Genomic DNA, 55,822 nt, shown 5'->3' with positions numbered 1-55,822 from the left:
TACGCCGCTCAACCCGAACCGGAACGCAAACCCTGGCGTAAACGCGCCACCGTTCAGGATCAGGTTTTCCAGCAAGAACTTCAAAAAATGGAAAAGGAACTCAAAGCTGAAGAGCCGTGACTGCTTTGGCCTGATCCTTACAAAGGCCTGCCTCTGCACCCGTTAAAAGCGGGATGTATTGATGCTGCCTTTCGCGCCCGCTATGAGCGGGCAGCGGCCATTACCGTCGTTGAATCAGGCAGATTTCCGGTATCTGACCTATTTCTCAGATTTTTCGCACAACCGTTCAAGCCCCTCTTACCGGGTCGTTAAGGTTTTGTGACAGCGTATTTTTTCAATAAAATCAATAACTTAAAAAACTCAGCAAAACCCTGGGTTTTCCGGTGCCGCGGCAAAAAAATTCGTTGAAGAATGTTACCGATGAGCAGCTAGTGCATTGATTAGCAGTCTTTTCTGGCATAATCGCGCCCCCTTATGACCGGGTCAGAAAACCTTCATGATCGATTTATTCAGCGGACTGGATGCTTGGGTGCTTGTGAGCCTCTTGCTCGCCCTGGCCTTTGTCCTCGCCTTCGAGTTCATCAACGGCTTTCATGACACCGCTAACGCGGTGGCGACCGTTATCTACACCAAAGCCATGCCGCCTCACCTGGCGGTGTTCTTCTCCGGGGTGTTCAACTTCCTCGGCGTGCTGCTGGGCGGGGTTGGCGTGGCGTATGCCATCGTCCACCTGCTGCCGGTAGAACTGCTGATCAATGTGAACACCGGTCACGGACTGGCCATGGTGTTCTCGTTGCTCGCCGCCGCCATCACCTGGAACCTGGGCACCTGGTACTTCGGTATTCCCGCTTCCAGTTCCCACACGCTGATCGGTTCGATCCTCGGAGTCGGCCTGGCCAACGCCCTGATCAACGACATCCCGCTGGCTGACGGTGTGAACTGGCAGAAAGCGATCGATATCGGCGCCTCGCTGGTGTTCTCGCCAATGGCCGGTTTCCTGATCGCCGCGTTGATCCTGATCGGTCTTAAATGGTGGCGTCCGCTGTCGAAGATGCACAAGACGCCGGAAGAGCGCCGCAAGATCGACGACAAGAAACACCCGCCGTTCTGGAATCGCCTGGTACTGGTGATCTCGGCCATGGCTGTGAGTTTCGTGCACGGTTCCAACGATGGCCAGAAAGGTATCGGCCTGATCATGCTGGTCCTGATCGGTATCGTGCCGGCCCAGTTCGTCCTTGACCTGAACAGCACGACCTATCAGATCGAGCGGACCCGCGACGCCACGCTGCACCTGAGCCAGTTCTACCAGCGTAATTCAGAAACCCTGGGCGAGTTCCTGGCCCTGGGCAAGAGCCTGGATGGCGATCTGCCGGAGAAATTCCGTTGCAACCCGCAACAGACCGAACCGACCATCACCGCCCTGCTCGGCACCCTCAAGGGTGTAGCCGACTACCACTCGCTGCCGTCGGAAAGCCGCATCGAAGTACGTCGCTACCTGCTCTGCCTGGACGACACGGCAAAGAAAGTCAGCAAGTTGCCAACGCTCGCCCCCCGTGAAAAGGCTGACCTGGACAAGCTGCGCAAGGACCTGACCACCACCACCGAATACGCTCCGTTCTGGGTGATCCTGGCGGTTGCACTGGCCTTGGGCCTGGGCACCATGGTCGGCTGGAAACGCGTGGTACTGACCATTGGTGAGAAGATCGGCAAGCAAGGCATGACCTACTCCCAAGGCATGTCGGCGCAGATCACCACCGCCAGCCTGATCGGCATGGCGAACATCTTCAGCCTGCCGGTTTCCACCACCCACGTGCTGTCCTCGGGCGTGGCGGGCACCATGGTCGCCAACAAAAGCGGCCTGCAAAGCGGCACCGTCAGAACCATCCTGCTGGCCTGGGTATTGACCCTGCCTGCCACCGTGACCCTGTCGGCCGGGTTGTTCTGGCTGGCATCGAAGGCACTTGGCAGCTGATAAGCAGCCAAACCAGAAAAGGCGCGCTCCGCAAGGAACGCGCCTTTTTTATTGCTGCCTACTTCCGACATTACACAATTAATGTGGGAGCGGGCTTGCTCGCGAAGGCGGCTTTACATTCAACGAAGATGTTGACTGATCCACCGCCTTCGCGAGCAAGCCCGCTCCCACAGTGGCTTTATGCACTCCAACAGTTTTTTGCAGGCAAAAAAAAGGGCAACCGAAGTTGCCCAAAATGCCTTGCGTGCTCATTACATCCAGAAAGAACTACGGTTATTTCCGCTTGTGCGAATCCTTCCAGATAAAAAGTCCGAACCCTGCAAAAAATACAAACATGAGGCTGACAGTCAGCACTCCGGCGATCACCACGTTGTCGAAAAACATGACGCGTCTCCTGTACTTGCCCTGTTGCGATAGGGCTAAGTTAACCAAACGGGCAGGAGAGAATATTGACCAGGATCAATGTCGCCCGAGACTGGGCAAGAGGAAGGGAGAAGTTTGACCCGCATCAATGAATGCGGGGGATTTCAGCGCTTTTTCGGTTTGTTTTTCGGCTTTTTCCCGGCCTTACCCAACGGCATGGCCTGCTCGAACGCCTGGCGAACTTCATTGAGTCGCTTGTCATTGAGGTCATGAACACGCTTGGCGCGTTCAGCATTGAGGTCAATCAGTTTGTCGTCTTGGCTCATGGCGGTCAGTGCATCGCTTGAAATGAGTTTAAGCCGTCGTAGCGTTCGGCAACCCTGCGCCAATAATGCGGCCTGACGGCCGCGCTGACCAGCCTGCGCTCAAATCTCGATATCGACCCACAGCCCCTGCCGCGGCTGATCTTCCATCAGCGGCGCCACCGGCACGGTGTTGTCGGCATTGAGCTCATCCCCGGGAATCGCCAGGTGCGCCTCAGGGTCATTGTCGGCTTCACGGCGGCGCCGTTCCTGCTCCTGCCTGCGACGCTGCTCCTCGCGCAGCACCAGCCCGTCCTCTTCAGGATTGCGCTTTTGCAGGTCGATGGTGCTTTCACTGGAGCTTTCCTGAACCGGCACCACCGGTGGAATATCCGGACGCTGACGGATCGGGTCGGTCTGTGAAGTGATCGGCACGGCACTCAGGGGGAGCATCGGTGGCAGCATGGTTTTCAGTCTCCTGTCAGCAGGCTGTCGGCTGCGGGGATGGCGTCTTGAGCCATCGGTCGCAAACTGTGACTCATTTGGCACTCATTAGTGCACCGGGCGGCGCGTCATGCACAGGTGGGCTAACGTATGACTGTGAGTTTTTCTGAGAGTCCTTTGGCCCTGAAGCCCTCATTCCGTTAAGATAGCCCGCTTTTTCAGGTGGGAGTCAGGCAGCATGGCGCAGCAGTATCAACCGGGGCAACGCTGGATCAGTGACAGCGAAGCCGAGCTGGGTTTAGGCACCGTTCTGGCACAGGACGGCCGCTTGTTGACCGTGCTCTATCCGGCCACTGGCGACACTCGCCAGTACGCGCTAAGGAATGCGCCCCTCACCCGTGTGCGGTTTTCGCCGGGTGACTCAATCACTCACTTCGAAGGCTGGAAGCTGACCGTCCGCGAAGTCGATGACGTTGATGGCCTGCTGGTTTACCACGGCCTCAACGGGCATAACGAAGTGGTCACCCTGCCGGAAACCCAACTGTCGAACTTCATTCAGTTCCGCCTGGCCAGCGACCGTCTGTTCGCCGGCCAGATCGACCCGCTGGCCTGGTTCTCCCTGCGTTATCACACACTGGAACACACCAGTCGCCAGTTGCAATCCTCCCTTTGGGGTCTGGGCGGCGTGCGTGCGCAACCGATCGCACACCAGTTGCACATTGCCCGCGAAGTCGCCGACCGTATCGCGCCACGGGTTCTGCTGGCCGACGAAGTGGGCCTGGGCAAAACCATCGAAGCCGGCCTGGTGATCCATCGCCAATTGCTCTCGGGCCGCGCCAACCGCGTGCTGATCCTGGTTCCGGAAAACCTGCAGCACCAGTGGCTGGTCGAGATGCGCCGCCGCTTCAACCTGCAGGTTGCGCTGTTCGACGAAGAGCGCTTCATCGAAAGCGATGCCAGCAACCCCTTCGAAGACACCCAGCTCGCGCTGGTCGCGCTTGAGTGGTTGGTGGACGACGAGAAAGCCCAGGACGCGCTGTTCGCGGCAGGCTGGGACTTGCTGGTGGTCGACGAAGCTCACCACCTTGTGTGGCACGAAGATCAGGTCAGCCCTGAGTATTCCCTGGTCGAGCAACTCGCCGAGACCATTCCCGGCGTGCTGCTGTTGACCGCGACCCCGGAACAACTGGGCCAGGACAGCCACTTCGCCCGTCTGCGCCTGCTCGACCCGAACCGTTTCCACGACCTGCAAGCCTTCCGCGCCGAGAGCGAAAACTATCGCCCGGTGGCTGAAGCCGTTCAGGAGTTGCTGGACAAGGGGCGCCTGTCGCCGCAAGCCCACAAGACCATCCACGGCTTCCTCGGCAACGAAGGCGAAGCCCTGCTGGCCGCCGTCAACGATGGCGACACCGAAGCCAGCGCGCGCCTCGTGCGTGAATTGCTCGACCGCCACGGTACCGGCCGCGTGCTGTTCCGCAATACCCGCGCCGCCGTGCAAGGCTTCCCGGAGCGCAAGCTGCACCCGTACCCGCTGCCGTGCCCGGACGAATACCTCGAACTGCCATTGGGCGATCACGCCGAGCTGTACCCGGAAGTCAGCTTCCAGGCCCAACCGGACGCCAGCGAAGAAGAACGCTGGTGGAAGTTCGACCCGCGCGTCGAGTGGCTGATCGATCAACTGAAGATGCTCAAGCGCACCAAAGTGCTGGTGATCTGCGCCCACGCCGAAACCGCCATGGACCTTGAAGACGCCCTGCGCGTGCGTTCCGGCATCCCGGCCACGGTGTTCCATGAGGGCATGAACATCCTCGAGCGTGACCGCGCCGCCGCCTACTTCGCCGACGAAGAGTTTGGCGCGCAAGTGCTGATCTGCTCGGAAATCGGCAGTGAAGGTCGCAACTTCCAGTTCTCCCATCACCTGGTGCTGTTCGACCTGCCGTCCCACCCGGACCTGCTGGAACAACGTATCGGTCGTCTGGACCGGATCGGCCAGAAGCACATCATCGAGCTGCACGTGCCGTACCTTGAAACCAGCCCGCAAGAGCGCCTGTTCCAGTGGTACCACGAAGCACTGAACGCATTCCTCAACACCTGCCCGACCGGCAACGCCTTGCAGCACCAGTTCGGCCCGCGCCTGCTGCCGCTGCTCGAAGAGGCCGACGATGGCGAGTGGCAAGCGCTGATCGACGAAGCTCGCACCGAGCGTGAGCGCCTGGAAGCCGAGTTGCACACCGGTCGTGACCGTTTGCTGGAGCTGAACTCCGGTGGCGCGGGCGAAGGCGATGCACTGGTGGAAGATATCCTTGAGCAAGACGACCAGTTCGCCCTGCCGATCTACATGGAAACCCTGTTCGACGCCTTCGGCATCGACAGCGAAGACCATTCTGAAAACGCGCTGATCCTCAAGCCGAGCGAAAAAATGCTCGACGCCAGCTTCCCGCTGGGCGACGACGAAGGCGTGACCATCACCTACGACCGTAACCAGGCGCTGTCCCGCGAAGACATGCAGTTCATTACCTGGGAACACCCGATGGTCCAGGGCGGCATGGATCTGGTGCTGTCCGGCTCCATGGGCAACACCGCCGTGGCGCTGATCAAGAACAAGGCACTCAAGCCGGGCACCGTGTTGCTGGAACTGTTGTATGTCAGCGAAGTGGTTGCCCCACGCTCACTGCAACTGGGCCGCTACCTGCCGCCGGCCGCCCTGCGCTGCCTGCTCGATACCAACGGCAATGACCTGTCGGCCCGCGTGTCGTTCGAAACCTTGAACGATCAGCTCGAAAGCGTGCCGCGTGCCAGCGCCAACAAGTTCATCCAGGCCCAGCGTGACCAACTGACGCCACGGATCAATGCCGGTGAAGCGAAGATCCTGCCGCGCCACACTGAGCGTGTCGCCGAGGCGCAGCGCCGCCTGGCCGCCGATACCGAGGAAGAACTGGCGCGCCTTACCGCGTTGCAAGCGGTCAACCCGACCGTGCGCGACAGTGAACTGGTAGCCCTGCGCAGTCAACGCGAACAAGGCCTGGCCATGCTCGACAAGGCTGCGCTGCGACTGGAAGCGATTCGGGTGTTGGTGGCGGGTTAATCCCCCTCTCCACCCTGCTTAAAAAGAAGGCCCGCAGCGATGCGGGCCTTTTTGTTTACTTCAATTTCAGTAGTGCTACTGATGGCCTCTTCGCGGGCAAGCCCGCTCCCACAGTGTCCGTGTCGTACACAGAATCTGTGAACACCACAGAACCTGTGGGAGCGAGCTTGCTCGCGATGGCGGTTAAGCAGTCACCGCAGTATTTTCTGGCTCAATCACTGCCACCAACCCTTCCTTCATCCGCTTGGCATCGCGCACGAAACACCGTGAAGCCAGGAACAGAAACACCACTGTGAACAACAGCGCCACCGGAATCAGGTACATCGCGTCATGCAGGCCGACCGCTTTAAACGCCTCAGTCATCTGTTGCGCACCCGCCGCGAGCATCGCCGTGTGGGCAAAGTGATCTGACAAGGCCCCGACCACCACCGGCCCCAGGCCACCGCCCAACAGGTACAGCCCGGCGAAGAACAGCGCCATCGCCGTTGCCCGCAACCGCGGCTCGACCACATCCTGAATCGCCGTGTACACGCAGGTGTAGAAGTTGTAGGCGAACAACCAACCCAGGCTAAACGCCGCAACAAACACACCGATCTCGATTCGCCCGGAATGCAGCGCCCACGCGGTGCAGACCGTCGAAATCACCAGGCTGAAGGCCGCAAACAACAGCCGCCCGTTGGCGACCCGTTGGTGAATCTTGTCTGCGATCCAGCCACCGAGGGTCAGGCCAACCAACCCGGTCACGCCAACAATAACCCCGGTGGCGACCGCGGCATCCTGCAACGGCATCAGGAAATACCGTTGCAGCATCGGCACCAGAAACGAGTTGCAGGCATAGGTGGCGAAGTTGAAACACAGGCCGGCCATCACCAGCCACAGGAAGGTCGGCACGGCCAACACACGACGGATCGGCCGATCGATCTTTTCCTGCGAAACCTGAACGCTCTCCGCGGCGCCGCGCTTCGGTTCCTTGATGAAAAACATGAAGATCGCCAGGATCAGCCCGGGCACCGCCGCTATAAAGAACGGCGCGCGCCAGCTATCGAAGGCCTTGACCATCGCGCCGATGGTGAAGAACGCCAGCAACAGGCCCAATGGCAGCCCCAACATGAAGATCCCCATGGCCCGCGCCCGGCGGTGAGCCGGAAACAAGTCGCCGATCAGCGAGTTGGCGGCTGGCGCGTAACTGGCCTCGCCGATACCGACGCCCATGCGCACGATCAGGAAGCTCCAGAAACTGCCCACCATGCCGTTGACGGCGGTCAACCCGCTCCACACCGCCAATCCCCAACCCATCAGCTTGCTGCGCGAGCCGGTATCGGCCATGCGCCCCAGCGGCAAGCCGGCAATGGCGTAGACGATGGTGAATGCCGTCCCGATGATCCCCAATTGGAAATCACTGAGGTGCCATTCCATGCGAATGGGTTCGATGATGATGGCCGGGATGGTGCGGTCGAAAAAATTGAACAGGTTGGCCAGGAACAACAGGAACAGGATGCGCCAGGCATTGGCCGCTTGGGTCGAGTTCTGCATGGGTCCGTCTCTTTTATTGTTTTTGGGGCGTCACTGCCCCCGGACTTTGCAATCTAGACAGGCCGGCCGCACCTGTCTTTCATTATTCGCCAGGCTGATACCAACCCATGGGGCGCACACTTTGTGGGAGCGGGCTTGCTCGCGAATGCGGTCTGTCTGATAAGTAGATGCTGGATGTGCCGACGCTTTCGCGGGCAAGCCCGCTCCCACAGAGGCGCAGCTTTCGCAGGGCGGGTATTTCGCAGCCCGTCCGGTCGATGAAAAATACCTTTGAGCCCCCCTTCCCAAGCCGTTGGCGAAGCCTAGAATAGCGGCCTTGTTTCCCCCCCTGTGTCTCCACTCCTCCTTAGATAATCGCCCATGTCCGAAGTCAGTCCGTGTCTGAATTGCGGTGCCTGCTGTTCTCATTTTCGCGTTTCATTTTTCTGGGGTGAGTGCGCCTCGTCCGGGGGGACGGTACCCGATGAGCTTGTCGAGCAGATCAGCCCCAGCCGGGTCGCGATGCTCGGCACCGGCTGCAAACCCGTACGCTGCACCAGCCTGGTGGGAGACGTGGGCAGTACGGTGCAGTGCTCGATTTACGAAAAACGCTCCAGCACCTGCCGGGAATTCGAGGCGTCCTGGGTCGATGGCCTGGCCAATCCCGATTGCGACGCGGCCCGTGCCGCTTTCGGCTTGCCGGCCCTGCAGCCCGCGTTCGAGACGCCTCAGAAGCAAATCGCCTGAGTAATAGCGCCAATCAATGACTTCGGCACCGGCGACTCATCCCTGCTGAGCCGGCCGGTGCCACTGGCCGAGTTGCATCCGGTGCTGAACGAAATCAACCAGCGCAAGCACGCCTACACCGTCACGACGCTGAGCCTGGCTCACGGTACATCTGCACTAATGTAGACGGGTCTTTCTCAAGGAAACCCTGACTCCCATGCAGGCGCATCAATTGCGCGGCCAGACCGCTGATCGGTGTCGCCGAGCCTTGTTCACGGGAAAACTTCACCGCTGTATCCAGATCCTTGAGCAACGTGCGCACATGCCACTTGACCGGCTCGAAACGGTTTTCCGCCATCTGCGGGGCGAGGATCTGCAAGGGTTTCGAATCGGCAAAGCCGCCGGCCAGCGCTTCGGCGATCAGGCTGGCATCAACCCCGGAACGTTCCGCCAGCGCGACCACTTCGGCAATCACCAATGCATTGCAAGCGACGATCATCTGATTGCACGCCTTGGTCACCTGCCCTGCCCCGACGCCGCCCATGTGTGTCACACGCTGCCCCAGGTTCAACAGCACAGGCCGGACCCGCTCCAGATCCTGTACGTCACCGCCGACCATGATCGCCAGGCTTCCAGCCTCGGCACCGACCACGCCACCGGATACCGGCGTGTCGAGCCAGCCCATGCCGGTTTTACCGGCGAGTTCTGCGGCCATTTCCCGCGTGGCATTGGGCTCCAGGCTGGAGAAATCCACCAGCAGCTGGCCTTTTTTTGCTCCCTGCACAATGCCTGCCGGACCAAACACCACCTCGCGTACGACCGACGTATCCGCCAGGCACAGCATCACCACGTCAGCGTGCTGGCACAGCTCGGCCGGGCTGGCGACCTGGTGCGCGCCCACCTCCGCCAGCGGCTTGCACTTGTCCGGATTGCGATTCCATACCGCCAGCGGATAACCCGCGGCCAGCAGGCGCCGGCACATCGGCAGCCCCATCAGGCCGATCCCGGCAAACCCTAGCGAAGGTAGCGTTGACATCATTTTGCCTCTTCTTGATTAAAGATCACCGAATATTGGCCGATTCATCATGACTTAGGAAAGGATTCACCCCGAGCAATGCTCAGGCTAACGACCAAGGCATGGTCCAGGTACGCGCTGAAAAAAGACGCGATTGTATTCCGTGACGGTTCGACGACAGCGAGTCGGCCAACCAATCAGCCCAGGTAGATGGCGAACCATGACTTCTAAAAACAACCCGGCCACTGCGGTAACCGATCTGACGTTGAGCCCCGCGGCCAACAGCCCGTCATCACCGAAGCCATTGATCCAATCACGTCCGTTGGCGACCCAGCAATACCTGTACTTCACCGAAACCAACACCGACCGCATCCTCGACAACCTCGACGGCCTGCGCGACATGGTGTTCCCGCGCGCACCACACCTGGAAGGCGACAGCGAACAGCACAGCGATCAGGAGTTCCCGTCGGTGTGCCTGATCGGCCTGGGCCGCTGTGGCTCGAACATCGCGCTGGACGTGGCGGAGCTGGTGTACAACGCCCGCAAGTTCTACCTCAACGAATTCAACAACGAAGATCGCCTGTCGCCGGACAAGCGCTTTGCCGAAAAGGGCTACAGCCCGGCCCAGTGGATCCGCAACAACCTGCGCCTGGGCCAGAACAAAAACACCAAGCCGGTGTTTCTGGTCGAGCCGCTGGTGATGCTCGGCGACCTGGACAAGGACATCGCCGGACGCATCCGCTTCTCGCGCAAGGGCGAAAAAAGCGGCTTCCTGCGCGACTACAGCAAGATGAAAATCATGGATCTGTCGGAAGTCCACGCCGGTGGTGCCGGCAACGCGCCGATCCTCGGCCAGTACCTGGCCAAGATCATCCTGAACAAGGACACCCAGCGTTTCTCCAGCCCTGACTGGAAAATGATTCACTCGTATCTGATCGACAGCTGCGGCATCAAGGCCAACCAGTCGCGCCTGTACTTCTCGATCTTCAGTGCCGGCGGTGGTACCGGTTCAGGCATGGCCTCGGAGTTCGGCCTGGCCCAGCAGCACTCGTACATGAACAAGACGTTCGACACCAAACCGATGGACGAGCACGACAGCAAGAGCGGCCACTCCTTCGTCTTCGAACCGATCTTCACCAGTGGCATCTGTGTACTGCCGAACATTTGCGATCACCGCAGTGAAATGTCCGAGGCGTTGCACATCAACGCCGGCCGCCTGCTGTGCAAATACCTGTCGGAAGAGTGGGACTTCTCCTACAACTTCGCCAACGAAGACAGCAGCGAAGCCAGCGTCATGGGCCGCATCCGCCCATGGAACGCGATGATGCTGATCTCCAACGACATCATGCGTTACGCCGAAGAGAACGATGACGGCAATATCCAGAACATTGATGTCAATGCCATGGAAAAGCATGCCAACCAGTACATCTCGCAGCAGATCTTCAACATTCTGACGGCCCAGGCGGTGACCACCGACTACGACCAGAACTATTTCCGTCGCGCCGGCATCGACATCGGCGAAACCATCCGCCTGGACGCCAACGACCTGTTCATGAGCCTGGCCGGCCCGGTGGCGATTGCCTACGCCGAGTCCGTGGTGCCGGAAACCCCGCCGCCGAGCAGCGACAAATTCAAGGTGTTCGAGAAAGAGCCGCAGCGCCTGAACATCGATGACCTGTTCTTCCGTTCGATCGACCTGCCGCACTTCAACAAGGTCACCCAGGCCATCGAAGGCATCAGCCTGTTGCCGATCGAATCCAAGCGCTATCGCGCGTCGCTGGAGCAGTACAAGAACTCGGGTTACGACGCGGCGGCCCTGCACGACCTGCACTTCTTCAAGAATTGCTCGTCGGTGGTGTCGATCGTTTCGTTGCCGAAGGACTACAAGCTGTCCTACATGGATTTGAACCGGCTGAAGACTCATCTCAACAGCCTGTTCCCCAACACCACGCTCAAGCGCTACGCGCTGGTGATCGGTGCCTCGGCCAACCTGTCGCTGACCACCCTGATCGCCAAGAGCCCGTGCCTGTCGGACGACTTCCTGACGCTGATCGTGGCGTTCATCAAGCGTTGCTTTGCGAAAAACCCGTACCGCTTCGACGAGACCCTGGACAACTCGATCCTCGACTTCATCATCAACGAACAGTTCGACGAAGACCGGATCGACGAGTTGCTCAACGAATTCGAGAACCCGGCGAAGATCCTCGATACCAACTGGTACGCGATCAAACCGATGTACGAGAAGAAGTACCGTGAGCTGATCAACGACAAGGAAAAATTTGTCTCGATCAACGACATCCGCCTGTCCCGGGATTGCGTGAAGAAATCGATCAAGTACCTGCGCGAGATCTACCGTCACCGGATCGGCAAGACCAAGGTTATTTCGTTGAATAACCATACGGGCAAGACCGCTCACTAAGCGTCACCCCATTCGCGAGCAAGCCCGCTCCCACATTCGACATCATTCCTTCTGGAAGAACACGGTTGAATGTGGGAGCGGGCTTGCTCCGGGCGGCGATCCGACGAAGGCGACCTCAAAATCACCACAACTCAACATCCAGAAACAATTGAGCAGACGTTCAGTTGCCCCCTCAACTGTTCCCGTTACGTTTACGTCACCGTGAAGCTGTGGCCTTTCTCTACGGCAACATGCCATCACGCTACTCGGCTACACACTTTTTCCCTTGAAAGGACCGCACCAATCAGGTGCAACCTTTTAAGCCTGCGCCCTTTCCTGGACCAGAATCCACGGCGAAACAACCACGGCCCACAACTGCGGATCACGCTCGAAAAGATCCAGTGCCCGCGTCTCAGACAGCTTGGCGAGCTTGTCAGCGGCCAGCCAGGCAGCCACTTTCTCCCCTTCATCCTGGGCCACGGCCTCGGCGGCGGCGATCAAATCCAGGCCGGGATCGACCCACAATAGGGCACCCTTGGCGAAGAACGGCTCCAGCTCTTTCCATGTAATAGATGCGGTTTCACCAAGCAGCTTGGCATAGAGGGTGCTAGGTTCTTGATTCATGGGACTGTCCGGAAAAGAAATCGACGCGAATGATAACGTCGGTGGCCGGGCAGAAAAACCCGGATGCAATTGAGTGATCGAAATGAAAAGCGCAGGAAAGCCAGGGAATGCACTGAATCCGGCTATAAGCCCCTCAACACCCCGCCGCAATTCTGTCTTTTTCTTTCAATAAAGCGACACTTGCAGGTTTTGTCCCCCGGCGCCGCCTTCCCAGGCTGACAATCGGCGCTCTACACTGTACCGGTACAGTTGCCGAGGGGCTTTTCCGGGGAATGTCGCAGATATCTGACCCGGTTCTGCTGCTTTCGGCGCCAGGACTATAAAAACTACAACAGTAAGAGTGGAGCACTATGACTAAGGCTACTAAGCAGATTTCCAAACTGTTTGCCGCTATGGTTCTGGCCGGGGTTGCCAGCCATTCGTTCGCAGCTGACACCATCAAGATCGGCATTGCCGGCCCTAAAACCGGCCCTGTAGCCCAATACGGCGACATGCAGTTCAGTGGCGCCAAAATGGCCATCGAACAGATCAACGCCAAGGGCGGCGTAGACGGCAAGAAACTCGTAGCCGTTGAATACGATGACGCCTGCGATCCGAAACAAGCCGTTGCGGTCGCGAACAAGGTCGTCAACGACGGCGTCAAGTTCGTGGTCGGTCACCTGTGCTCCAGCTCCACTCAACCGGCTTCGGACATCTACGAAGACGAAGGCGTGATCATGATCACCCCGGCTGCCACCAGCCCGGACATCACCGCCCGTGGTTACAAAATGGTGTTCCGCACCATCGGTCTGGACAGCGCCCAGGGCCCTGCCGCCGGTAACTACATTGCCGACTTCGTAAAACCGAAGATCGTTGCCGTCCTGCACGACAAACAGCAATACGGTGAAGGCATCGCCAGCGCCGTGAAGAAAACCCTGGAAGGCAAAGGCGTCAAGGTTGCCGTGTTCGAAGGCATCAACGCCGGCGACAAGGACTTCTCGTCGATGATCGCCAAGCTCAAGCAAGCCAACGTCGACTTCGTCTACTACGGCGGCTACCACCCGGAGCTGGGCCTGATCCTGCGTCAGTCTGCGGAAAAAGGCCTGAAAGCCAAGTTCATGGGTCCGGAAGGCGTGGGTAACGACTCCATTTCGCAGATCGCCAAAGACGCTTCCGAAGGCCTGCTGGTGACCCTGCCGAAATCCTTCGACCAGGATCCGGCCAACGTTGCCCTGGCTGATGCGTTCAAAGCCAAGAAGGAAGATCCAAGCGGTCCGTTCGTGTTCCCGTCCTACTCGGCTGTGACCGTGATCGCCGACGGCATCAAGGCTGCCAAGTCCGAAGACACTGCCAAAGTGGCTGAAGCCATCCACGCTGGCACCTTCAAGACGCCTACCGGCGACCTGAGCTTCGACGAGAAAGGCGACCTGAAAGACTTCAAATTCGTGGTTTACGAGTGGCACTTCGGCAAACCTAAAACTGAAGCCAAGCCTCAGTAAGGCGTTGCCTGACTGACTGCCAACAAAGCCCACGGCGTGCCGTGGGCTTTGTTTTACGAACGTATTGGGCCGCGCTGGCGTGATCCGCCAGTCTCCCCACCTGAAAATCTCAAAACCGTCATCAGCGGTTCGCTGGCAAACCCCGAATTCGAAGTGGATGCAGATCCACGGGGCTCGGGCGGGAAAATGACTCCACCAGTGAAATGCGTATCAGGTTTTTAGGAGCGCTGTAATGCCTGACATCTATCACTTCTTCCAACAGCTGGTTAATGGTCTGACCATTGGCAGCACGTATGCCCTGATCGCCATCGGCTATACGATGGTTTACGGCATCATTGGAATGATCAACTTCGCCCACGGCGAGGTATACATGATTGGCTCCTACGTGGCGTTCATCGCCATCGCCGGGCTTGCCATGCTGGGACTCGACAGTGTTCCGCTGTTGATGACCGCCGCTTTCCTGGCGACCATCGTCGTCACCAGTGCCTACGGTTACAGCATCGAACGGATCGCCTACCGCCCCCTGCGCGGCAGCAACCGTCTGATCCCGCTGATTTCCGCCATCGGCATGTCGATCTTCCTGCAGAACACCGTTCTGCTGGCGCAAGACTCCAAGGACAAATCCATCTCCAACCTGATTCCGGGCAACTTTGCCTTTGGGCCAGGTGGTGCACATGAAGTGCTGATTTCCTACATGCAAATCGTGGTGTTCGTGGTGACCTTTGTCGCCATGCTTGGCCTGACGCTGTTCATCTCCCGTTCTCGCCTGGGTCGCGCCTGCCGCGCCTGTGCCGAAGACATCAAGATGGCCAACCTGCTGGGTATCAACACCAACAACATCATCGCCCTGACCTTTGTCATCGGTGCGGCGCTGGCGGCCATCGCGGCCGTGCTGCTGAGCATGCAATACGGCGTGATCAACCCGAACGCCGGTTTCCTGGTCGGCCTCAAGGCCTTCACCGCCGCGGTACTGGGTGGTATCGGCAGCATCCCCGGCGCCATGCTCGGCGGGATCGTGCTGGGAGTGGCGGAAGCCTTTGGTGCCGATATTTTCGGCGACCAGTACAAGGACGTCGTGGCGTTCGGTCTGCTGGTTCTGGTGCTGTTGTTCCGGCCAACCGGCCTGCTGGGCCGTCCGGAGGTTGAGAAGGTATGACTAGGAATCTTAAACAGGCGCTGTTCAGCGCTTTGCTGGTGTGGGCCGTGGCCTACCCGGTACTCGGTCTGAAGCTGACCATCGTCGGCATCAACCTCGAAGTTCATGGCACCAGCGACGCCACCCTGATCACCATCGCGGTGTGCTCGGTACTGATGTTCCTGCGTGTGCTGTTCGACCAGCAGATCAGCTCGGCCTGGCGTTCTTCGCCAAGCATGCCGCTGATGCCGGCCAAGGCCAGTAACTTCCTGACCCTGCCGACCACTCAGCGCTGGATCATCATCGCGCTGATCGCCGGTGCCCTGGTCTGGCCGTTCTTCGGCTCTCGCGGTGCGGTGGATATCGCCACGCTGGTGCTGATCTACGTGATGCTCGGCCTCGGCCTGAACATCGTGGTCGGCCTGGCCGGTCTGCTCGACCTCGGTTACGTCGGCTTCTATGCCGTCGGCGCCTACAGTTATGCCCTGCTGTCACATTACTACGGCCTGAGCTTCTGGATCTGCCTGCCGATCGCCGGGATGATGGCGGCCACTTTCGGCTTCCTGCTCGGTTTCCCGGTACTGCGCCTGCGCGGTGACTACCTGGCGATCGTGACCCTGGGCTTCGGTGAAATCATCCGTCTGTTCCTGCGTAACCTGACCGACATTACCGGCGGCCCGAACGGCATCAGCAACATCGAGAAGCCGACGTTCTTCGGCCTGACCTTCGAACGTAAAGCCGCTGAAGGCCTGCAGACGTTCCACGAGTACTTCGGCCTGGAATACAACTCGATCAACAAGGTGATTTTCCTTTACCTGGTCGCATTGTTCCTGGCGCTGTTCGCACTGTTCGTCATCAATCGCTTGCTGCGCATGCCCCTGGGTCGTGCCTGGGAAGCGCTGCGTGAAGATGAAATCGCCTGCCGTGCGTTGGGTCTGAACCCGACGATCATCAAGCTTTCAGCCTTCACCCTGGGCGCCTGCTTCGCCGGTTTCGCCGGCAGCTTCTTTGCCGCTCGTCAGGGCCTGGTGACACCGGAGTCCTTCACCTTCATCGAGTCGGCGACCATTCTTGCCATCGTCGTGTTGGGCGGCATGGGCTCGCAATTGGGCGTGGTGCTCGCAGCCACGGTGATGATCCTGCTGCCGGAAATGATGCGTGAGTTCAGTGAGTACCGCATGCTGATGTTCGGTGCCTTGATGGTACTGATGATGATCTGGCGCCCTCAGGGTCTGCTGCCCATGCAACGTCCTCACATGGAGCTGCGCAAATGAGCCGCGAGATCCTTAAAGTAGAAAACCTGAGCATGCGCTTCGGCGGCTTGCTGGCGGTCAACGGCGTAGCCTTGAGCGTGAAAGAGAAACAAGTGGTGGCATTGATCGGCCCCAACGGCGCCGGCAAGACCACCGTGTTCAACTGCCTGACCGGCTTCTACAAGCCGAGCGGCGGCAGCATCCTGCTCGATGGCGAATCGATCGAGGGCCTGCCCGGCCACAAGATCGCCCTCAAGGGCGTGGTGCGTACCTTCCAGAACGTGCGACTGTTCAAGGACATGACCGCGGTCGAGAACCTCTTGATCGCCCAGCACCGTCACCTGAACACCAACTTCCTGTCCGGCCTGTTCAAGACCCCAGCGTTCCGCAGAAGCGAACGCGAGGCCATGGATTTCGCCGAGTTCTGGCTGGAAAAGGTCAACCTCAAGGAGTTCGCCAACCGTCCGGCCGGCACCCTGGCCTACGGTCAGCAACGCCGCCTGGAAATCGCCCGCTGCATGATGACCCGTCCGCGGATCCTCATGCTCGACGAACCTGCCGCCGGCCTGAACCCGAAGGAAACCGAAGACCTCAAGGCGCTGATCAGCGTGCTGCGTGAAGAGCACAACGTGACGGTGCTGCTGATCGAACACGACATGAAGCTGGTCATGAGCATTTCCGACCACATCGTCGTGATCAACCAGGGCACCCCCCTGGCCAATGGCACGCCGGAACAGATCCGCGACAATCCTGAAGTGATCAAAGCCTACCTGGGGGAAGCGTAAATGCTGCAGTTCGAAAACGTTTCCACCTTCTACGGCAAGATCCAGGCCCTGCACAGCGTCAACGTCGAAGTCCGCCAGGGCGAGATCGTGACCCTGATCGGTGCCAACGGTGCCGGCAAGTCCACGCTGCTGATGACGCTTTGCGGTTCGCCGCGGGCCCACAGCGGCAGCATCCGCTACATGGGTGAGGAACTGGTCGGCCAGGACTCTTCGCAGATCATGCGCAAGAGCATCGCCGTGGTACCGGAAGGTCGCCGGGTGTTTTCCCGCCTGACCGTGGAAGAAAACCTCTCCATGGGTGGTTTCTTCACCGCCAAGGGCGATTATCAGGAACAGATGGACAAGGTTCTCGGACTTTTCCCACGCCTGAAAGAGCGCTTCGCCCAGCGCGGCGGCACCATGTCCGGCGGCGAACAGCAAATGCTCGCCATCGGCCGTGCGCTGATGAGCAAGCCCAAGCTGTTGCTGCTCGACGAGCCTTCTCTGGGCCTGGCACCGATCATCATCCAGCAGATCTTCGACATCATCGAACAACTGCGCAAGGACGGTGTGACCGTGTTCCTGGTCGAACAGAACGCCAACCAGGCGCTGAAAATCGCTGACCGCGCCTACGTTCTGGAGAACGGCCGGGTAGTGATGCAAGGCACCGGCGAAGCACTGCTGACCGACCCGAAAGTGCGCGAAGCGTACCTCGGTGGTTGAGCCATTGCGGTAAACAAAAAAACGGCCTTCGGGCCGTTTTTTTATATCTGCCACAACCTCGCTAACAATGAAGATCCATTGTGGGAGCGGGCTTGCTCGCGAATGCGGGGCATCAGCCAACATTAAGGCTGAATGTGAAACCGTATTCGCGAGCAAGCCCGCTCCCACAGGGTTTGTGTCGTGCCAGGCTTTAACGTTAAAGCCGATCCAACACCTCCCCACTACGCTTGAACCACCCAATCAAATAATCCGCCAATACCTGCGTACGCTTGGGCAAACCGCCCTGATACGGATGCACCAGGTACATCGGCATGCTGCGGGTCTGATAATCGCGCAGCAGCCATCGCAAACGCCCGTCAGCCAGCTCCGTTGGTAAACAGTAGGACGGCAGGCGCGCAATACCGGCGCCGACCAGTGCGGCTTTCTTCAACAGGTTGTAGTGGTTGCTGGCGAACGGCCCCGACACCCGCACCCGCAATAGCTCGTGCTGCTGGTGATACAGCCATTCTTCGCGGCCGCTGTAATGGCTGTTGAGCAGGCAACGATGCTCGGCCAGCGCTTGGGGAGTTTGCGGTTCACCGTATTGCTCCAAGTAGGCCGGACTGGCACAGGTCAGCTCTTGCCACGCCAGCAGTGGGCGCGCCACCAGTCGCTGGTCAATGGCCACGTCAGAACGAATCGCCAGATCGAAGCCGTCGCGGGACAGTTCGCGGTAGCTGTTGTTGAGCTCCAGTTCGATCTGTACCTGGGGATACTTGGCGGAGAACTCCAGCAACAAGCCATCGAAGAAGGTTTCCCCGAGCGACACCGGTACCGTCATCCGCACCGGGCCGGCCATGTCGTCCTTCAGACGCGCCAGGGCCTGGCGCGCCCGCTCGACTTGCACCACCAGCGCCTGGGCCTGTGGCAACAACGCAGCGCCGGCCGCGGTCAGACTCAAGCGGCGGGTGGTACGTTGCAACAACACCACGGAAAACTGCGCTTCCAACTGGCTGATGCGCTTGGACAGCTGGCCTTTGCTGCAACCGAGCTGCTGCGCCGCCAAGGTGAAACTTCCCGCTTCGATCAGTACGGCGAACGCGGCCAGGTCATCCATCTCGCTCATGGATTGTTTCCATTTGAAAACCAAAGGTTGCCTATTAGTGCGCTTATCCGGAGAAAAAACCACCCTAAACTGATACCTCGTTCAACCCACTACGAGGATCACCTTTCATGAAAATTCTTTTGATCGGCGCAAACGGCACCATCGGTTCGGCAGTCGACAAGGAACTGTCGCAACGCCACGAAATCATCCGTATCGGTCGCACCAGCGGCGACTTTCAGGTGGACATCAGTGACAGCGCCTCGATTCGCAAACTGTTCGAGCAGACCGGCAAATTCGATGCACTGGTGTGTGCCGCCGGCAACGTGACCTTCGCACCGCTCAACGAAATGACCGAAGAGAGCTTTGCCCTGGGCCTGAAAGACAAGCTCATGGGCCAGGTCAATTTGCTGCTGATTGGCCGCGAGTTCGCCAATGACGGCGCTTCGTTCACGCTCACCACCGGCGTACTGAGCCACGATCCGATCCGTAGCGGCGTTTCGGCTTCGCTGGTCAACGGTGCACTGGACAGTTTTGTCCGCGCCGCCGCCATCGAGCTGCCACGCGGTCTGCGGGTGAACTCCATCAGCCCGACTGTCCTCGTCGAAGCCATGGGCAGCTACGCCCCGTACTTCCGTGGCTTCAAGCCGGTTCCTGCGGCGGATGTGGCCTTGGCCTACGCCAAAAGCGTGGAAGGCCTGCAAACAGGACAGACCTTTCACGTAGGCTGAGACGCTAACAACTCAATCGATCAGCGTGGGCAACAGGTCTTTGGCGACGGCTCTGGGGATCGACATTCTGAACTGGGGGCCAATCACCTCATGCACGGTAGAAGTAGTGATCTTCCTTCCGTTGATGGCAAACGTTAATCGTTGGCCTATCGAATCACGCATGACCTGCTGCATTCGCTCGGTGGCTTCGGGACTGAGCGTGACATTCAAGGTCAAGGCATCCGGGCGGGGGGCGTTGATATCCTTCAACAACAACTCCATCCGGATGAAGTCAGTTGTCGAGGAGAAGTTGAATTCCGCAGCCTGGGTGCCCGCGGCCCCCACCATGACCACGAAAAACACCCAGAATTTCCAGGCCAGAGACTTCTTCATGACTCACCCTCGCAAAATGAAGGCCGCAGCTTACCTTTTGCAGCCTACTGCCCGGGGCAGCAACAAAGTACAAAATGTTGCAGGAAACCGCCATCAATCCGGCGACGGACGAACACGAGTCTTGTGATGAACGGTCTGGCTGAGTAACGTGGCGGCACCTGTCAGGAGACCCCAAGATGCGTGTTGCCCGTTCCTTAGTCCTCGTTGCCCTGCTTCCGCTGTTCGCCGCTTGCCAGTTGTTCGAAGGCGAGCGGCAGAACGCCTCCCATGTCGGCCAGACACGCATGCAAGGCCAGTTGACCGCGGCGGACGGCAAACTGCTGTTCCAGCCGTGCAACCAGGCAAACCGCTACGTGGTCAACGACACGGGCGGTACCAGCGTCCTGCAGCAGGCCGCAAACCTGGCGGACAAGCAGGGCAAGCTGTTTGCCGACGTGCGCGGGCGGGTTGTGGCCGGCAGCGGCGGTGACGGCCAGCTCGATCTGGAGCAGTTGTACCGCGTCGAGCGCTCGAGCAACGCGTGCGAGGATCCGAATTTCAAGCTGCTGATCCTGCGCGCCGCCGGCCACACCCCGGAGTGGAGCGTGAAAGTCAGCGGCAAAGGCATGGTCCTCGACCGGGCCGGCCAGCCGCCGCTGGCCGTGCCTTACGTCGAGGAGCAACTGGGCGATGGCCGTTTCAACCTCAGCACCGAAGCCAACAACCAGCACATCGAACTGTGGGTTGCACCGCAACGTTGCGTCGACAGCAGCACCGGCAGCATCCAGCACATGAGCGCCGAACTGCGCATCGACGGCCAGGTGCAGCGCGGCTGCGGGTATTTCGGCGGATCGCGCGACGACTGATCGTTTAAGCCTCACGGGCCTGCGCCTTTGAGGCTTATAATCGCGGGCTTCAAACGCCCTGGCGCAGTTGTGCGCCCCGCGAACCGGATCCCGCCATGTTACGAATCACCGAACTCAAGTTGCCGATCGACCATCCCGAAGAAGACCTGCGCCCTGCCATCGTGCAGCGCTTAGGGCTTGCCAGCGATGATCTGCTCGATTTCACCTTGTTCAAGCGCAGCTACGATGCGCGTAAAAAGTCCTCCGAACTGTGCTTCATCTACACCATCGACCTTGAAGTTCGCGATGAGGCGGCGGTGCTGCACAAGTTCGCCGATGACCGTAACGTCAGCGTGGCGCCGGATGTCAGCTACAAAGCGGTAGGCCAGGCGCCGGCCGATCTTGGCGCGCGGCCGATCGTCGTCGGTTTCGGCCCATGCGGGATTTTCGCCGGGCTGTTGTTGGCGCAAATGGGCTTCAAGCCGATCATCCTCGAACGCGGCACCGAAGTACGCCAGCGCACCAAGGACACCTGGGGCCTGTGGCGCAAAAGCGTGCTCAACCCGGAATCCAACGTGCAGTTCGGTGAAGGCGGCGCGGGGACATTCTCCGACGGCAAGCTCTACAGCCAGATCAAGGACCCGAAATTCCTTGGCCGCAAAGTCCTGCACGAGTTCGTCAAGGCCGGTGCGCCGGAAGAAATCCTCTACGTCAGCAAGCCGCACATCGGTACGTTCCGTCTGACCGGCGTTGTGGAAAACATGCGTGAGCAGATTCGCGCCCTCGGCGGCGAAGTGCGCTTCCAGCAGCGTGTCACCGACGTGTTGATCGACGACGGTCAATTGGTCGGCGTCGAGCTCAACGGCGGCGAGCAGGTCCACTCGAAACACGTGATCCTGGCCCTCGGCCACAGCGCCCGCGACACCTTCCGCATGCTCCACGGCCGTGGCGTGTTCATGGAAGCCAAGCCGTTCTCGGTGGGTTTCCGCATCGAGCACCCGCAGTCGCTGATCGACCGTGCGCGCCTGGGCAAGTACGCCGGCCACCCGAAACTGGGCGCCGCCGACTACAAACTGGTGCACCACGCCAAGAACGGCCGTTCGGTCTACAGCTTCTGCATGTGCCCGGGCGGCACCGTGGTGGCGGCGACTTCCGAGCCGAACCGGGTGGTTACCAACGGCATGAGCCAGTACTCGCGTAACGAGCGCAATGCCAACTCCGGTATCGTCGTCGGCATCACCCCGGAAGTCGATTATCCGGGCGGCCCGCTGGCCGGTATCGAGTTGCAGGAACGCCTGGAATCCCACGCATTCGTGCTGGGCGGTAGTAACTACGAAGCCCCGGCGCAACTGGTCGGCGATTTTATCGCGGGCAAACCGTCCACCGAACTGGGCAGCGTCGAGCCGTCCTACAAGCCGGGCGTAGCCTTGGGTGATCTGGCGCTGGCGCTGCCGGCGTTCGCCATCGAAGCGATTCGCGAAGCCCTGCCGGCGTTCGAGAAGCAGATTCGTGGTTATTCGCTGCACGATGCGGTGTTGACCGGGATTGAGACCCGCACCTCCTCGCCGCTGCGCATTACCCGTAACGAGTCGTTGCAGAGCCTGAACGTGAAGGGCTTGTTCCCGGCCGGTGAAGGCGCGGGATATGCGGGCGGGATTCTGTCGGCGGGTGTTGACGGGATTCGCATTGCCGAGGCGGTGGCTCGGGATATCCTCGGTATCGAGGCCTGACACCACTCTAATGTGGGAGCGGGCTTGCTCGCGAAGACGGTTTCACATCCAACATATGTGTTGACTGATCCACTGCTTTCGCGAGCAAGTCGGATCGCCGCACCGCCGCTCCCACATTTGATCTTCTGTGTGTCAGATATTGGCGCGCAACACCGACGCCGGCAACGGCTCACCTCGCTCCACCGTCGCCGCTACCGCAGCCATCAAACCACTCAATTCATACCCCTGAGCCTTGAGCCAGTCCTGATCGTAATAGGTCGTGGCATAGCGCTCGCCGCTGTCACATAGAATCGCTACCATCGACCCCGTCTCCCCCGCCGCCTTCATGTGCTGGGCGGCCATCAGTGCGCCGATCAGGTTGGTCCCGCTCGATCCGCCCACATGGCGCCCCAGACGCTCTGCCAGGTAATGCATGGCCGCCAGTGACAAGGCATCCGGCACCTTGACCATCGCGTCGATCACTTTGGGCAGAAACGACGCTTCCACGCGAGGCCGGCCAATGCCTTCGATCCGCGAGCCGTGGTCCAGTCGCAGGCTGGCATCGCCGGTCTGGTAGTAATCGAAGAACACCGAACGCTCGGCATCGGCACACAGCACGCGGGTGCCATGCTGGCGATAACGCACGTATCGGCCCAGGGTGGCCGTGGTGCCGCCGGTACCGGGGCTGGAAATCAGCCAGCTCGGCTCGGGGTGCTGCTCGAAACGCATCTGCTGAAAGATCGACTCGGCAATGTTGTTGTTTGCCCGCCAGTCGGTGGCGCGCTCGGCGTAGGTGAACTGGTCAATGAAGTGCCCGTCGTGTTCGCGAGCCAGACGCTCGGACTCGGCGTAGATCTGGGTCGGATCGTCCACCAGGTGGCTTTGGCCACCGTAGAAGGCAATTTGCGCGATCTTTTCCTTGGACGTGGTCGCCGGCATCACCGCAATGAATGGCAAGCCCAGCATGCGCGCGAAGTACGCTTCGGAAATCGCCGTCGAACCGCTGGAGGCTTCAATGACCGGCGCGCCGGGTTTGAGCCAGCCGTTACACAGCGCATAAAGGAACAACGAACGGGCCAGGCGGTGTTTGAGGCTGCCCGTGGGGTGGCTGGATTCATCCTTGAAGTACAACTCGATTCCAGGAAAACCCGGCAGCGGCAAGGGGATCAAGTGGGTGTCGGCGCTGCGCTGGAAATCGGCTTCGATGATCCGGATCGCTTCGCGGGACCACTGTCGGTTGTCGCTCATGATGGTTTTCTCGTTGAATCGGGCAGGAGTCGGCCTTTAACAAGGCTCATCCAACAAGCTTAGGAAAAAACCTGCATCCAGCACAGGTACAGCTGAGATCCAATACGCCCGGCAACTGCTAGGCTCAGGTCGGTGCTGGCGGATCACTCTGTAACGACATATAACAAAAAAGAATATAACTTTTGTTTTAACAACTAACAGTACTTGTTAGGGTGTAACACCTTTTGAATTCACAGATGGAGAGCGACCTTGCCTCTGCGTAGCACTTTCACGCGTTTCTTTCAGTTGGAAGCTGCCAGCGGTCTGTTACTGATCGCCGCTGCCGTTCTGGCTCTAATCATCAACAACTCGCCGCTTTCGTGGCTGTACAACGGCCTGCTGGACACCCCCGTGGTGGCGCAGATCGGCGCTCTGAAAATCGCCAAGCCGTTGCTGCTGTGGATCAACGACGGCCTGATGGCGCTGTTCTTCCTGCTGATCGGCCTGGAAGTGAAGCGCGAAGTCCTCGACGGCCAGTTGTCCAAACCGTCGCAAATCGTCCTGCCCGGTGCCGCCGCCATTGGTGGCATGGTGGTGCCCGCGCTGATCTACTGGTACCTCAATCGCGACACGCCACCGGCCCTCAGCGGCTGGGCAATCCCGACCGCCACCGACATCGCCTTCGCCCTTGGCGTGCTGGCGCTGCTGGGCAAACGGGTTCCGGTATCGCTGAAGCTGTTCCTGATGACCCTGGCGATCATCGACGACCTCGGCGCGATCATCATCATTGCGATCTTCTATTCCGGCGCGTTGTCGACCCTGTCCCTGGCGCTGGCCGCGACCTGTATTGCGGCGCTGATCGGGATGAACCGGCTTGGCGTGGTCAAGCTCGGGCCGTACATGATCATTGGCTTGATCCTCTGGGTCTGCGTGCTCAAGAGCGGTGTCCACGCCACGCTGGCCGGCGTGACCCTGGCATTCTGCATTCCGCTGCGCACGAAAAATGCCGAGCCTTCGCCACTGCTGACCCTGGAACACGCCCTGCACCCGTGGGTCGCCTACGGCATCCTGCCGCTGTTCGCCTTTGCCAATGCCGGCCTGTCCCTGAGCGGTGTCACCGTCGAGAGCTTCACTCACCACGTCCCCATGGGCATCGCCATCGGGCTGCTGCTGGGCAAGACCGTCGGCGTCTTCGGCCTGACCTGGCTGGCCGTGAAAACCGGTATCGCCGCCCTGCCCCAAGGCGCCAATTGGGGCCAGATACTCGGCGTGGCGATTCTCTGCGGCATTGGTTTCACGATGAGTCTGTTTGTCGGCTCGCTGGCCTTCGAGCCGGGCGTGAGTGATTTCGCCGGGATGGACCGCATGGGGATCTTGACCGGTTCGATTCTGGCCGCGCTGATCGGCTATGTGGTGACGGCGATGGCGAGCCGCAAGAACACCGCGCTGGCCTCCTGATAAACCGCGATAACGCCTGGCGCCAATCAAGACTCGCCTGAGCTGAAAAACAAAAAACCCGATCAGTCACCTGATCGGGTTTTTTGTTTATCCGGTGTTTGCGCTTAGTGCGAAACGCGGCTGGTGCCACCCACACTGGAGATGCGCACACGCTCGCCAACACGGAACACTTCGTTCGGCTGAACTTCCTGAACGTAGGCGCGCATGCTGCCATCGTCTTCGCGTACGGTGATTTCCACGCCCTGGGTGCGGGTCAGGCCTTCTTCAGCGGCCGAACCGAGCAGACCGCCGGCCACAGCACCAATGACGGCAGCGACGACGCTGCCTTTGCCGCCACCAATGGTGCTGCCGCCAACGCCGCCGACCACTGCGCCTGCAGCGCCGCCGATCGGGGTTTTGGTGCCTTCGATTTTCACCGGACGCAATGCTTCGATGGTGCCCATGCGAACCGTCTGCACCCGACGCGCCTCGTCACGGGAATAGGAGTCACCGGTCAGGCTCGATTGGCAACCAGTGAGCAACATCGCCATCGTGGAAAAGGAAGCAACCAGCAGAACAGACTTACGCATAGCATCAACTCCAAAAAAACAGATGTCCATTAAACTCCGCAGCTTGACGCCTGTCACGGCACAGCCCGGGTAAAATTGGTTTGATTCAGGCTCCGTTAAGGCGCCTCCACGAACTCACACAGTAGCGGCAAACTCGCAAAGCTGCCCCACTGGCCAAGGATTTCAATGGACTACTTTATCATCGTCGTCACGACTGTTGCCGGTTTGTACTTCCATTGGTGGCTGTACGTGCGGATCAAACGCTGGATGGACCGCGACCTGGCGCTAGCGCTGGCGGGCAAGGACGAGCAGAAAAAAGCCTTCATGCTCGAACAATTGGCGAGTGCTCAGGCGCAGAAGATCAAGCGTCGAGACCTGCCGAAGTGGCTGGAGGCCGCTGCGGCAGGCTATCCCGGTCGGTAGACTGCTCAGGGTGCCAGACGTTCAAGAACCCAGTCGGCGCCCTGCTGGCGGTAATTGAGGCGGTCGTGCAGGCGGCTTGGGCGGCCCTGCCAGAATTCGATGCGGTCCGGCAGCAGGCGATAACCGCCCCAGTGTTCAGGGCAATGCGGCTGGGTGTCGGTGAAACGTTGCTCGGTATCCTTGAGCAGCATTTCGAGTTCACCACGACCGGCGATCACGCGGCTCTGCGGCGACGCCCAGGCCCCCAGGCGACTGCCCAGCGGACGGACCTGATAATAGGCATCGGACTCCTCAGGCGTGACCTTCACCACCCGCCCTTCAATACGCACTTGGCGTTCCAGCGCCGGCCAGAAAAACGTCATGGCCGCGAACGGATTCGCGGCCAGATGCTGACCCTTGGCGCTTTCGTAGTTGGTGAAAAAGGTGAAGCCCAGTTCGTCCAGGCCCTTGAGCAACAGAATGCGACAGTGCGGTCGACCGTCCTGGTCAACCGTGGCCAGGGTCATGGCGTTGGCTTCCACCGGCACCTGTTCGGTTTTCACCGCGTCGGCGAACCACTGGTGGAACAGCGCAAACGGCTCGGCCGGGGCTTGTGCCTCGGTCAGGCCATCACGGGTGTAGTCACGACGCATATCAGCCAGGCCCTGGGTCATGGCGCATTCCTTTTGGTTAACGAATCACTGCTTTGCAGTATCGGTGGCGGCGACTTTCTTGTCAGCCGTGGAGGCTTTGGCTGGCGTAGTTTTCTTCACCGGTGTTGCAGTTTTCGCAGGTGTTTTCTTGGCCGGCGCTTTTTTCGCTGGCGCTTTTTTCGTCGCTGGAACCGCAGCCTTTTTAGTCGCAGGGGCCGGTGTCACAGGCTTGGCGACCGGCTTGGCGTCCGTGGCAGCAACCATGGTCACCGGTGCCGGAGCCGGCATGTTGTATTTGCTCAGCAGCGCGACCATGGTGTTTTGCGGGGTCACCAGCAGTTCCACGCGACGGTTCAACGCACGACCTTGCACGCTGTCGTTGGCGGCGCGCGGCGCATCACCGCCCAGGCCGCGCAGCATCAAGCGATCACGCTGCAAACCGCTGAGACGGAAAATCGCCGCAACGGACTGGGCACGCTCCTGGCTCAGCTTGACGTTGGTAGGCGCCGCGCCGGAGGTATCGCTGTGGCCAAGGATCAACACAGCGGTCTTTGGATCGGTTTCAAGGATCTTGGCAACGCGGGTGAACGGGCCGAGCGTGACCGGCAGCAACATGGCCGGACGATCCGGGTTGAACGAGCCTTCGACCGGCGCAGTCACCACCAGCACATTTTCGCGGCGCTCGAGTTGCATGTTGCTGCCCTTGACCGCCTCGCGCAGACGCGGCTCGTAGTCGTCAAGCCAGGCCTGGGTGACTTTCGGGTCGGGCATCGGCACAACCTTGGCGGTGCTCTGCTCACTACCGCCGAACGGCCACCACCACTTGCTGGCGCTATCGGCTTCAGCCTTGGCCACCGCAACCGGTTTGACTGCGGGTTTCACCTCCGGCTTGGCCACGGGCTTGCCGGCACTGTCGTCGGAACCGAACGGCCAGTACCAGTGGCTGCCGCTTTCAGTCTTGGCGACAGGTGCTGTCGCGTCTTTCTGCGGAGTCTGTGCGCAACCGGTAATAGCGAAGCACAGGGCCAAGGCGAGGGTTTTATTGGATGACATCGGATATCCACAAAAATGAAGTCAAAAAAATCAGGCCACATTGGCCGGTAGAAGCAGACGCTTTGAAACTGGAAAGGCTATCGGGTTCCAGCCCCGGAACCCGATAGTCGTTTTTACAGACAAGTGGCCAGAACCCGCACCAGCTTTTGCGCGCGCGGGTCCATCAAGACGTACGGCCCCAGGGTATTTGTCACAAATCCGAAAGCCACATCGTGCTCCGGGTCGGCAAAACCGATGGAACCGCCGGCACCCGGATGACCAAACGCCCGCGGGCCAAGGCCGAAGGTGGCATTGGCAACGTCCGGTTGATCGAGCATGCAGCCCAGGCCGAAACGGGTCCGGGTCAGTAAAGTCTTGTCCTCGCCGAGACTGTGCTCGCGAGTCAATTCATCGAGCATTTCGCTTTCCAGCAGACTGCCATCCAGCAGGCCAGCGTAGAACCCGGCCAGGCTACGGGCATTGCCATGGCCATTGGCGGCCGGTTGTTGCATGCGTCGCCACTCGGGTTTGTTGGTGCTGGTCATGATCGACGGCGGGTTAGTGAACGCCCGGGTCGTCATGGCCGTTGGCTCGCGCATGGTCACTTGCAGCAGGCGCTGGGCGGCGGCATCGCCGACATTGCCCTTGCCCCGCGCAATGTGGGCCACGCGATGGAACTCTTCGTCGGCCAGGCCGACATGGAAGTCCAGGCCCAACGGTTTGGCGACCCGCGCGACGATGGATTCACCCGGCCCACGACCGTCGGTACGGCGCAGCAATTCGCCGATCAGCCAGCCATAGGTGATCGCCGCGTAACCGTGGCCTTCGCCCGGTGTCCACCACGGCGTTTCGGCGGCCAGGGCGTCGACCATGGTTTGCCAGTCATATAGGGCTTCGGGGGCCAGCAGCTCGCGCAATGCCGGAAGACCGGCCTGATGGCAAAGCAGTTGGCGCAGGGTGACGGACTCTTTGCCGGCAGCGGCAAATTCGGGCCAGTAGCGCGCAACCGGGGCATCCAGTTGCAGCTTGCCTTCAGTCACCAGTTGCAGCGCGGTGACGGCGGTAAAGGTCTTGGTGCAGGAGAACAGGTTGGCGATGGTATCGCTGTGCCAGGCCTCGGCCCCGTCCTTGTCGGCAGTGCCGGCCCACAGATCGACGACGGTTTCGCCACCGACCTGGATGCACAACGCTGCGCCACGCTCCTGGGGATCGTCGAACAGCGCCGCGAACGCCTCTCGCACCGCTTCGAACTTAAGCTCGTAATGACCCTGAATCTGCACCCGTAACTCCCCGGATTAACGCTCTACAAAGTGGTCGGCATTGTTCCAGCCCTTGAGGGTTTTGGGAACAGGGTTGGGCCGGGCGGTCGCTCTGCCATCAACTTGAAATGCAGTGGTGATGCTAATGACGCCTTCGCGAGCAAGCCCGCTCCCACATTGGAATGCATTCCCTTGTGGGAGCGGGCTTGCTCGCGAAGAACGATGACGCGGTTTCGGGTCTTAGTGACCTTTGCCGGAATGCCCACCAGCGCCCTTCCCCGGCCCCTTGCCGGCCTCGGCCTTGCGGCCGCCCTCGGCGTCGTGGCTGGCTTTGTCGGCGGCGGCCGCAGCCTTCTCGGCCTCTTTGCCCAGTTGCTCGACTGTCGTCAGGTTGCTCTTGCGCACGCTGTCGACAAATCCCTGGAACGGCAGATCAGTGATGCCCACCAACCCGAAGTGACCGTTTTCACCGTCAAGCAAGCGCCCGGTGACCGGTTGATCGAGGTACTGGAACCAATGCACGCCGACAATCGACGGCTCGCTCAATGCCTGCTTGAGGAAGTTGGCGTACGCCGGACCGCGGTCTTCCTCCTTTGCCATGGGCGTAACGCCGCCCCAGAACGGGCCACGATCAGCCGAGCCGAAATTGAACTCGGTGATCAGCACCGGTTTGTCGAGACTGCGCAGTTTGGCGAAGTCGTAGCCATCCTGAGGTTGCAGGGTGTACATGTTGAAGCTCAACACGTCGCAGTACTGGGCGCAGGACTCCAGGGCTTGCGGCGTGCTGATCGCGAAACGCCCGCCGAGCAGCAACTGGTTCGGCGCGTGCCACTTGAGTGAGTCGGAGATGGTCTTGAAGTAAGTGTCGGCAAAGACCTTCTGGAAGTATTTGAAGTCGGCTTCGATTTCCGGATGCTCGGCGCTCGGCAGCGGTGGCACGAACCCCGGATCTTCCATCAGCTCCCAGGCTGGCAGATCAATGCCCCAGGCTTTCGACAGGCCAGCCTGATTGCGGTACTTGTCACGCAGCTGCTTGAGGAATGCGCGCTTGGCCGGCACGTCGGTGGTCATTTTCAAGGTGCCGTAGGCCAGGGCATAACGGGCTTTCGGGTCATCGCCTGGACCGGCCCAGGCCAGTTCGTTGTCGGCGTAGTAACCGATCAGCCACGGATCGTCACGATGGTCGCGGGCAGCAATCGCCACTGCACGCTCGGTGGCCATGGCGAAACGCGGGTCGAAGGGGTCGGGCATGCCGCCCCACCAGTCGGTGCCGGTGCTGATGCTGGCGTAGTCGCCGACGATCGACAGCGGCAAGGTGTAGGGCACGCGATCAGCGTGGCCCAGTACCGGGGCGCTCCAGTTGCCAATAGTGTTGAAGCCCCAGGCCTGCAAGCGATCAAGGGTGTGACTGGCCCAGCGCTGCTCGTCGAACGCGGCTTTGCAGGGTTCAACAGGTGTTGGCGTTGCTGCTTTTGCCTCAGTTTTGGCCGCTTCGGCGACACCGGATTCGGCAGTCGCAGGCACGACCGGTTGCTCGGCAGCTTTTTCCGCCGTTGCTTCAACCGCATCGGCCTTGGCGGCGGCCGCTACGCCGGCCTTGCTGTCGCTGCTCGAGTCACAAGGGTTGCCATGAAGGCGCTGCAAGTTGGCGCCGTAGAAATCGTACCAGCGACCTGCACTGTACCCACGCCCCTGATCGGCGCCGTTGCCGCCACGGTTGTCGCCTTCGCCGTAGTGGCTGGCGAGTGCGTCATCTGCTTTGGGCAGGGATTCGAACATCCATTCGCGACCGGCAACGTAGGTCTGGTTGACATCCGGAGCCACGGTATTGACCCCCAGGGAATAAAACGGGTGCCCCTCGGGCGTCACCAGATACCAGCGACCGTCACGTTTTTCGGTTCGGAAAAAACCACTGGCCTTGAACGACGGGCCTTTGGCTAACCCGCCGAACTTATCCAGAGAAGACTTCTGACGTTCGGCCAGCCAGGTTTTCAGTTGCTGCTGTTCCTTGCTGGCGGCGCTTTTCAATTGTTCGTCGCTGCTGATTTTTTCCGGCCATTTGTCCCGGGTCGACTGGCCGTAAGCATCCACCAACCCGCCATACACGGCTTGGGTGACCGACTCGCCGTCCTGCACACCAAAACGTTCCAGCAAGATGCTTTGCGCGGCTTTGGGCTGGTCCATCGACAAGCTCACCGATACCACCTGGCTGCGATCCAGTTCACCAGCGCTGCTGGCCACAAACACACGCTGCCCCTCAACGGTCATCGGCATCGGCGGGCCAGCCTTCATGCCCTGGCTCAGCGGTGATGTCGCTTGCAGAGGCACCAACAGGGTTTGCGCAGGCCCCGCCGGCAGATCGACGCGGCTGACCAGTGTCTTGCCGTCGTTGCTCTGGATGGTCACGTACAGGGTCAAGGCCCAGTCCATCGCGCTCTGTATCCGCAGGCTCATGACGCCCGACTGCGACCAGTCCCAGGCGCCGGTTTGCGGGGTCAGGCGTAACGTCGGCCGGGCGACCGGGTTGAACGTCACCCGGCGCAGCACTTCGCCCTCGGGGGTTTGCTCGGCGTTGGATTGCGGCAGGCTGGCGTCCTGAGTCGCCACCTGGACCACGTCGGCGGGGCGCACAAAGTTGAACAGCGTCTGCTGGCTGGCGGGGGCGGCCAACAGCGGTGTTGCGAACAGCAGGGCAAAAACAGCAGGCAACGAACGGCAAATCATGAGAACGAATTTCTCCCTAACGACCTTCAATGGGCCAGTGGAAAAGCGATGGCAGAGAGATAGACAACGCGGTGGGCAAAACTGCCCACCGGTGCTTCAGGAAATTTCTCGACGGAACGGCGGCAACGCGTTGAGGATGGCTTTGCCATAGCGCTGGGTCACCAGGCGCCGGTCGAGCAAGGTGATGGTGCCGCGGTCTTCTTCGGTGCGTAGCAAGCGACCGCAGGCCTGGACCAGCTTCAGCGAGGCGTCCGGCACGGAGATTTCCATGAACGGATTGCCGCCCCGGGCTTCGATCCACTCGGCCAGCGCCGCTTCGACCGGATCATCGGGTACCGAGAAAGGAATCTTCGCGATCACTACGTGCTCGCAATAGGCACCGGGCAAGTCGACCCCTTCGGCGAAGCTCGCCAGGCCGAACAACACGCTGGAATCGCCGCCATCGACTCGCGCCTTGTGCTTGTTCAGGGTTTCCTGTTTCGACAGGTTGCCCTGGATGAACACTTGCTTGCGCCAGTCGCGGTCGAGGCCGTCGAACACGTCCTGCATCTGTTTACGCGAGGAAAAAAGCACCAGCGTGCCCCGCGAGCCTTCGACCAATTCAGGCAGATCACGAATGATCGCGGCGGTATGCGCCGCTGCATCACGGGGATCGGCGTTCAGGTTCGGCACCCGCAGCACACCGGCGTCAGCGTGATGGAAGGGGCTCGGCACCACCGCCGTCACGGCTTTTTTCGGCAGGCCGGCGCGCATGCGGAAGCGGTCGAAGGTACCGAGGGCAGTCAAGGTCGCCGACGTCACCAGGCAGCCATAGGCCACGTTCCACAGGTTGCGGCGAAGCATTTCCGCCGCAAGGATGGGGCTTGCGTTGACCTCGATGTCGAACAGCGAGCCGCTTTCGGCCAGGGTCAGCCAGCGGGCCATGGGCGGGTTGTCTTCCGGGTCTTCGACGGTGAAGGCGGTCCACAACTCCCAGTTGCCGGAAGAACGCGACAACAGGCTGCCGAACAGCGGATACCACTCTTCGGCCTGGTTGCTGGCGATGCCAATGTTGACCTCGCCGTCCATGCCTTCCTTGAGCAACTCGGTCAGGCGGGTGAACAAATCGGTCAGCCGTGCGAAGCCTTTCTTCAGTTCGATGCCCATTTCACGCATGTGCTCGGGGATCACCCCGCCGACGAATCGGTGACGCGGGCGCTCGCGGCCTTCGACGTCTTCGCCGGGTTTGAAATCGGCAATCTGCTCGCACGCGGTGAACATGAACTGCTGCTGGGTCTTGATCTCCCGCGCCAGCTCCGGCACCTGCTCGATCAACTTGCCCAAGTCCCCCGGCAGCGGGTGCTGGGCCAGCAGTTTGGTGAGGTTCTTGGCGGTGGTTTCCAGCCAGTCGGCGGTGGAGCGCAGGCGCGTGTAATGGGCGAAGTGGCCGATGGCCTTGTCCGGCAGGTGATGGCCTTCGTCGAACACGTAGATGGTGTCGCGCGGGTCCGGCAGCACGGCACCGCCGCCCAGGGCCAGGTCGGCCAGGACCATGTCGTGGTTGGTGACGATCACGTCGACCTTGCCCATGCCTTCGCGGGCCTTGTAAAAGGCGCACTGGCCAAAGTTCGGGCAATGACGGTTGGTGCACTGGCTGTGGTCGGTGGTCAGGCGCGCCCAGTCGGCGTCTTCCAGGGCGGTTGACCAACTGTCGCGGTCGCCGTCCCACTTATTGCCGGCGAGTTTTTCGATCATGCTGGTGAACAGCTTCTGGCTGGCCTCGTCGACCTCGATCTTGAAACCTTCTTCTTCGAACAACTGAGCGGTGGCGGTTTGCGCGTGACCTTCCTGAAGCAACATGTCGAGCTTGGACAGGCACATGTAGCGCCCGCGCCCCTTGGCCAGGGCGAAGCTGAAATTCAGCCCGCTGTTGCGCATCAGGTCAGGCAAGTCCTTGTAGACGATCTGCTCCTGCAGGGCCACGGTGGCCGTGGCGATCACCAGGCGCTTGCCGGCGGCCTTCGCCGTGGGAATCGCCGCCAGGCTGTAGGCCACGGTCTTGCCGGTACCGGTGCCGGCTTCCACCGCGACTATCGCAGGGTCGCCACTGCGCCGGCCTTCGTCGTCGGTGTCGATGTCACCCAGGACCTTGGCGACTTCGGCGATCATCAGGCGCTGGCCATAACGCGGCTTGAGGCTCTTGGCTTCGAGAAAACGCGAGTAGGCGCCCTGGATCGTGGTTTTGAGTTCGGTGCTGATCATGGTTTGTCGGGCGCAAAAAACGCTGGATAAATTTTCAGTAGTTCGGTTCGGCCGCTATCATACCCCGCTAATGAATCCCGCGCAGAACGGAGTACCCCAATGACACCTTTTAGCCTCATTTATAGCCTGCATGTACTGGCGGCCCTGGTCTGGGTCGGCGGCATGTTTTTCGCCTGGATGGTCCTGCGCCCCGCCGCGATCAAGGCACTTGAAGGCCCTGCCCGGCTGAAGCTGTGGGTAGAAGTGTTTCAAGGTTTTTTCCGCTGGGTCTGGGTGGCGGTGGTGCTGTTGCCAGTCAGCGGCGTGGGTATGCTGCACATGCATTTCAATGGCTTTGAAGCCGCGCCGCGTTATGTACAGGTGATGATGGGCCTGTATGTGGTGATGACCGCGCTGTTTATCCGCATTCAGGCGCTGATGCTGCCGGAACTGCGCACCGCGGTGGCCGAGCAGGATTGGCCAGCCGGGGCAGCGGTACTGGGGCGAATTCGCCGGTTGGTGGGGATCAATCTGCTGGTCGGGTCGGCGGTGGTGGCGATTGCTGCGGCTCGGCCGATGTTTTGAATCTGCCGAGCTTTTGTGGCGAGGGGGCTTGCCCCCGTTGGGTTGCGAAGCGGCCCCAATTCCGGCAATCGCAATACTGCTGAAGGTTAGCGGTGTCTGGTTTTACGACTGCTTCGCAGCCGAACGGGGGCAAGCCCCCTCGCCACAGACAAGCCCCCTCGCCACAGGGCTCTCGGTGTTGCTTACATCCGCTGCACTGTCACCGAACCCGCCGCGCCTTCTAGACCTGGCTGACCATCAGCCCCAGGTTTACCGCTCTTGCCACCATCGGTCGTGTAAATCAGGCAACCCTTGGCCTTGCCACCCGCGCCCGGTTTGCCACCTGGGCCAGCCAGGCCACCGGCACCGCCAGCCACCTGAACCTTGATCCGGTCTGCCGGGAAGTCGTGCGGCACTGCCAGTCTGACCAGCGCCCCCGGTGCTCCCGGTTGACCATTGCTGCCATCACTGCCATCGGCACCGCGCCCCGCCTGACCCCAGGTGCAACCCGGCTCCTGACCGTTAGCCCCGTCAAGACCAACGAACCCCGGTGCACCCGCACCACCGCGGGCATCAACGATCAATTGCGCTGCGTTCAGTGTCTTGATCTGCAAATCAAGGTTGCGCCCGGATCGAGCGGCCTTCTGGTAAGTCCCGGGGGCGCCACGGGAGGTAATCTGGCTGCCTTCGGACAAATCAGCGCGACGGACCTTCAGCGCCAGCGCCTGTTCCCCCGGCACGATGGCAATGCGTGCTTCACGCCCCAGGTGCAATTCACCCACGGTGACTTCTGTGACGTTCGAAGGAATCAGCAAGGTGCCGTAATCGGCCACTTCCAGGCGTTCCAGTTGCAGGGTGCTGGCGGTGTTGGGCAAGCGCATCAGTGAGTTGGGTTCGACACTCACCACCTGTGCGCTGGCCAATGGGCTGATGAGTGCGGCGAGCAGACAGAGTTTACGCATGGGAAGCCTTCGAAGCGGTGGGGGCTGGAATGGTTTGCAGGTGGAATACGCCGAAAATGACGATCTTCAGGCGGTCAAGCCAGGGATGGGCGCGACCTCGAAGGCTGCGATAGCACAGCAACGCTTCCAGAAGATGAATGCCCCCCAACAGGCCGCCGGCCATATTGACCAACGGGTGCAGCGGAAAGACGAACGGTGTGAGCAGATTGACCAGCACTACCGACCAGAACAGCAAGGTCAGTAACCGCCCCAGCCCCCATAAGACTTTCATACGCGCCCCCGATGAGAATTATTGTTTGCGCGCACAGTAACGGCTTCCACGCGGGATAAGCCAGAGGGCAACGGAAAAATCTTCATGGAGGCCGCCGAACGGCCGTCGCAGCGTTCACACCTGTCGCCCGACGGCTCTATCTCTGGGCTCAACGGTTTATATGCAGATCCACGCGACGGTTTTTCGCACGACCTTCTTCTGTTTCGTTGTCGGCAATCGGTTGGCTCTCACCCTTGCCTTCGCTGGTGACTTTGTTCGGCGCCACACCCTGGCTCAACAGGTATTCCGCCACGCTGCTGGCACGCCGCTCCGACAAGGCCTGGTTATAGACATCCGAACCGACGCTGTCGGTATGACCGACCACCTTGATGCTGACCACATCGGCATCCTCGAACTTGCTCATCAACGCATCCAGTTGACTCTTCGCCGTCGGGGTCAGCTCGGATTGATTGAAGACAAACAGCACATCGCTCAGTGTAATGACTTCGGATTGCGCAGGCTCGGCCTGGACGCTGTCCGGGTACTGCGGCGCCGGGCAACCGCGATGGTCGACCAGGGTATTGGCGGGAGTATCAGCGCAACGGTCGCGTCGGTCGAAAACGCCGTCGCCGTCTTCGTCGCCATCCTGTGCATAGCAGATCAAGCCGCCGGACAAGATACCCAGCGCCGCCCCACCCGCGGCCCAACCGCCACTCTCGATTGCGCCCAGGCCACCACCGACCAGGCCGCCAATGAGGCTGCAAATTGGCCAGGTTCGTTGATTGAGGGGGGCAGTGCCATCGCTGTGGGTCGCGCAACCGGTCAACAGGCTGCCAAGTAGCAGAACCGGCAAGACGGTCCTTGTGAGAACGATCATATTGAAAGCTCCTGTGTACCGGCCAATACCGGTTACACAGGAGTAAAGACCCGCATCCGCGACTGCACAAGGCGCGGATGCGAGGGGGCTTAACGCTGGATTTTGATTTCCGTACGACGGTTCTGCGCACGACCGTCAGCGGTTTTGTTGTCAGCAACCGGCTGGCTTTCACCGGCACCGACAACCGACACGAAGTTGCTGCGAGGTACGCCTTGCTCGATGAGGTATTCAACCACCGAGTGCGCGCGTTTATCCGACAGTTTCTGGTTGTAGGTGTCACTGCCCACGCTGTCGGTATGGCCGGTCACGGTCAGTTGAGCGGTAGGGGCTTCGGCTTTCAAGCGAGTGGCAATCTTGTCGAGTACCTGTTTGTCGGACGAGGTAAGCGTGGCTTTATCAAACTGGAAGTGGACATCGCGGATGACGATGGTTTCTTCCTGAACCACAACCGCTTCTTCGACCACAGGCGCTGGTGGTGGGCAACCGTTGGCATCGACCTGAACGCCTTTAGGCGTGCCAGGGCACTTGTCGCGACTATCCAGTACACCATCGCCGTCTTCGTCGCCATCACCGTGCACCCAGCAATAAGCCGCTGCCGTACCGCCGACGAGCAGAGCACCATACCCTGCCCATGCCGAGCTTTCGGTCGCACCGAGGCCCGCCCCCACAACGCCACCAACCGCCGCACAGGTCGGCCAGTCGGTTTTCTGCAAACCTGCGCAACCAGTCAAGACACTGGTTAGCAGAACCAAGGGTAATGCTGTCCGAACTATGCTCATCTAGTTTTCTCCTGAGGGATCGGCTTAGAACCGATTCAGGTAGTAAAGACCCGAGTTTTAAACTCCGCCAGCAATAGGCCACGCTGTTTATTCGCGTATTTACGGCAGCTTGGCGCTTTTGTCGCCAGGGCGCTCTAGGCCCGAACGTTAGGGCAGGCTAGTCTTGGCAGATCTGATTGAGGATCTTCGATGATTGCAGGTATTTCTTCACGCACGCCACAACAGGCACTGGCCGCGTTACTCGACCGGTATGCCCCCGCGCGCCTGTTGTTGATCGGCGCCAGCGAGTTCCCGGCACTGGAAGCTTTCAAACTCGCCCACCCGGACAGCTGCGTCGCTTTCGCTGCCCCCGGGCCATTGCCCGCCGAACTGGCGGCCCGCCGTTTCGACCTGGCCCTGGTGGTCGATTGCCTGGAGCATTTGCCCAAGCGCGACGGCCTGAACCTGCTGGGCGGCATCCGCAACCTCAACGCCAGCCGCATCGCGGTGCTGGCGGATCTGCCGGCCTGTGGCTGGCAGGAAACCGACTTTTTTTCCCTGGCCCTGCAAGCCAGTGAACGCTTTCAACGGGACGAACAGGTCCTGACCCTGTTCACCTACGATCTGCTTGAATACAAACAAGTCCCCGACTGGCTCAATTCGCGCTTCTGGGCCAATCCGGAAAACTTCGGGAAATACTGGTGGTGATGCAATGAGTACATCCATTTGCCCATGCGGCAGCGGCACCCTGCTCGACGCCTGCTGCGGTCACTACCATGCCGGACACCCGGCACCGTGCGCGGAAGCCTTGATGCGCTCGCGCTACAGCGCCTATGTGCTGGGGTTGATCGACTATCTGGTGGCCACCACTCTGCCCGCCCAACAGGCCGGCCTCGACCGTCAATCGATCAGCGACTGGAGCACGCAAAGCACATGGCTGGGCCTTGAGGTGGAAAGCTCCGAAGTGCTGGGCGGCCAGCCTGAACACGCTTTCGTGACCTTCACCGCGCGCTGGCACGACAGCAATGGCGAGCATAGTCATCGAGAGCGCTCATCGTTCGTACAGAACACCGGGCGCTGGTATTTCATCGACCCCACCGTGCAACTCAAACTCGGGCGCAATGACGCCTGCCCATGTGCCAGTGGGCAGAAGTTCAAGAAATGCTGTGCGGGGTATTTCAGCAGTTAGGGCATGCATAGACTGCCCGCCACGCAGGAGCTGTCGAAGGCTGCGATCCTTTGGGTCTAGACTGGGGTTCAAGGGAGAAACACCACGATGATCATCCTCCGCGGCGCACTCTGTCTGCTCACGTTGTTCCTGACACTGGGACTCGGCGGCTGTGCGTCGTGGTTCGACGACGACTTGCCGGAACCCGATGTCCATCTGGTGAAGATCGAGGTGGTCAGCGCCAAACTGCTGGAACAGAAACTCCTCCTGCACTTTCGCATCGACAACCCCAACGACAGCGACCTGACGGTGCGCAGTCTGGAGTATCGCGTTCACTTGGGTGACATAATGCTGGCCGACGGCGAACACGAACACTGGTTCACCATCAGCCCCAGGCACAGCGCTTACTTCAAGGTGCCGATCCGCACCAACCTGTGGTCCAAGGTCCGTGATCTGGCCAAACTGCTGAAAAAATCCGATCAACCCATTCCCTATCGTCTGGAAGGTGAACTGGAAACCGGTATATTCATCGCCCACTACGTGCACCTGGCGCGCAATGGCGTGATAATCGCCGCCGATTTAATTCCGGAGCAACACCGATGACCCAGCAACCCCATGTCCACGGCCCTGACTGCAACCACGATCATGATCATGACCATCACCACCATGATCACGACCACGGCCATGTCCACGGTCCGAACTGCGGCCACGCTCACCAGGAACCGGTGCGCAACGCCCTGAAAGACGTCGGCCGCAACGATCCGTGCCCATGCGGCAACGGCAAGAAATTCAAGAAGTGCCACGGCGCTTGATGCTTCGGGCGAAGGCTTGCTTCGCCTGTTGAATCGCCTTCGCGAGCAGACCTGTTGTGTGAATGCAGTTCCCTTGTGGGAGCGGGCTTGCTCGCGAAAGCGGTGTGTCAGGCAACAACGATGTTGAATCTGAGGTACTCTTCGCGAGCAAGCCCGCTCCCACAATGGTTACTCAGTCGTTCATCAGAAGGGTGGCAGTACTGACAACGGTTGCATACTCACCGTGCAAATTCCCCAGCGACATCGCATGCACCTCTTCGGCGCTATGGGCATGGCCGAAAAAATCAGCCTTGTCGAAGGTAAAGCACGCATCCTCGGCCACCCACGTATCAAACCCCAGGTTGCCCCCGGTACGCGCCGTGGATTCCACCGAGTTGTGGGTCGCGACACCGACGATGATCAACTGCCCGATCCCCGCCTCGCGCAACTGCGCCTCCAGCCCGGTTGAACAAAACGCATCCGGCACCTGCTTCTGGATCAAGCGCTCACCGGCCATTGGCTGAAACCGTTCCTGAAACTCCACCCCCGACTGCTGCGGCCAGAACACTGAGTCCTCCGAGCGGGACAGGTGCTGTACATGGATCACCGGCCGAGCGGTGCGCCGCCAATGGCCGAGCAGTTCCAGCATGCGCTCTTCAGCCTGAGGGTTATTCCTGCGGCCGAGCCTGGGGTGAAGGATGCCTTTTTGTTGATCGATGATGATCAGTGCCGCGTTTGCCTTGAGCTCCATGCCGACTTTTCTCCAGGATTGTTGAGCGTGTCGCACTTCAACATCCCCCTTTGCGACTGGCAAGACCGCGATCTTTCCGGTTTATCAGACAAATCCTGAAATAACCTTGTACCCCGCTTGCGCGGCCACCTCCCGCTCACTAACGTAGCGCCTTTATTTCGCGCCGCCTCTACCCCCGCAGGAGCTTTGCCATGGCCTCGCCAGCCCTTACTCATTTTCTACCCCGGTTCGGCGTTGCCGCAGCAGTGGCCGGTGTCTTGAGCCTGACCGGTTGTCAGAACTTCAGCGCCCAGGACACCCTCCCGCCAACCTCCGGCGTACAACCGCTCAAGGGCCTGGCGCAGAACGTTTCGGTGCGTCGCAATGCCATGGGCATGCCGCTGATCGAAAGCAACAGCTTCCACGACGCGCTGTTCACCCTCGGATACGTGCATGCCAGCGACCGCATCACGCAGATGGTCACCCTGCGCCTGCTGGCCCAGGGCCGTTTGGCCGAGATGCACGGCGCCGAACTGCTGGATGCCGACCGTTACATGCGGGCGGTCAACCTGAAGAAAAGTGCTGGCGAGTTGTACAAGGCTTCTTCGCCGCGCCTCAAGCGTTTCTTCGAAGTCTATGCGCGCGGGGTCAACGCCTACCTGTTCCGTTACCGCGACAAACTGCCGGCGGATCTGGCAGCCACCGGCTACAAGCCTGAGTACTGGCAGCCGGAGGATTCGGCGCTGATTTTCTGCCTGTTGAACTTCAGCCAGTCGACCAACCTGCCGGAAGAAATCTCTTCGCTGGTACTGGCCCAGACCGTCACCACCGACAAACTGGCGTGGCTGACGCCGTCGGCTCCCGACGAAAAACTGCCGGCCGCCGAAAGCGAAAAACTGCAAGGCCTCAAGCTCAACGGGCAAGTACCGGGGCTGGCCGAACTCAGCAAGGCCACTGGCCAACTGTCGGACCTCAACCTGCTGGGCGCCACCTCGTCGAACAATTGGGCCATCGCCCCGCAACGCAGCCGCAGCGGCAAGAGCCTGTTGGCCAGTGACAGTCACGGCCCGCTGGGCGTGCCTTCGTTGTTCAGCTACGTGCAGATTCGCGCGCCGAAGTATCAGGCGTCCGGCGTGACCATCGCGGGCCTGCCGATGGTGCTTGGAGGTTTCAACGGCAAGGTGGCGTGGAGCATGACGTCCGTGATGCGCGACAATCAGGACCTGTTCCTGGAGAAGATCAAGCGCCAGGGCAACGGGCTCACCTACGAAAACGCCGGGAAGTGGCAGCCGGCGATCATGCGCAACGAAACCTATTTCGTCAAAGGCCAGCGGCCGATTCGCGAAGCAGTGTACGAAACCCGCCATGGACCGCTGCTCAACAGCGCCCAGGGCACCACGCTGGCCAATGGTTTCGGCCTGGCCTTGCAGACGCCGAACTTCACCGACGACAAGACCCTGGACGCGTTCTTCGACCTGTCCCGCGCCCAGAGTGTCGAGAAAGCCTCGGATGCCAGCCGCGAAATCCGCGCCATCGCGCTGAACCTGGTGTTCGCCGACGCCAGCCATATCGGCTGGCAAGTCACCGGCCGCTACCCGAACCGCCGTGAAGGCGAAGGCCTGCTGCCCTCGCCGGGCTGGGAAGGTCGATACGATTGGGACGGTTACGCCGACCCGATGCTCCACCCGTACGACCAGGACCCGGCCCAAGGCTGGCTCGGGACGGCCAACCAGCGGGTCATTCCCCATGGCTACGGCATGCAGTTGTCCAATTCCTGGGCCGCTCCGGAGCGCGGCGAGCGCCTGGCCGAACTGGCCGGCGCAGGCAAACACGACAGCCGCAGCCTGATCGCCATGCAATACGACCAGACCACCACTTTCGCTGCCAAGCTGAAGAAAATGTTCGAAGCGCCGGGCATGGCCCAGCCACTCAAACAGGCCATGGACGCCTTGCCGGCGGCCGATCGCGCCAAGGCACACGAAGCCTACAGCCGCTTGATGGCGTTCGACGGCAAGCTCGGCCCGACCTCCACCGATGCGGCCATCTACGAATTGTTCCTGCAGGAAAGCACCCGGCAGATCTTCCTCGATGAACTGGGCCCTGAAAGCAGCCCGGCGTGGAAAGCCTTTGTCGCCGACGGCAAGTTGTCCTACTCAGCCCAGGCCGATCACTTGCTCGGGCGTGAGGACAGCCCGTTCTGGGATGACGTGCGCACTGCGCAGAAAGAAGACAAACCAGCGATCCTCGCTCGCAGCCTCGCCGCCGCGATCAGCGCAGGCGACAGCCAGTTGGGCGGCGATCACAAAGCCTGGCAGTGGGGCAAACTGCATCGCTATGAATGGAAAAACAGCAGCGGCCAGACCGTACGCGGACCGCTACCGGCCGGTGGCGATCACACCACACTCAACACCGCTGCCTTCGCCTGGGGCCAGGACTTCAACACCACGCTGGCGCCAGCCATGCGTTTTATCGTCGACTTCGGCCAGTCCGAACCGCTGATGGCGCAGAACGGGACCGGCCAGTCCGGCAACCCGGCCAGCCCGAACTACCTCAACAGCATCGAGCCGTGGCTCAAGGGCCAGTACATGAGCCTGCCGATGCAGCCGCAGAACTTCGACAACGCCTACGGCAAGGCGCGGTTGACGCTGACGCCAGGAAAGTAACCGCGCCCTTTACTCGCTCGCGATAGCGGTCTGACATTCAACATAGAGGTTGAATGTCAGACCGCTATCGCCGTTGCGCTGACGCAAGGACAAGTCGTGTCGACGAGGTGGAGAGCCTGGTGACCCCGCTCAGTCAAACCGTTTTTTGTGGCGAGATGATTTGGTGCACCCATTTCCCTGCGCCCGTTTTCGTGCATAAATCTGTCTCCGGCCATTTCCAAGCACCTTTTAAAACGCTTGTTCGGCACTCTGGTTCGGAAATTGCTACTTTCAACAGGTCTTACGCTTTCCAGTAACAATAATTCTGCGCCACAAGCGCTCATATTGGTTTTTAGGGATTGAATAATGAAAAAAGCATTGCTGACCCTTTCTGCACTGGCGTTGTGCATGGCTGCTGGCTCCGCCATGGCGAAGGAGTACAAAGAACTGCGTTTCGGCGTTGACCCTTCCTACGCACCGTTCGAGTCGAAAGCGGCCGATGGCAGCCTGGTAGGCTTTGACATCGATCTGGGGAACGCGATCTGCGCCGAACTGAAGGTCAAATGCAAGTGGGTCGAAAGTGACTTCGATGGCATGATTCCTGGCCTCAAAGCCAATAAATTCGACGGTGTGATCTCGTCGATGACCGTTACCGAAGCCCGTGAAAAAGTCATCGATTTCTCCAGCGAACTGTTCTCCGGCCCAACTGCCTATGTATCCAAGAAAGGTTCTGGCGTGACTGAAGACGTCGCCTCGCTCAAGGGCAAGACCGTCGGCTACGAACAAGGCACCATTCAGGAAGCCTATGCCAAAGCCGTTCTGGACAAGGCCGGCGTGAAAACCCAGGCCTACGCCAACCAGGATCAGGTCTACGCCGACTTGACTTCCGGTCGTCTCGACGCAGGGATTCAGGACATGCTGCAAGCCGAACTGGGCTTCCTGAAGTCGCCACAGGGTGCCGACTACGACGTCAGCAAGCCGGTCGACAACGCTTTGCTGCCATCCAAAACAGCCATCGGCATTAAGAAAGGTAACACCGAGCTGAAAGCACTTTTGGATAAAGGTATCAAAGCGTTACACGATGATGGCACCTACGCCACCATTCAGAAGAAACACTTTGGCGATCTGAATCTGTACAGCGGCAAATAATGCCCGGCGCCCATCTCTCGATGGGCGCTTTTTTTATCCGATCAGGTTGCTGATTTATGTTCGAAAACCTACTAGAAAATCTGGGGCTCTCTGCCTTCAGCCTCAAGGGCTTCGGTCCGCTGCTGATGCAAGGCACCTGGATGACGATCCAGTTGTCGGCGTTGTCGCTGTTGCTGGCCGTGTTGCTCGGGCTGCTCGGCGCCAGTGCCAAGTTGTCAAAAGTCAAACTGATGCGCGTGCCTGCCCAGCTCTACACCACACTCATTCGCGGCGTTCCGGACCTGGTCCTGATGCTGCTGATCTTCTACAGCCTGCAAACCTGGCTGACCTCGTTTACCGATTACATGGAATGGGAATACATCGAGATCAACCCGTTCAGCGCCGGGGTGATCACCCTTGGTTTCATCTACGGTGCGTATTTCACTGAAACCTTCCGTGGCGCGATTCTCGCCGTCCCACGGGGTCAGGTCGAAGCGGCCACCGCCTATGGCCTCAAGCGCGGCCAGCGCTTCTGGATCGTGGTGTTCCCGCAGATGATGCGTTATGCCCTGCCGGGTATCGGCAACAACTGGATGGTGATGCTCAAGGCCACGGCCCTGGTGTCGATCATCGGCCTCGCCGACCTGGTCAAGGCTGCCCAGGACGCCGGTAAAAGTACTTATCAGCTGTTTTATTTCCTGGTGCTTGCCGCGCTGATCTACCTGGTGATCACCAGCGCGTCCAACTTCATCCTGCGTTGGCTCGAACGTCGTTACTCCGCCGGGACCCGGGAGGCCGTACGATGATCGAACTCCTGCAGGAATACTGGAAACCCTTCCTCTATAGCGACGGCAACAACATCACCGGCCTGGCCATGACCATGTGGCTGCTCAGCGCTTCGATCTTCTTCGGTTTCATCGTGTCGATCCCGCTGTCCATCGCCCGCGTATCGCCGCATTTCTACATCCGTTGGCCGGTGCAGTTCTATACCTACCTGTTCCGTGGCACGCCGCTCTATATCCAGCTACTGATCTGTTACACCGGGATATACAGCCTGGCCGCCATTCGGGCTCAGCCAGTACTGGATGCATTCTTTCGCGATGCGATGAATTGCACGATCCTGGCCTTCGCCCTGAACACCTGCGCCTACACCACGGAGATCTTCGCCGGGGCCATTCGCAGCATGAACCACGGTGAAGTCGAAGCGGCCAAGGCTTACGGCCTGACCGGCTGGAAGCTGTATGCCTACGTGATCATGCCGTCAGCCTTGCGTCGCTCGTTGCCGTACTACAGCAACGAAGTGATTCTGATGCTGCACTCGACCACCGTGGCCTTCACCGCGACCATCCCGGACGTACTCAAAGTTGCTCGGGACGCCAACTCGGCGACCTTCCTGACCTTCCAGTCGTTCGGCATCGCCGCGCTGATCTACCTGACCGTCACTTTTGCGCTGGTCGGTCTGTTCCGCCTCGCCGAACGCCGATGGCTGGCCTTCCTCGGGCCGACCCACTAGCACTCAACCTGCTTCAGGAAACAACAGATGCGCCACCTGAAACATGACCTGCTGGCCCCGCTGCCGGGGACCGCACGACAGATCCACAGTTTTCACTTCGGCCCTCAACCGGCCAACGGCAAGATCTACATCCAGGCCTCCCTGCACGCCGACGAAATGCCCGGCATGCTGGTGGCCTGGCACCTCAAGCAGCGCCTGGCGGAGCTGGAAGCCGCCGGGCGCCTGCGCAGCGAAATCGTGCTGGTGCCCATCGCCAACCCGGTGGGCCTGGAACAGGTGCTGATGGATGTGCCGCTGGGCCGCTACGAGCTGGAAAGCGGCCAGAACTTCAACCGCTGGTTCGTCGACCTCAGTGAGGAAGTCGGCAACGCGATAGAGGGCAAGCTCGGTGACGATCCGCAGCACAACCTGCAACTGATCCGCAGCAGCCTGCGCGATGCGCTGGCCCGGCAGAGCGCCGCCACCCAATTGCAATCCCAGCGCCTGACCCTGCAACGATTGGCCTGCGACGCCGATATGGTGCTCGACCTGCATTGCGATTTCGAAGCCGTCGCTCACCTCTACACCACGCCGGATGCCTGGCCGCAGGTCGAGCCGCTGGCCCGATATATCGGCGCCGAAGCCAGCCTGCTGGCAACCGATTCCGGCGGTCAGTCGTTCGACGAATGCTTCACCCTGCTCTGGTGGCAGTTGAAGGAGCGCTTCGGCGAGCACTTCGACATTCCGCCAGGCAGTTTTTCGGTGACCGTCGAACTGCGCGGTCAGGGCGACGTCAGTCACCCACTGGCCAGCCTCGATTGCCAGGCACTGATCGATTACCTGATCCATTTCGGCGCGATCGCCGGCGAACCCGCGCCCCTGCCCGACCTGCCCTATCCGGCGACACCGCTGGCCGGTGTCGAGCCGGTGGCCACGCCCGTCGGCGGGCTGCTGGTGTTCACCGCGCGGCCGGGCCAGTACCTTGAAGCCGGGCAACTGATCGCCGAGATCATTGATCCGGTCAACGATCTGGTCACTCCCGTTCATTGCGCCACAGCCGGGCTGATGTACGCCCGTTCGCTGCGCCGCATGGCCACTGCCGGCATGGTGATCGCCCATGTCGCGGGCACCGAAGCCTATCGCAGCGGCTATCTACTTTCGCCTTGAGGATGCACGCCCCATGTACAAATTGACCATCGAAGGCCTGCATAAAAGCTATGGCGACCATGAAGTCCTCAAAGGTGTTTCGCTCAAGGCCAAGACCGGCGACGTCATCAGCCTGATCGGCGCCAGCGGCTCGGGTAAAAGTACCTTTCTGCGTTGCATCAACTTCCTGGAACAACCCAACGACGGCGCCATGAGCCTCGACGGGCAGAACATCCGCATGATCAAGGATCGTCACGGCATGCACGTGGCCGACGCCGATGAACTGCAGCGGATTCGCACCCGCCTGGCCATGGTGTTCCAGCACTTCAACCTGTGGAGCCACATGACGGTGCTGGAAAACATCACCATGGCCCCGCGCCGGGTGCTGGGCTGCGACAGGAAAGAAGCCGAGGACCGCGCCCGGCGCTACCTCGACAAGGTGGGTCTGGCGTCCCGTGTGGCGGACCAATACCCGGCCTTCCTGTCCGGCGGTCAGCAACAACGGGTAGCGATTGCCCGCGCACTGGCCATGGAGCCGGAAGTCATGTTGTTCGACGAACCGACCTCGGCGCTGGACCCGGAATTGGTGGGTGAAGTGCTCAAGGTGATCCAGGGCCTGGCCGAAGAAGGCCGGACCATGATCATGGTGACCCACGAAATGAGCTTCGCCCGCAAAGTGTCGAGCCAGGTGTTGTTTCTGCACCAGGGCCTGGTCGAGGAAGAAGGCGCGCCGGAAGACGTGCTGGGCAACCCGAAAAGCGAGCGGTTGAAGCAGTTCCTGAGTGGCAACCTGAAATAGCCGCTGGAAGGAGAAGTGGAAGCCGGGTTGCCGGCTTCCAACATCAGTCAACCGCTATGCCGTCGCCTTGTTTTCCAGCCTGAAACTGCCACTTTCCACTTGCAGACCATTAGCGTCCGTCCCACTGAAGCGCCCGGCAAACTGCGCGTCACCTCCCACTGTCAACTCGAGCGTTCCTGGGTAAAGCTCTGCCTCCGAGTTGCCGATCACATGGATGACCATGGGAGATCCCTCGTTGAGCCCCAGGTTGAAGCTGCCACTCTGGATGCTCATCGGCAAGTACACGTAGAACGCTGTCCCCTGACCGTTATCCGCCTCAATGCAATGAATGTCTGACCGCTGATAGAAATCGAGCCCATCCGTTACGCGAAACTGCATGGAGCCGTCTGTCGTGATTACATCGGCACTCAAATGTCCCGATCGATTTGCGCTCATCTGAATGTTCCTTTTCATATTCGAAGTTAACTGCCTGACGCCCTCTGCTAACGGCCCCAGGGCACGCAGCTCCTGAATAGAACCACGGCCGTGCCCGTCGGTTGATTTCCACGACAGACACAGTTACTTCCGAATATGTGCAGGCTGATTGATTGCACGCCTGCTTGCTGAAGACGACAACCGCAGTTCACCGGCCATGGGTAGCGGAAATCGAAAATCAGACAACAGGCGCAGGCGGCGGCTCATCCGGCAGTGTAGGCTCGCCCGGTTCATTAGGCTGTTCGTTCGGGGTATCAGGATCAGGCTGGCCGGGGATACCCCCTGCCATGCTGACGGGCGGATGTGCCAACAAGGACCAGGCCAGAACGCCAACCTGATTGGGTTCAAGCCTTGCCAGTTCGGCACTGATTCGCGGATCGATCTTCATTCGGCACTCCTGAGCGATGGCCCGACCCGCCTTGCGCGGATCGGAACAGTACACCCCATAGAGTGTACGCCCGCTCAGGAATTCCCGGCATTTGCCGGACGGTTGACTCAGGTGCGCGGCAGGGTCACGCCACGCTGGCCCTGATACTTGCCACCACGGTCCTTGTAGGACACTTCACATTCTTCGTCAGACTCAAGGAACAGCATCTGCGCCACGCCTTCGTTCGCGTAGATTTTCGCCGGCAGATTGGTGGTGTTGGAGAACTCCAGGGTCACGTGACCTTCCCACTCAGGCTCGAGCGGCGTGACGTTGACGATGATGCCGCAGCGCGCGTAGGTGCTTTTACCCAGGCAAATGGTCAATACATTACGTGGAATGCGGAAATATTCGACGGTGCTGGCCAGGGCGAAGGAGTTCGGCGGAATGATGCACACGTCGCTGTGGATGTCGACGAAGCTGCCGGCATCGAAGTTCTTCGGATCGACGATGGCCGAATTGATGTTGGTGAACACTTTGAAATGATTGGTGCAACGCACATCGTAGCCGTAGCTCGACACCCCGTAGGAGATCACACGGCTATCGTCGCTGCCGCGCATCTGGCGCTCGACGAAAGGCTCGATCATGCCGTGTTCCTGCGCCATGCGGCGAATCCACTTGTCCGATTTGATGCTCATGGCGGGTGTCCTGAATAGCGAGGTCGAAAAATTCTGTCCGGCATCTTACCGGGCGCGCCGCCGGGTTCAAAGTCCGCGGTGCAATTCTCGCCGAACAGGCTGGAATTACCTGCGCTGGCGACGAACCGTCACACCGCCGATCCTTAAAACAGAGAAACCTTCGCAAGAAGCATTGGCACGTTCAGGAAAAAGGGTTAAGGTGGCGTCACTGTGCTGCTTGTGTCACTGAGAATCTCTACACGATATGTTGAATTTCGATCCAACCATCTACAAGAATTTTTCCTGCTCTTTGCACTCAGTCTCGGCCAGGGTTCTTCCTGAGTCGCAGTTATCTTTGTTCAAGGAGTTACACCATGTCTAATCGCCAAACCGGTACCGTTAAGTGGTTCAACGATGAAAAAGGCTTCGGCTTCATCACTCCACAATCCGGTGACGACCTGTTCGTTCACTTCAAAGCTATCCAGTCCGACGGCTTCAAAAGCCTGAAAGAAGGCCAACAGGTTTCTTTCATCGCTACCCGCGGTCAGAAAGGCATGCAAGCTGAAGAAGTTCAAGTTATCTAACTTGTACTTGCTTTAGTAAAAAGCCCCGCCCTCAACAGCGGGGCTTTTTTGTGGGCGAGTGTTTTGTCCACACAAAAAAAGATCGCCGCCTTCGACAGCTCCTGCAGGGTCAACCCGGGAGCTGTCGAAGGCGGCGATCTTTTGATTCTCTTACCAGGTCACACCAAACCCTGCGGTGTAGCGTGTCTTGTCCAGATCCGCATCGTCGGTGCCGCTGATGATGTCCCGCTCCGCCTTCAGGTTCAGCGAAGCCCAGTCAGTCACCTTGTAGCGCAACCCCATCTCGGCATCGAGTGCGTAGTCGGCCACACCCGACAGCGGCTTGCCGACTTCACCATTGGTGAAGAACTCGACACGCTTTCCGACCAGGTAGCGGTTGTAGTCCCACTTCATGGCCAGGGCGTAGAAATTGTCCTTGCTGCCACCGGAGAATTCATAGTCCGTGCGGTTGATCAGCGAGCCAAGGGAGAACGCCCCGAGTTCGTTATCCCAGAACTGATAACCGGGACCGGTACCGACGGTGCGTTGCCGGGAAAGGTCTTCGACCTTGTCGCGCTTGTAGACCAGGCGCCCCTGCCAAAACCATTGGTCGGTCAGGAATCGGTCGATGGAGTACTCCGCCCGCCAGTTGTCCGTGGTCACCACTTCGTCCTGGAACTCACGGTTGTATTCACCTTCAGCGGTGTGCCGCCAGCGACCGTGTCGCGCACTGGTCTTGAAATCGATGCCGTAGTCATCGGTGTCGTTTTCCGCCCGCTGGTAATCCAGCGCGACATCGACGTTGCCTTTCCACACCAGATCCTCGACCACCGGTTTTGGCTTGAGAATCTGCTGGATGCTTGCCAGCTCGACCGTCTTCGGTGTCTCGCCGTTGGCCAGCGTGACCTTGCCGGCGTCCGCCGCTTTCAGCGACTTGGCTTTCTCGCCACTGTAGGCATCCTGCTTGACCAGCAGCTCCTGATCGCTGTCCAGGGTCTTGACCTGTTTCCAGTCGATCGTCACCGCACCGGCGTATTCGGTCTGGATCAGCAGCTTGCCGCCATCGAACAGCGTGATTTTGCCGCTCAGTTTGTCACCGTTCTTCAACCACACGGTATCGGCCAGCAAGGGAGAGGATGCGCCAAAGACAGCGAGACACAGCAGGGATCTGGACAACATAAACAAAATACAGGCTCAGGCTTGCGAGAAAAGTCGGCATTATCCGTAGGAACAAGGTCATGACAAGGACTGACCCGACTATTTCTGTTGAGTTCATTTCTCAACTTCCTGCGCAGGAATTACTCTACAGATGGTAAAGCAAACCTCTTCAGGACTGACGGACGTGACCGACCCAACCGATGAATCCGAGAGCGCAGCGCAAATCCGACGCACGGCGCTGTATTTGACACTTGCCCAAGTACCGGAGGGCAAAGTCGTCAGCTACGGCCAACTGGCCGAGCTTGCAGGACTGGGTCGTGCCGCCCGCTGGGTAGGCCGCACCCTCAGTCAATTGCCGAGCGACAGCAAATTGCCCTGGCATCGCGTTCTGGGCGCAAACGGGCGTATCAGCCTGCCGGTGGGCAGCCCTTCGGGTGATGAGCAGCGCGCACGATTACGCATGGAGGGCATCAGTATCCTGAATAATCGTGTTGATATTCAGCGCCATGGCTGGCGTCCGGTAGAGCACAGCGGTTAGAGTGCGCGCTTTGTTTCCGTATTTCTTGAGGCAGACTCCAGCCCATGCCCCGTAAAACCTGGCGCGCCGCGCTCGCCGCTTATGCCAGCCCTTCGACACTCGTGCTGTTGCTGCTTGGTTTCGCCGCCGGCCTGCCCTACATGCTGGTGTTTTCGACGCTTTCGGTCTGGCTGCGTGAAGCCGGCGTGGCGCGTGAAACCATTGGCTATGCAAGCCTGATTGGCCTGGCGTATGCCTTCAAATGGGTCTGGTCACCCTTGCTTGACCAATGGCGACTGCCATTGCTCGGCAAGCTCGGTCGACGACGATCCTGGCTCGTGCTGTCCCAGGCACTGGTCATCCTTGGCCTGATCGGGATGGGTTTCTGCGACCCGCAAAAGCATTTGTCCTGGCTGATCGCCATTGCCGTCGTCGTCGCTTTCGCATCAGCGACGCAGGACATTGCGGTAGACGCCTATCGCCTGGAAATCGCCGAAGACAACCGCCAGGCCGCACTCGCCGCCAGTTACATGTCCGGTTACCGGGTCGCTGCGCTGCTGGCTACTGCAGGCGCGCTGTACTTCGCCGAAGGCTTTGGCTCCACCGGCTTCAACTACAAGCATTCGGCCTGGGCCGGCACTTACATCCTGTTCGGAGTGCTGATGGTCCCGGCGCTGCTGACCTCCATGTTCATGCGCGAACCGCCGGTGCCATTGCGCACGCAACTGCAGGCCGGTCGTTACAGCTTCGTGCATCAATTGGCGTCGGTCTTCGTGCTGATCGTACTGCTGGTTTCGGTACCGGCGATGTTCACCCAGTTCTACAACACCGACTTCGCCAGCGTGCTGTTCCAGGGCGTGAGCCTGCTTGACCTGCTGCTCGAAGACCGCGCCTTCCTGCGCGCGATCCTCTACACCACCCTCACCGCCCTGTGCCTCTCGGCCATGGGCCGTCGTGGCCTGGCGCCAGTGCTGACACCGGTCAACGACTTCATCCTGCGATACCGCTGGCAAGCGCTGCTGCTGCTCGGCTTGATCGCCACCTATCGGATGTCCGATACGGTCATGGGCGTGATGGCCAACGTGTTCTACATCGACCAGGGTTTCACCAAGGACCAGATCGCCAGCGTCAGTAAAATCTTCGGCCTGATCATGACCCTGGTTGGTGCAGGCATGGGCGGCCTGCTGATCGTGCGTTTCGGCATCCTGCCGATCCTGTTCATCGGCGGTATTGCATCCGCGGCGACCAACATCCTGTTCCTGATGCTCGCCGACATGGGCCCCAACCTGAACATGCTGGTGCTGACCATCTCCCTGGACAACTTCAGTTCAGGCCTGGCGACCTCGGCCTTCGTGGCCTACCTGTCAAGTCTGACCAACCTCAAGTTCTCCGCCACCCAATACGCCCTGCTCAGCTCGATCATGCTGTTGCTGCCACGCCTGATCGGCGGCTACTCCGGGGTCATGGTGGAAAAATTCGGTTACCACGACTTCTTCCTGATTACCGCCCTGCTGGGCGTCCCGACCCTGCTGTTGATCGCCTTGCACTGGTTCCAGGAGAACCGCCGCGCAGGCCCGACACCGACACCGGAACCGGTGCAGACCCCGGTCGCCGAAGAATCGTAGGCTCTTTACGCAGGAAGAATCGCAGAGGGCCGAGTAAATCGTGCCCTCCTGCCACACCACCGACCGCACGCCTGTACGCCAGCGGAACTCGCCCGTACAATGCTCCGTCATTTCTCGTCATCAGCAATCGATAACGGCCAACCATGCGCACCAGTCAATTTTTGCTCGCCACACAAAAAGAAACGCCTTCCGACGCGGTCGTGATCAGCCACCAGCTGATGCTGCGCGCCGGCATGATCCGCAAACTCGCCTCGGGCCTGTACACCTGGCTGCCGATGGGCTTGCGGGTAATGCGCAAGGTCGAAGCCGTCGTTCGTGAAGAAATGAACGCCGCCGGCTCTCTCGAAGTGTTGATGCCGAGCACGCAACCGGCTGAGCTGTGGCAGGAATCCGGGCGCTGGGAAGAGTACGGCCCTGAATTGCTGCGCTTCAAGGATCGCCACGGTCGCGACTTCTGCGCAGGCCCGACCCACGAAGAAGTCATCACCGATCTGATGCGCAATGAGTTGAGCAGCTACAAGCAGCTGCCGATCAACCTGTACCAGATCCAGACCAAGTTCCGCGACGAAATCCGCCCACGCTTCGGCTTGATGCGTGGCCGCGAATTCATCATGAAGGACGCCTACTCGTTCCACGCTGACCAGGCTTCGCTGCAGGTCACCTACGACCGCATGCACCAGGCTTACTGCAACGTGTTCACTCGCCTGGGCCTGAAGTTCCGCCCTGTTGAAGCCGACAACGGCTCCATCGGCGGCGCCGGCTCCCATGAGTTCCACGTGCTGGCCGAGTCCGGTGAAGACGACATCGTGTTCAGCAACGGCTCCGACTACGCCGCCAACATCGAAAAAGCCGAAGCTGTGCCGCGCGAAACCTCGCGCGCCGCTGCGACTGAAGAACTGCGCCTGGTCGACACCCCGAACGCCAAGACCATCGCGCAACTGGTCGAAGGCTTCAACCTGCCGATCGAGAAGACCATCAAGACCCTCGTGGTGCACGCAGAAGAGAAAGGCAAGCTGATTGCCCTGATCATCCGTGGCGACCATGAGCTGAACGAAATCAAGGCCGCCAACCAGCCTGGCGTTGCCAGCCCTCTGGTCATGGCTTCGGAAAGCGAACTGCGCGACGCCATTGGCGCCGGTGCCGGTTCCCTCGGCCCGCTGAACCTGCCGCTGCCGATCATCATCGACCGTTCGGTCGAGTTGATGAGCGACTTCGGCATCGGCGCCAACATCGACGACAAGCACTACTTCGGCGTGAACTGGGAACGCGACCTGCCTGTTCCGACCGTTGCCGACCTGCGCAACGTCGTGGCCGGCGACCCGAGCCCGGACGGCAAGGGCACCCTGGAGATCAAGCGCGGCATCGAAGTCGGGCACATCTTCCAGCTGGGCAACAAGTACAGCAAAGCGATGAAGTGCGAAGTGCTGGGCGAGAACGGCAAGCCGGTCACCCTGGAAATGGGTTGCTACGGCATCGGCGTGTCCCGCGTGGTGGCGGCTGCCATCGAGCAGAACAACGACGAAAACGGGATCATCTGGAGCGACACCCTCGCGCCGTTCCAGATTGCCCTGGTGCCACTGCGCTACGAAACCGAACAGGTTCGTGAAGCCACCGACAAGCTGTACGCGGAACTCACCGCTGCCGGCTTCGAAGTGCTGCTCGACGACCGCGACAAGAAAACCAGCCCGGGCATCAAGTTCGCGGACATGGAGCTGATCGGCATTCCACACCGGATCGTGGTCAGCGACCGCGGCCTGGCCGAAGGCAACCTGGAATACAAGAGCCGTGCCGAGGCCGACGCACAAGCGCTGCCAGTCGCCGACGTGCTGTCGTTCCTTCAGGCCCGCATCCGCCGCTGATACCAGATATAGAGACGTCATGTTCAAGCGAAACACCTTAGGCCTCGGTGGTGCCGCCTTGTGCGGCGCACTGCTGGTCAGCGGCTGTGCCAACCACATGTCGCAACGCAGCGAGCAAGAGGAGCGGATCGAGCGCAAATTGCTCGATCACAGCCTGCAGATCGATGTCGGTGAGCCCAAGGTGCTTGAGCTGCCGCAACGGCGGGTGAAAATTCTCGAGCAGAAGACTTTCGAAGTCACCGAGTACGAAGTCACGCGTCATTACGATCGCTATACGCCGTACCAACCCTGGCGGGAGATTTACGAAATCCCGCTGGGCGCGGTAGCCGTGGTGGCGGGTATCGGTGCCAACGTGGTCAATGTGTTCGCCCTCGGCAATCTGCCGGACAGTGTGACCAAGGACTGGCTGAGCTACGGTTTCGCCGGGCTCAACCCGTTCATGAACGTGCAGTCCCACGGCCGCGCGCAGCAAAACCTGGCCGCTATTGGTGAGGTCCAGCGCGACAAACGCACGGAGTACTCAAGCCTGCCCTGGAGCGAGCGTCCGGTCGAGGTCAAGGCCGGCAAGGAAACCTTCGAACTGACCACCGACAAAAACGGCGTATTGCGTCTGAATCTGTTGGACAACCCGTTCGCCGAACATGACATCAATCATCTGAGCCGGTTGCTGATCCGTGTTGAGGATGCCAAGGGCAACGTGCACAACGATTCCACCCTGGCCATCAGCAGCAACTTACGCAGCAAGCTCTATGAAGCCCACGGGTTGATTTATGACGATCTCGAAGGCGACGAAGTCAATCAGTGGGTCCACCGGGTCAAACGCCTGTCGGAGCTGGGTCTTGAAGAGGAAGCCAGCGAACTGGAACAGAGCCTGATCGAACTGACGCGCAATGACCCCGAATTGCAGACCGAATTCCTGAAGTCACTGGCCCAGAATGGCGAGCGACTGGTGGCGAATCCGGGGCTGAACTGAAAGCCAAAAGCTAAAAGCTTCGTCGGATCGCCGCCCGGAGCAAGCCCGCTCCCACAGTTGATCACGCGGTCCATTGTGGGAGCGGCGGTGCGGCGATCCGACTTGCTCGCGAAGGGGTCTGCACATTCACCACTCAACTACCGCTCAAACAACTCCATCTGCTCAAACCCGCCCCGCAAGTCCTCCAGCCGCACGCCAACCCCCAACAACCGCACCGGTTTACCGCCGCGATTGAAAGCCTGGGTCAGCATCAACTGATAACCTGTCTCTT

At 60.1% G+C, this 55,822-nt stretch carries 55 protein-coding genes and 1 pseudogene (1 of these 56 cut by a window edge); 31 read left to right on the top strand and 25 right to left on the bottom strand.

The window, feature by feature from the left end; translation table 11 throughout:
* Together KGB28_RS09290 and KGB28_RS09285 are read left to right on the top strand one after the other, a co-directional pair.
* On the top strand, positions 1-120 hold the 3' portion of the coding sequence (locus KGB28_RS09290) for a hypothetical protein (protein ID WP_007986337.1). 81 nt of this gene lie to the left of the window's left edge; 120 of the gene's 201 nt are visible here — the last part of the coding sequence; the start codon falls outside the window, past its left edge; it ends in the stop codon at positions 118-120.
* Between the two features lie 376 nt (positions 121-496).
* Complete coding sequence (locus tag KGB28_RS09285; RefSeq protein WP_223444365.1) at positions 497-1,972, top strand: inorganic phosphate transporter; 1,476 nt, start codon at positions 497-499, stop codon at positions 1,970-1,972.
* Between the two features lie 273 nt (positions 1,973-2,245).
* Here KGB28_RS09285 and ccoM read toward each other — a convergent pair whose 3' ends face one another.
* The 3 genes from ccoM to KGB28_RS09275 form a co-directional block, all read right to left on the bottom strand.
* Positions 2,246-2,356 carry a cytochrome c oxidase subunit CcoM gene (ccoM, locus tag KGB28_RS31630; protein ID WP_007976669.1) on the bottom strand — a complete coding sequence of 37 codons (111 nt, stop codon included), beginning with the start codon at positions 2,354-2,356 and terminating at the stop codon, positions 2,246-2,248.
* Between the two features lie 143 nt (positions 2,357-2,499).
* Entirely contained in the window at positions 2,500-2,661 is a 162-nt protein-coding gene (locus KGB28_RS09280; RefSeq protein WP_223444363.1) for a hypothetical protein, read from the bottom strand.
* Positions 2,662-2,760: 99 nt separating this feature from the next.
* Complete coding sequence (locus KGB28_RS09275) at positions 2,761-3,102, bottom strand: hypothetical protein (RefSeq protein WP_007998360.1); 342 nt, start codon at positions 3,100-3,102, stop codon at positions 2,761-2,763.
* Between the two features lie 217 nt (positions 3,103-3,319).
* Between KGB28_RS09275 and rapA the strand changes: the two genes are divergently transcribed.
* A complete protein-coding gene (rapA, locus tag KGB28_RS09270) occupies positions 3,320-6,166 on the top strand; it encodes an RNA polymerase-associated protein RapA (protein WP_223444361.1) in 2,847 nt (948 codons plus the stop codon).
* A 183-nt stretch (positions 6,167-6,349) separates the two neighbouring features.
* On the opposite strand, the gene KGB28_RS09265 is transcribed toward rapA, so the two are convergent.
* The gene (locus tag KGB28_RS09265) at positions 6,350-7,699 is read right to left on the bottom strand and encodes a spinster family MFS transporter (protein ID WP_223444359.1); all 1,350 of its coding nucleotides are present in this window, start codon (positions 7,697-7,699) and stop codon (positions 6,350-6,352) included.
* 360 nt (positions 7,700-8,059) lie between these two features.
* Between KGB28_RS09265 and KGB28_RS09260 the strand changes: the two genes are divergently transcribed.
* Positions 8,060-8,425 carry a YkgJ family cysteine cluster protein gene (locus tag KGB28_RS09260; protein WP_223444357.1) on the top strand — a complete coding sequence of 122 codons (366 nt, stop codon included), beginning with the start codon at positions 8,060-8,062 and terminating at the stop codon, positions 8,423-8,425.
* A 121-nt stretch (positions 8,426-8,546) separates the two neighbouring features.
* Here the strand turns inward: KGB28_RS09260 and KGB28_RS09255 are convergent, their stop codons facing one another.
* Positions 8,547-9,443 (bottom strand): NAD(P)-dependent oxidoreductase, encoded by an 897-nt coding sequence (locus KGB28_RS09255; RefSeq protein ID WP_223444356.1) that lies wholly within the window; start codon positions 9,441-9,443, stop codon positions 8,547-8,549.
* A gap of 196 nt (positions 9,444-9,639) precedes the next feature.
* Here KGB28_RS09255 and KGB28_RS09250 point away from each other — a divergent pair, with 196 nt between their 5' ends.
* Complete coding sequence (locus KGB28_RS09250; protein ID WP_223444354.1) at positions 9,640-11,838, top strand: hypothetical protein; 2,199 nt, start codon at positions 9,640-9,642, stop codon at positions 11,836-11,838.
* Positions 11,839-12,135: 297 nt separating this feature from the next.
* Here KGB28_RS09250 and KGB28_RS09245 read toward each other — a convergent pair whose 3' ends face one another.
* Positions 12,136-12,441: a DUF2288 domain-containing protein gene (locus tag KGB28_RS09245; RefSeq protein ID WP_046043985.1), complete on the bottom strand. Its 306-nt coding sequence runs from the start codon at positions 12,439-12,441 to the stop codon at positions 12,136-12,138.
* A gap of 350 nt (positions 12,442-12,791) precedes the next feature.
* Between KGB28_RS09245 and KGB28_RS09240 the strand changes: the two genes are divergently transcribed.
* The 5 genes from KGB28_RS09240 to KGB28_RS09220 all read left to right on the top strand — a co-directional run bounded on the left by KGB28_RS09240 (position 12,792) and on the right by KGB28_RS09220 (position 17,794).
* Positions 12,792-13,919, top strand: a complete 1,128-nt coding sequence (locus KGB28_RS09240) for a branched-chain amino acid ABC transporter substrate-binding protein (protein ID WP_223444352.1) — start codon at positions 12,792-12,794, stop codon at positions 13,917-13,919.
* Positions 13,920-14,151: 232 nt separating this feature from the next.
* Positions 14,152-15,075: a high-affinity branched-chain amino acid ABC transporter permease LivH gene (gene livH / locus KGB28_RS09235; RefSeq protein WP_223444351.1), complete on the top strand. Its 924-nt coding sequence runs from the start codon at positions 14,152-14,154 to the stop codon at positions 15,073-15,075.
* On the top strand, positions 15,072-16,328 hold the full coding sequence (locus tag KGB28_RS09230) for a high-affinity branched-chain amino acid ABC transporter permease LivM (protein WP_223444349.1): 1,257 nt from the start codon (positions 15,072-15,074) through the stop codon (positions 16,326-16,328). The genes livH and KGB28_RS09230 overlap by 4 nt, the downstream gene beginning before the upstream one ends.
* Positions 16,325-17,092 (top strand): high-affinity branched-chain amino acid ABC transporter ATP-binding protein LivG, encoded by a 768-nt coding sequence (gene livG, locus KGB28_RS09225; RefSeq protein WP_223444347.1) that lies wholly within the window; start codon positions 16,325-16,327, stop codon positions 17,090-17,092. Before KGB28_RS09230 ends, livG begins: the two co-directional genes overlap by 4 nt.
* Positions 17,093-17,794 (top strand): ABC transporter ATP-binding protein, encoded by a 702-nt coding sequence (locus KGB28_RS09220; protein ID WP_223444345.1) that lies wholly within the window; start codon positions 17,093-17,095, stop codon positions 17,792-17,794.
* Positions 17,795-17,990: 196 nt separating this feature from the next.
* Here the strand turns inward: KGB28_RS09220 and KGB28_RS09215 are convergent, their stop codons facing one another.
* On the bottom strand, positions 17,991-18,899 hold the full coding sequence (locus tag KGB28_RS09215; RefSeq protein ID WP_046041267.1) for a LysR family transcriptional regulator: 909 nt from the start codon (positions 18,897-18,899) through the stop codon (positions 17,991-17,993).
* Positions 18,900-19,006: 107 nt separating this feature from the next.
* On the opposite strand from KGB28_RS09215, the gene KGB28_RS09210 reads away from it, so the two are divergent.
* On the top strand, positions 19,007-19,606 hold the full coding sequence (locus KGB28_RS09210; protein ID WP_223444343.1) for a short chain dehydrogenase: 600 nt from the start codon (positions 19,007-19,009) through the stop codon (positions 19,604-19,606).
* 12 nt (positions 19,607-19,618) lie between these two features.
* Here KGB28_RS09210 and KGB28_RS09205 read toward each other — a convergent pair whose 3' ends face one another.
* On the bottom strand, positions 19,619-19,978 hold the full coding sequence (locus KGB28_RS09205; RefSeq protein WP_223444342.1) for a hypothetical protein: 360 nt from the start codon (positions 19,976-19,978) through the stop codon (positions 19,619-19,621).
* A gap of 176 nt (positions 19,979-20,154) precedes the next feature.
* Between KGB28_RS09205 and KGB28_RS09200 the strand changes: the two genes are divergently transcribed.
* The gene (locus tag KGB28_RS09200; RefSeq protein ID WP_223444340.1) at positions 20,155-20,823 is read left to right on the top strand and encodes a COG3650 family protein; all 669 of its coding nucleotides are present in this window, start codon (positions 20,155-20,157) and stop codon (positions 20,821-20,823) included.
* Between the two features lie 95 nt (positions 20,824-20,918).
* On the top strand, positions 20,919-22,532 hold the full coding sequence (locus tag KGB28_RS09195; protein WP_223444338.1) for an NAD(P)/FAD-dependent oxidoreductase: 1,614 nt from the start codon (positions 20,919-20,921) through the stop codon (positions 22,530-22,532).
* A gap of 132 nt (positions 22,533-22,664) precedes the next feature.
* On the opposite strand, the gene KGB28_RS09190 is transcribed toward KGB28_RS09195, so the two are convergent.
* Positions 22,665-23,762 (bottom strand): PLP-dependent cysteine synthase family protein, encoded by a 1,098-nt coding sequence (locus KGB28_RS09190; protein WP_191624897.1) that lies wholly within the window; start codon positions 23,760-23,762, stop codon positions 22,665-22,667.
* A gap of 246 nt (positions 23,763-24,008) precedes the next feature.
* Here KGB28_RS09190 and nhaA point away from each other — a divergent pair, with 246 nt between their 5' ends.
* Entirely contained in the window at positions 24,009-25,196 is a 1,188-nt protein-coding gene (nhaA, locus tag KGB28_RS09185) for a Na+/H+ antiporter NhaA (RefSeq protein WP_223444336.1), read from the top strand.
* 104 nt (positions 25,197-25,300) lie between these two features.
* Here the strand turns inward: nhaA and KGB28_RS09180 are convergent, their stop codons facing one another.
* A complete protein-coding gene (locus KGB28_RS09180) occupies positions 25,301-25,765 on the bottom strand; it encodes a glycine zipper 2TM domain-containing protein (RefSeq protein WP_150727622.1) in 465 nt (154 codons plus the stop codon).
* 165 nt (positions 25,766-25,930) lie between these two features.
* On the opposite strand from KGB28_RS09180, the gene KGB28_RS09175 reads away from it, so the two are divergent.
* A complete protein-coding gene (locus tag KGB28_RS09175) occupies positions 25,931-26,167 on the top strand; it encodes a hypothetical protein (RefSeq protein ID WP_116262154.1) in 237 nt (78 codons plus the stop codon).
* Between the two features lie 5 nt (positions 26,168-26,172).
* Here the strand turns inward: KGB28_RS09175 and pdxH are convergent, their stop codons facing one another.
* The 5 genes from pdxH to dinG all read right to left on the bottom strand — a co-directional run bounded on the left by pdxH (position 26,173) and on the right by dinG (position 34,055).
* A complete protein-coding gene (gene pdxH / locus KGB28_RS09170) occupies positions 26,173-26,820 on the bottom strand; it encodes a pyridoxamine 5'-phosphate oxidase (RefSeq protein ID WP_223444334.1) in 648 nt (215 codons plus the stop codon).
* 24 nt (positions 26,821-26,844) lie between these two features.
* Positions 26,845-27,852: an OmpA family protein gene (locus tag KGB28_RS09165; protein WP_223444332.1), complete on the bottom strand. Its 1,008-nt coding sequence runs from the start codon at positions 27,850-27,852 to the stop codon at positions 26,845-26,847.
* A 113-nt stretch (positions 27,853-27,965) separates the two neighbouring features.
* Complete coding sequence (locus KGB28_RS09160; protein WP_223444330.1) at positions 27,966-29,111, bottom strand: serine hydrolase domain-containing protein; 1,146 nt, start codon at positions 29,109-29,111, stop codon at positions 27,966-27,968.
* Positions 29,112-29,330: 219 nt separating this feature from the next.
* Positions 29,331-31,814: a beta-galactosidase gene (locus KGB28_RS09155; protein WP_223444328.1), complete on the bottom strand. Its 2,484-nt coding sequence runs from the start codon at positions 31,812-31,814 to the stop codon at positions 29,331-29,333.
* 96 nt (positions 31,815-31,910) lie between these two features.
* Positions 31,911-34,055, bottom strand: a complete 2,145-nt coding sequence (gene dinG / locus KGB28_RS09150) for an ATP-dependent DNA helicase DinG (protein WP_007992389.1) — start codon at positions 34,053-34,055, stop codon at positions 31,911-31,913.
* Positions 34,056-34,154: 99 nt separating this feature from the next.
* Here dinG and KGB28_RS09145 point away from each other — a divergent pair, with 99 nt between their 5' ends.
* Positions 34,155-34,619, top strand: a complete 465-nt coding sequence (locus tag KGB28_RS09145) for a CopD family protein (RefSeq protein ID WP_223444326.1) — start codon at positions 34,155-34,157, stop codon at positions 34,617-34,619.
* Positions 34,620-34,801: 182 nt separating this feature from the next.
* On the opposite strand, the gene KGB28_RS09140 is transcribed toward KGB28_RS09145, so the two are convergent.
* The 4 genes from KGB28_RS09140 to KGB28_RS09125 form a co-directional block, all read right to left on the bottom strand.
* Positions 34,802-35,560 (bottom strand): collagen-like protein, encoded by a 759-nt coding sequence (locus KGB28_RS09140; RefSeq protein ID WP_223444324.1) that lies wholly within the window; start codon positions 35,558-35,560, stop codon positions 34,802-34,804.
* A complete protein-coding gene (locus KGB28_RS09135) occupies positions 35,553-35,831 on the bottom strand; it encodes a DUF1145 domain-containing protein (protein ID WP_150727630.1) in 279 nt (92 codons plus the stop codon). Before KGB28_RS09135 ends, KGB28_RS09140 begins: the two co-directional genes overlap by 8 nt.
* Positions 35,832-35,979: 148 nt before the next feature.
* Positions 35,980-36,687, bottom strand: a complete 708-nt coding sequence (locus KGB28_RS09130; protein ID WP_223444322.1) for an OmpA family protein — start codon at positions 36,685-36,687, stop codon at positions 35,980-35,982.
* A gap of 89 nt (positions 36,688-36,776) precedes the next feature.
* Entirely contained in the window at positions 36,777-37,466 is a 690-nt protein-coding gene (locus KGB28_RS09125; RefSeq protein ID WP_223444320.1) for an OmpA family protein, read from the bottom strand.
* 189 nt (positions 37,467-37,655) lie between these two features.
* On the opposite strand from KGB28_RS09125, the gene KGB28_RS09120 reads away from it, so the two are divergent.
* The 4 genes from KGB28_RS09120 (at position 37,656) to KGB28_RS09105 (ending at position 39,425) form a co-directional block, all read left to right on the top strand.
* Complete coding sequence (locus tag KGB28_RS09120) at positions 37,656-38,153, top strand: DUF6231 family protein (protein WP_046041242.1); 498 nt, start codon at positions 37,656-37,658, stop codon at positions 38,151-38,153.
* A 4-nt stretch (positions 38,154-38,157) separates the two neighbouring features.
* The gene (locus KGB28_RS09115) at positions 38,158-38,634 is read left to right on the top strand and encodes a YchJ family protein (RefSeq protein ID WP_150757323.1); all 477 of its coding nucleotides are present in this window, start codon (positions 38,158-38,160) and stop codon (positions 38,632-38,634) included.
* 87 nt (positions 38,635-38,721) lie between these two features.
* On the top strand, positions 38,722-39,216 hold the full coding sequence (locus KGB28_RS09110) for an LEA type 2 family protein (protein WP_223444319.1): 495 nt from the start codon (positions 38,722-38,724) through the stop codon (positions 39,214-39,216).
* Positions 39,213-39,425 carry an SEC-C metal-binding domain-containing protein gene (locus KGB28_RS09105; protein ID WP_015093814.1) on the top strand — a complete coding sequence of 71 codons (213 nt, stop codon included), beginning with the start codon at positions 39,213-39,215 and terminating at the stop codon, positions 39,423-39,425. Before KGB28_RS09110 ends, KGB28_RS09105 begins: the two co-directional genes overlap by 4 nt.
* A 172-nt stretch (positions 39,426-39,597) precedes the next feature.
* Here the strand turns inward: KGB28_RS09105 and KGB28_RS09100 are convergent, their stop codons facing one another.
* Positions 39,598-40,155, bottom strand: a complete 558-nt coding sequence (locus tag KGB28_RS09100; RefSeq protein ID WP_223444315.1) for a cysteine hydrolase family protein — start codon at positions 40,153-40,155, stop codon at positions 39,598-39,600.
* Between the two features lie 191 nt (positions 40,156-40,346).
* Between KGB28_RS09100 and KGB28_RS09095 the strand changes: the two genes are divergently transcribed.
* From KGB28_RS09095 to KGB28_RS09070, 6 genes are all read left to right on the top strand, one after another.
* Positions 40,347-42,797: a penicillin acylase family protein gene (locus tag KGB28_RS09095; RefSeq protein WP_223444313.1), complete on the top strand. Its 2,451-nt coding sequence runs from the start codon at positions 40,347-40,349 to the stop codon at positions 42,795-42,797.
* A 345-nt stretch (positions 42,798-43,142) separates the two neighbouring features.
* Positions 43,143-43,925 carry a transporter substrate-binding domain-containing protein gene (locus KGB28_RS09090; RefSeq protein WP_008052144.1) on the top strand — a complete coding sequence of 261 codons (783 nt, stop codon included), beginning with the start codon at positions 43,143-43,145 and terminating at the stop codon, positions 43,923-43,925.
* Positions 43,926-43,981: 56 nt separating this feature from the next.
* Positions 43,982-44,710: an ABC transporter permease gene (locus KGB28_RS09085; protein WP_223444311.1), complete on the top strand. Its 729-nt coding sequence runs from the start codon at positions 43,982-43,984 to the stop codon at positions 44,708-44,710.
* Complete coding sequence (locus tag KGB28_RS09080; protein ID WP_223444309.1) at positions 44,707-45,417, top strand: ABC transporter permease; 711 nt, start codon at positions 44,707-44,709, stop codon at positions 45,415-45,417. Before KGB28_RS09085 ends, KGB28_RS09080 begins: the two co-directional genes overlap by 4 nt.
* Positions 45,418-45,444: 27 nt before the next feature.
* The gene (locus KGB28_RS09075; protein ID WP_223444307.1) at positions 45,445-46,563 is read left to right on the top strand and encodes a succinylglutamate desuccinylase/aspartoacylase family protein; all 1,119 of its coding nucleotides are present in this window, start codon (positions 45,445-45,447) and stop codon (positions 46,561-46,563) included.
* A gap of 13 nt (positions 46,564-46,576) precedes the next feature.
* A complete protein-coding gene (locus KGB28_RS09070) occupies positions 46,577-47,341 on the top strand; it encodes an ABC transporter ATP-binding protein (RefSeq protein ID WP_095965070.1) in 765 nt (254 codons plus the stop codon).
* A 54-nt stretch (positions 47,342-47,395) separates the two neighbouring features.
* On the opposite strand, the gene KGB28_RS09065 is transcribed toward KGB28_RS09070, so the two are convergent.
* The 3 genes from KGB28_RS09065 to dcd all read right to left on the bottom strand — a co-directional run bounded on the left by KGB28_RS09065 (position 47,396) and on the right by dcd (position 48,877).
* The gene (locus KGB28_RS09065) at positions 47,396-47,776 is read right to left on the bottom strand and encodes a hypothetical protein (RefSeq protein ID WP_223444305.1); all 381 of its coding nucleotides are present in this window, start codon (positions 47,774-47,776) and stop codon (positions 47,396-47,398) included.
* A 217-nt stretch (positions 47,777-47,993) separates the two neighbouring features.
* Positions 47,994-48,203: a hypothetical protein gene (locus KGB28_RS09060; RefSeq protein ID WP_008052149.1), complete on the bottom strand. Its 210-nt coding sequence runs from the start codon at positions 48,201-48,203 to the stop codon at positions 47,994-47,996.
* 107 nt (positions 48,204-48,310) lie between these two features.
* On the bottom strand, positions 48,311-48,877 hold the full coding sequence (dcd, locus tag KGB28_RS09055; RefSeq protein WP_007940589.1) for a dCTP deaminase: 567 nt from the start codon (positions 48,875-48,877) through the stop codon (positions 48,311-48,313).
* Positions 48,878-49,230: 353 nt separating this feature from the next.
* On the opposite strand from dcd, the gene KGB28_RS09050 reads away from it, so the two are divergent.
* The gene (locus tag KGB28_RS09050) at positions 49,231-49,440 is read left to right on the top strand and encodes a cold-shock protein (protein ID WP_002554837.1); all 210 of its coding nucleotides are present in this window, start codon (positions 49,231-49,233) and stop codon (positions 49,438-49,440) included.
* A gap of 150 nt (positions 49,441-49,590) precedes the next feature.
* On the opposite strand, the gene KGB28_RS09045 is transcribed toward KGB28_RS09050, so the two are convergent.
* Entirely contained in the window at positions 49,591-50,598 is a 1,008-nt protein-coding gene (locus KGB28_RS09045) for a DUF481 domain-containing protein (RefSeq protein ID WP_223444303.1), read from the bottom strand.
* A 163-nt stretch (positions 50,599-50,761) separates the two neighbouring features.
* Here KGB28_RS09045 and KGB28_RS09040 point away from each other — a divergent pair, with 163 nt between their 5' ends.
* The 4 genes from KGB28_RS09040 to KGB28_RS09025 all read left to right on the top strand — a co-directional run bounded on the left by KGB28_RS09040 (position 50,762) and on the right by KGB28_RS09025 (position 55,551).
* Entirely contained in the window at positions 50,762-51,115 is a 354-nt protein-coding gene (locus tag KGB28_RS09040; protein ID WP_150727643.1) for an MGMT family protein, read from the top strand.
* Positions 51,116-51,159: 44 nt separating this feature from the next.
* On the top strand, positions 51,160-52,719 hold the full coding sequence (locus tag KGB28_RS09035) for an AmpG family muropeptide MFS transporter (RefSeq protein WP_150727644.1): 1,560 nt from the start codon (positions 51,160-51,162) through the stop codon (positions 52,717-52,719).
* Positions 52,720-52,862: 143 nt separating this feature from the next.
* A complete protein-coding gene (locus tag KGB28_RS09030; RefSeq protein ID WP_223444302.1) occupies positions 52,863-54,578 on the top strand; it encodes a proline--tRNA ligase in 1,716 nt (571 codons plus the stop codon).
* 19 nt (positions 54,579-54,597) lie between these two features.
* Complete coding sequence (locus KGB28_RS09025) at positions 54,598-55,551, top strand: hypothetical protein (protein WP_223444300.1); 954 nt, start codon at positions 54,598-54,600, stop codon at positions 55,549-55,551.
* 137 nt (positions 55,552-55,688) lie between these two features.
* On the opposite strand, the pseudogene KGB28_RS09020 reads toward KGB28_RS09025, so the two are convergent.
* A pseudogene (locus KGB28_RS09020) lies at positions 55,689-55,822 on the bottom strand (DNA polymerase IV); the annotation flags it as partial.

This window comes from Pseudomonas sp. BF-R-19 (assembly GCF_019956445.1).
GTDB classification, from domain to species: Bacteria; Pseudomonadota; Gammaproteobacteria; order Pseudomonadales; family Pseudomonadaceae; genus Aquipseudomonas; species Aquipseudomonas fluorescens_BH.
This window is presented reverse-complemented; position numbering and strand designations above follow the sequence as displayed.

What these genes read in the sequence shown, in the direction of transcription:
- KGB28_RS09285 (WP_223444365.1), top strand. Translation starts at nt 497, where the DNA reads ATGATCGATTTATTCAGCGGACTGGATGCTTGGGTGCTTGTGAGCCTC.
- ccoM (WP_007976669.1), bottom strand. Translation starts at nt 2,356, where the DNA reads ATGTTTTTCGACAACGTGGTGATCGCCGGAGTGCTGACTGTCAGCCTC.
- KGB28_RS09280 (WP_223444363.1), bottom strand. Translation starts at nt 2,661, where the DNA reads ATGAGCCAAGACGACAAACTGATTGACCTCAATGCTGAACGCGCCAAG.
- KGB28_RS09275 (WP_007998360.1), bottom strand. Translation starts at nt 3,102, where the DNA reads ATGCTGCCACCGATGCTCCCCCTGAGTGCCGTGCCGATCACTTCACAG.
- rapA (WP_223444361.1), top strand. Translation starts at nt 3,320, where the DNA reads ATGGCGCAGCAGTATCAACCGGGGCAACGCTGGATCAGTGACAGCGAA.
- KGB28_RS09265 (WP_223444359.1), bottom strand. Translation starts at nt 7,699, where the DNA reads ATGCAGAACTCGACCCAAGCGGCCAATGCCTGGCGCATCCTGTTCCTG.
- KGB28_RS09260 (WP_223444357.1), top strand. Translation starts at nt 8,060, where the DNA reads ATGTCCGAAGTCAGTCCGTGTCTGAATTGCGGTGCCTGCTGTTCTCAT.
- KGB28_RS09255 (WP_223444356.1), bottom strand. Translation starts at nt 9,443, where the DNA reads ATGATGTCAACGCTACCTTCGCTAGGGTTTGCCGGGATCGGCCTGATG.
- KGB28_RS09250 (WP_223444354.1), top strand. Translation starts at nt 9,640, where the DNA reads ATGACTTCTAAAAACAACCCGGCCACTGCGGTAACCGATCTGACGTTG.
- KGB28_RS09245 (WP_046043985.1), bottom strand. Translation starts at nt 12,441, where the DNA reads ATGAATCAAGAACCTAGCACCCTCTATGCCAAGCTGCTTGGTGAAACC.
- KGB28_RS09240 (WP_223444352.1), top strand. Translation starts at nt 12,792, where the DNA reads ATGACTAAGGCTACTAAGCAGATTTCCAAACTGTTTGCCGCTATGGTT.
- livH (WP_223444351.1), top strand. Translation starts at nt 14,152, where the DNA reads ATGCCTGACATCTATCACTTCTTCCAACAGCTGGTTAATGGTCTGACC.
- KGB28_RS09230 (WP_223444349.1), top strand. Translation starts at nt 15,072, where the DNA reads ATGACTAGGAATCTTAAACAGGCGCTGTTCAGCGCTTTGCTGGTGTGG.
- livG (WP_223444347.1), top strand. Translation starts at nt 16,325, where the DNA reads ATGAGCCGCGAGATCCTTAAAGTAGAAAACCTGAGCATGCGCTTCGGC.
- KGB28_RS09220 (WP_223444345.1), top strand. Translation starts at nt 17,093, where the DNA reads ATGCTGCAGTTCGAAAACGTTTCCACCTTCTACGGCAAGATCCAGGCC.
- KGB28_RS09215 (WP_046041267.1), bottom strand. Translation starts at nt 18,899, where the DNA reads ATGAGCGAGATGGATGACCTGGCCGCGTTCGCCGTACTGATCGAAGCG.
- KGB28_RS09210 (WP_223444343.1), top strand. Translation starts at nt 19,007, where the DNA reads ATGAAAATTCTTTTGATCGGCGCAAACGGCACCATCGGTTCGGCAGTC.
- KGB28_RS09205 (WP_223444342.1), bottom strand. Translation starts at nt 19,978, where the DNA reads ATGAAGAAGTCTCTGGCCTGGAAATTCTGGGTGTTTTTCGTGGTCATG.
- KGB28_RS09200 (WP_223444340.1), top strand. Translation starts at nt 20,155, where the DNA reads ATGCGTGTTGCCCGTTCCTTAGTCCTCGTTGCCCTGCTTCCGCTGTTC.
- KGB28_RS09195 (WP_223444338.1), top strand. Translation starts at nt 20,919, where the DNA reads ATGTTACGAATCACCGAACTCAAGTTGCCGATCGACCATCCCGAAGAA.
- KGB28_RS09180 (WP_150727622.1), bottom strand. Translation starts at nt 25,765, where the DNA reads ATGCGTAAGTCTGTTCTGCTGGTTGCTTCCTTTTCCACGATGGCGATG.
- KGB28_RS09175 (WP_116262154.1), top strand. Translation starts at nt 25,931, where the DNA reads ATGGACTACTTTATCATCGTCGTCACGACTGTTGCCGGTTTGTACTTC.
- pdxH (WP_223444334.1), bottom strand. Translation starts at nt 26,820, where the DNA reads ATGACCCAGGGCCTGGCTGATATGCGTCGTGACTACACCCGTGATGGC.
- KGB28_RS09165 (WP_223444332.1), bottom strand. Translation starts at nt 27,852, where the DNA reads ATGTCATCCAATAAAACCCTCGCCTTGGCCCTGTGCTTCGCTATTACC.
- KGB28_RS09155 (WP_223444328.1), bottom strand. Translation starts at nt 31,814, where the DNA reads ATGATTTGCCGTTCGTTGCCTGCTGTTTTTGCCCTGCTGTTCGCAACA.
- dinG (WP_007992389.1), bottom strand. Translation starts at nt 34,055, where the DNA reads ATGATCAGCACCGAACTCAAAACCACGATCCAGGGCGCCTACTCGCGT.
- KGB28_RS09145 (WP_223444326.1), top strand. Translation starts at nt 34,155, where the DNA reads ATGACACCTTTTAGCCTCATTTATAGCCTGCATGTACTGGCGGCCCTG.
- KGB28_RS09140 (WP_223444324.1), bottom strand. Translation starts at nt 35,560, where the DNA reads ATGCGTAAACTCTGTCTGCTCGCCGCACTCATCAGCCCATTGGCCAGC.
- KGB28_RS09135 (WP_150727630.1), bottom strand. Translation starts at nt 35,831, where the DNA reads ATGAAAGTCTTATGGGGGCTGGGGCGGTTACTGACCTTGCTGTTCTGG.
- KGB28_RS09130 (WP_223444322.1), bottom strand. Translation starts at nt 36,687, where the DNA reads ATGATCGTTCTCACAAGGACCGTCTTGCCGGTTCTGCTACTTGGCAGC.
- KGB28_RS09125 (WP_223444320.1), bottom strand. Translation starts at nt 37,466, where the DNA reads ATGAGCATAGTTCGGACAGCATTACCCTTGGTTCTGCTAACCAGTGTC.
- KGB28_RS09120 (WP_046041242.1), top strand. Translation starts at nt 37,656, where the DNA reads ATGATTGCAGGTATTTCTTCACGCACGCCACAACAGGCACTGGCCGCG.
- KGB28_RS09115 (WP_150757323.1), top strand. Translation starts at nt 38,158, where the DNA reads ATGAGTACATCCATTTGCCCATGCGGCAGCGGCACCCTGCTCGACGCC.
- KGB28_RS09110 (WP_223444319.1), top strand. Translation starts at nt 38,722, where the DNA reads ATGATCATCCTCCGCGGCGCACTCTGTCTGCTCACGTTGTTCCTGACA.
- KGB28_RS09105 (WP_015093814.1), top strand. Translation starts at nt 39,213, where the DNA reads ATGACCCAGCAACCCCATGTCCACGGCCCTGACTGCAACCACGATCAT.
- KGB28_RS09100 (WP_223444315.1), bottom strand. Translation starts at nt 40,155, where the DNA reads ATGGAGCTCAAGGCAAACGCGGCACTGATCATCATCGATCAACAAAAA.
- KGB28_RS09095 (WP_223444313.1), top strand. Translation starts at nt 40,347, where the DNA reads ATGGCCTCGCCAGCCCTTACTCATTTTCTACCCCGGTTCGGCGTTGCC.
- KGB28_RS09090 (WP_008052144.1), top strand. Translation starts at nt 43,143, where the DNA reads ATGAAAAAAGCATTGCTGACCCTTTCTGCACTGGCGTTGTGCATGGCT.
- KGB28_RS09085 (WP_223444311.1), top strand. Translation starts at nt 43,982, where the DNA reads ATGTTCGAAAACCTACTAGAAAATCTGGGGCTCTCTGCCTTCAGCCTC.
- KGB28_RS09080 (WP_223444309.1), top strand. Translation starts at nt 44,707, where the DNA reads ATGATCGAACTCCTGCAGGAATACTGGAAACCCTTCCTCTATAGCGAC.
- KGB28_RS09075 (WP_223444307.1), top strand. Translation starts at nt 45,445, where the DNA reads ATGCGCCACCTGAAACATGACCTGCTGGCCCCGCTGCCGGGGACCGCA.
- KGB28_RS09070 (WP_095965070.1), top strand. Translation starts at nt 46,577, where the DNA reads ATGTACAAATTGACCATCGAAGGCCTGCATAAAAGCTATGGCGACCAT.
- KGB28_RS09065 (WP_223444305.1), bottom strand. Translation starts at nt 47,776, where the DNA reads ATGAGCGCAAATCGATCGGGACATTTGAGTGCCGATGTAATCACGACA.
- KGB28_RS09060 (WP_008052149.1), bottom strand. Translation starts at nt 48,203, where the DNA reads ATGAAGATCGATCCGCGAATCAGTGCCGAACTGGCAAGGCTTGAACCC.
- dcd (WP_007940589.1), bottom strand. Translation starts at nt 48,877, where the DNA reads ATGAGCATCAAATCGGACAAGTGGATTCGCCGCATGGCGCAGGAACAC.
- KGB28_RS09050 (WP_002554837.1), top strand. Translation starts at nt 49,231, where the DNA reads ATGTCTAATCGCCAAACCGGTACCGTTAAGTGGTTCAACGATGAAAAA.
- KGB28_RS09045 (WP_223444303.1), bottom strand. Translation starts at nt 50,598, where the DNA reads ATGTTGTCCAGATCCCTGCTGTGTCTCGCTGTCTTTGGCGCATCCTCT.
- KGB28_RS09035 (WP_150727644.1), top strand. Translation starts at nt 51,160, where the DNA reads ATGCCCCGTAAAACCTGGCGCGCCGCGCTCGCCGCTTATGCCAGCCCT.
- KGB28_RS09030 (WP_223444302.1), top strand. Translation starts at nt 52,863, where the DNA reads ATGCGCACCAGTCAATTTTTGCTCGCCACACAAAAAGAAACGCCTTCC.
- KGB28_RS09025 (WP_223444300.1), top strand. Translation starts at nt 54,598, where the DNA reads ATGTTCAAGCGAAACACCTTAGGCCTCGGTGGTGCCGCCTTGTGCGGC.